Source organism: Vibrio sp. L5-1 (assembly GCF_021728315.1).
Taxonomy (GTDB): Bacteria; Pseudomonadota; Gammaproteobacteria; order Enterobacterales; family Vibrionaceae; genus Vibrio; species Vibrio splendidus_K.
In genome coordinates this window covers 115,343-173,013 of record NZ_JAKKCQ010000007.1, presented here as the reverse complement: position 1 = coordinate 173,013, position 57,671 = coordinate 115,343, and the positions used below count along the sequence as shown (strand labels likewise).

Sequence of the window (57,671 nt, the reverse complement as noted above, 5' to 3'; positions counted from 1 at the left end):
TGGCAACTCAATGTTTCTGAGCTTGATGTTGCAACACTAACGCCGTTGATTAAGTTGTTGCCGGATTCTGAACAGTCCACCCAAATGATTAACTCGTTGGCTCCCGGTGGTTTGGTTTCTGATATTCGTGTGTCAATGGATTCAGGTATCGAAAGCTTACGTTATTCTGCGAGTTTTTCTGATATGGCTATCGAGCAATGGGAATTAGTCCCGGGTTTTAGCCAAGTTTCAGGGAGTGTGTTTGGTTCTGCATCAGAAGCGAAAGCCAGCTTGCATGTTATTGATGATGTGTTTCCTTATGGCGATGTATTCCAAGCCCCTCTAAATATCAAACAAGGTCAGGTTGATATTGTTTGGCAGCAAGATGAAAACGGTTGGAAGCTTTGGTCCGATAAAATCACGGCTGCAACGCCAGATTTACAAGTTTTGGGTGCATTTCGCTTGGACTTCCCGAATGATGCAAGCCCATACCTGTCTTTTTACGGTGAAGCGGACGCTTACAATGTGGGCGAAACATGGCGTTACTTACCGACATTAGCGCTTGGCCAAGATTTAACTGATTACCTTTCTACTGCGATTCAAGCCGGTAAAGCCGACACTGTTAAGTTACTTTGGCATGGTGAATTAGCCCAGTACCCCTACACCAATCACGATGGTATTTTCCAAGTTTGGGTTGGGTTAGAGAACGCGAAATTTAGTTTTGATACCGGTTGGCCACTGATTACCGATCTACAACTTGATCTGCTATTTGAAAATGATGCGATGCATCTAGATTCTCGTTCCGCTCAATTGATGGATGTGACGGCAGACCGAATCACAGGACGCATTCCTTATTTAGGGGAAGGCGGCCATATTGAAATTGAAGCTAAAGCGACGGCGTCAGGTAATGCGGTTCGTGATTACATGACGGCTTCACCATTGGTTGATTCTGTGGGTGCCGCCTTAACGGCGCTGCAAGTGAGTGGCGATGTATCGTCTGAATTCCAACTCAATATTCCTTTTGATTCCGAAAAAGAGCCAAGAGCGTGGGGTTATGCTGATCTCAAAGATAACCATGTAGAGATTGAAGCTCCGCCAATGGTGCTTGAAAACACGACAGGACGTATTGAATTTGATAATGATGTGATTACGGCCAACGGTCTCGCTGCCGATTTATTAAAGCAAGGTATTTCCGTTGACTTTAAAGGGCTCAATGATGGGCCTGGATATACCGTTGATATCGATGTATTGGGCGATTGGGACGTTAAGCCTCTAGAGCCTTATATTGGCGAGCAATGGTTAAGCCGTTTATCGGGTCATGCTCAGTGGCAAAGTCAGATTGATATTCAGCTCAACGATATCGGTTTTAGTTACCAACTGGATTTGCAGTCAGATCTTAAGTATTTGGCCAGTGATTACCCATACCCATTGGCGAAAAAATCATTAGAAAGTGGCTCAGCAAGGCTACAAGCATCGGGTAACCAAGAAGCGATTACTGCACGTTTACAGCTCCCTAGCACCAAGTATCAGGCTGAAATTGATATTACAGGCGATGTTCCCAAGTTAACGGCGACTAACTTAGTGCTTGGTCGGGGTGGTTATAAAATTAGTCCTGTCGTTGGCCATCATGCGTTAATTCGCACTGACAAGTTCAATGCCGATGATTGGTTATCGGTTGTTATGGAACCGGTGAAGCCTTCAGATGCTGTGCTCAGTCAAATGAACACGCCAACCATTCCTGCACCAAGTCGCATTACGTTCGAGAGTAAGGAGCTGATCTTAGGTGGTATTCCTTGGAATGATGTCGATTTTAGCGCTCGTAAGAACAAACAGGCGTGGCAGATGGAAGTGTCTAGCCAAGAGATCGAAGGGGATATTAATTATCTGCCTCCATACGATTTAACGGTTTCGCTGGATCGCCTACATTTGTTCGTTCCTGAGTGGAGTGACAAGAAAAACCAAGAACAATTGCTTCAACGAAAAGAGCAAGAAGCCCCATTGATCTCTGAATTGGATAGAAAGATCCATGATGCGATGCCAAATCTAAAATTGACCCTTAACGATTTTTGGTTGCAAGGCTATAAGGTCGGTAAGGTCGATGTTGAACTGGCTAGGCAAGACGATCGTATTGAGTGGAAGAAGATTCAGGTTCGAAGCGGCGGAAACAAAGCGGATGTGAGTGGCTGGTGGGAGTTGAAAGGCGATAAGAGTCATTCATCGCTAGCCGTTGATGTTGAAGGCGAAAACAACAGTGAATTAATGGAACGTTTTGGTATTACTTCAGGGATTCAAAAAGCGCCTTTCGCGCTGGAAGGTCAACTGCAGTGGGATGGATCTCCTTGGGGTATTAAAATGGATACCCTTGACGGAAACGTTGAAACCAAATTCGGCAAAGGCATTATTTCAGACGTAAGTGGTGCTGCTCGATTGCTTGGTTTGTTTAGCCTCGATTCAATTATTCGTAAGATGCAACTCGATTTCTCTGATGTGTTTGATAAAGGCATGGCGTTCAACAGCATCACAGGTACGGGTAAAATTCAAAATGGCATATTCCTGACGAATGACTTGCACATGGATGCCGTCGCAGGCGAGATGCAGATCAAAGGTATCGCTAACCTGAATACGCGTCAGGTTGATGCTGAAGTGAACTTTACTCCTGATATTACCTCGGGCATTCCAGTATTGACGGCCTTTGCGGTAACGCCTCAAACGGCGCTGTATGTATTGGCGGTGACTACGGTTATATCGCCGGTGGTTGAAGTCTTTACTCAAGTGAATTACTCGGTAAAAGGCCCATTGGATTCACCTACGGTGAGTGAGCTTTCTCGTAGTTCTGGCGAGTTCCAGCTACCCGAAAAATTGAGAAAACTAGCTGAGTAGTTGTTAACAAGCCAGTCGGTTAATATACGGTCAAATGCCGATTTCTGAATCATAATGAATAGAGGAGCGAGACACATGGATAGTGTTGGGTTGATTCAAATGACATCTGGCCCTAGCCCTGAATTGAACCTTGCTTACCTTGATCAAGAAGTAGCAAAGTGCAAAGCGTTGGGGGCGAAGTGGGTTGTGTGCCCTGAAAACGCGTTAGTTTTTGGCAGTAAAGCCGACTATCACCAGTATGCTGAGCCTCTAAGTGATGGCCCACTGCAAAAGAAATTATTTGAGTTAGCTAAGCTTCACCGAATGTGGATCGTTGTCGGTAGTATGCCGATAAGCACAACTGAAGGTGTGACCACTACAACCCTAGTGATTGATGACTTTGGGTGCCTAGTTGCTCATTACGATAAGCTACACATGTTTGATGTGGATGTCGCCGATACGCACAAGTGCTATCGAGAGTCGGATATTTTCACGCCGGGTGAGCGAGTTGTGACGACAGAAACGCCTTTTGGTCGCTTAGGTTTGAGTATTTGTTATGATGTGCGCTTTCCACACTTGTATTCAGAGTTACGTAAGCAAGGTGCGCAGATCATTATCGTTCCAGCGGCGTTTACAGCAGTGACTGGTCAAGCGCATTGGGAAGCCTTATTAAGGTGCCGTGCGATCGAAACACAATCGTGGATTGTCGCGGTAGGGCAAGGTGGCAAACATCCTTGCCAAAGAGAAACATGGGGACACTCAATGGTGGTTGATCCATGGGGACGAGTGGTCGCACAATTGGACCAAGAGCCTAAAAGTATGGTGGTTGAGATAGACACATCCAGTTGTGAGTCAATTAGGCAAAATATGCCAATAGCGCAACATTCTCGATTCACCAATCAATTTTAATTACAAACAAGAGCCATTTATGAGCATTAATCAAATTGAAGAAGCACTACTGAACCCGACAGGGCTTACGGAGCAAAATATCGCAGATACATTGGCGAGCATTGCTACCCGCCAAATTGATTATGCTGATATCTATTTCCAGTCAAGCTGGCATGAATCTTTGGTGCTAGAAGATAGCATCATTAAAGACGGTTCTTTCAACATCGACTGCGGTGTTGGTGTTCGAGCGGTATCTGGCGAAAAAACCGGTTTTGCGTACTCTGATCAAATCCAATTAGAGGGTCTGAAGCAAAGTGCGATTGCTGCTCGTGGTATTGCGAAGCAAGGTCAAAACGGCAAGGTTCACGCTTTCAAACGCAATTCGAACCAAGCTTACTATGACGCTGTTAATCCGCTAGCAAGCTGGGAAAAACAACAAAAAACAGAATTACTAAAAGCGCTTGATGCTTACATTCGTACCAAAGAGCCTATGGTTACTGAAGTATCAGTGAGTTTAAGCGGTGTGCATGAGCAGATGCTTGTTGCTGCTACTGACGGCACTTTCGCGGGTGATATTCGTCCGCTTGTTCGTTTGTCTATCAGCGTACTGGCACAAAAAGGCGATCGTCGTGAGCGCGGCAGTGCTGGCGGTGGCGGTCGTTTTGGTTACGACTTCTTCCTAAGCGATGCTAATGGCTCTCAGGTTGCTTACCAATTTGCTGATGAAGCAATCCGCCAAGCGTTAGTTAACCTTGAAGCGGTTGCTGCACCTGCTGGTGCAATGCCTGTCGTTCTTGGTTCGGGTTGGCCGGGCGTTCTTCTGCATGAAGCGGTAGGCCACGGTTTAGAAGGTGACTTCAACCGTAAAGAGTCTTCAGTATTTTCTGGCAAAGTGGGCGAGCAAGTCACATCAAGCCTATGTACGATTGTTGATGACGGTACATTAACGGATCTGCGTGGTTCATTGAACGTCGATGATGAAGGCGTTAATGGTCAGTACAACACACTAATCGAAAACGGCATCCTAAAAGGTTACATGCAAGATAAGCTTAATGCTCGTCTAATGGGTGTAGCGCCTACAGGTAATGGTCGTCGTGAGTCTTACGCGCACCTTCCTATGCCGCGCATGACAAACACTTACATGCTGCCGGGTGAACATACTCCTGAAGAGATTATCTCAACGGTTGAAAGAGGCATCTACGCGCCAAACTTCGGTGGCGGTCAGGTTGATATTACTTCTGGTAAGTTTGTGTTCTCCGCTTCTGAAGCGTACATGATTGAAAACGGTAAGATCACTCACCCAGTGAAAGGTGCAACGCTAATCGGTTCGGGTATCGAAGCGATGCAGCAAGTGTCTATGGTGGGTAACGACCTTAGCCTAGACCGTGGTGTTGGTGTGTGTGGTAAAGCCGGCCAAAGCGTTCCAGTCGGTGTTGGTCAACCAACATTGAAGCTAGACTCTCTTACAGTAGGTGGTACTGAGTAATTCAGGCTAACCCCGTTTGATTAGAGTTTCAGTTTCTTAGAAAATAGAAGTTAGAAGTTAGAAGTTAGAAGTTAGAAGTTAAAAGTTAAAAGCGCCTCCAATGTGAGGCGCTTTTCTGTTTCTGGAGCGCTATTTACTAAACCGAACAGTTACATATTTTCTTCAGCAAACTCGGCCAGTCGGCTTCGTACCACACCATTGAGGTGAATATTGGCACTGCCTTCGAAGTCTTTAAAACGCTCGACCATGTAGGTTAAGCCTGAAGTCACAGGGGTTAAGTAGGATGAATCTATCTGAGCTAGGTTTCCTGAACAGACGATCTTAGTGCCTTCACCACAGCGGGTGATGATGGTTTTGATTTGTGAAGCGGTGAGGTTCTGACACTCATCCAAAAGGACAAAGGCATTTTGAATTGAGCGGCCTCGCATGAAGTTAATCGATTTGAACTGGATATTGGCTTTGTCACAGATGTACTTCATTGACCCTTCGGTGCAGTGATCGTTCTTGTGCAGAGCTTCCAGTGTATCGGTCACCGCCGCTAACCAAGGCAGCATTTTTTCTTCCTCAGTGCCGGGAAGGAACCCAATCGACTCACCGATATCGGGTGTGTTTCGGGTTACGATGATCTTATCGAATTGTTTGCGCTCTATGGTTTGTTCAAGTGCGGCAGCCATGGCTAACAGTGTTTTACCACTACCTGCTGCGCCGGTGAGAATCACCAGATCAATATCAGGGTCGAGCAGTGCATCAATCGCCATCCCTTGATAGACATTCTTAGGTGTAATGTCCCATGTCTTGCGGTTCATTAACCTTTCTCGACTGAGATCTCTCAGCGTAATGCGTTCGGCCTCAATCTCTTCTACACGACCAGCAAAGTCACTTTCTTCGTCAATCACATATTGGTTGAGGAAGGTTGGATCGAAAGGTGCTCTTGCTAGCGTGTGCAGCGTTTTTCCGCCTAAACTTCTACTCTCGACGTTATCGACGCCATCCCAGAATGAGCCTTCGAGTTGTTGAAAGCCTTTAGTGAGGTATTGGATGTCATCAATCAATTGGTCGGTTTGATAGTCTTCAACAAAGCGGACCCCAGCGCCTTTGGCTCGTAAGCGCATGTTGATGTCTTTAGTGATAAGAACCACTTCGCGTGGCGCGCGTTTGTTTTGAAGGTAGAGGACTGCGTTGAGGATTCGGTTATCGCCTGCCTTGTCATCGGCGAAGGCTTTGATGCTTTCTTGAAGTTCGTAATCAGCGAGTATTGAAATACTGCCAGATGCGTTTATGTCTTTAGAAAAAGGAATGCCTTCCGATATTTGGTCTGGTGTGGCTTCCCTGAACAAGTCTTCGAGCGTTCGAATCGCAATTCTCGCATCTCGAGCAACGTCTCTTTTACTGTCTTTGATTCTGTCGAGTTCTTCTAGCACGGTCATGGGGATAACGACATCGTGCTCTTGGAAAGAAAATATAGCGAAGGGTTCGTGAAGTAGGATATTAGTGTCTAAAACAAATAGCTTCCGGTTGGTCTCGCCCATAGCATCTCCTTGCCGACGTGCGGCTTGCCTTGCATTCATTGAACGTAGATAAAGCTCATATAAAGATTAGTATCTCATTCCGGTGATAGTCAACTACTCACCTAAACTTCATCTAGAGAAATATCGCCATATCGTTGTGAATGAATATGGTGTATTCGTTTGAGAGCAGCAATCTGCTACCTATAGATTACCCATGATTTTTTGACAGTTTGATTGCACTGGCGAAAACAGAAAAAAAGTATGAAATCATCTCCTTTAGGCGTGACCTAAATCACAGCATCGAGTAAGATTAGCGACCTTTTTCTGCACCATTTTCTCGAGATATTTATTATTAAGAGCGCACTTAAAAAGTGGCTGCAAACTAGGCATCTTTGGCTATATTTTTAGTTCAAGCGCGATAACGCTCTTGTTTAAAACTGCAGTTAACATGACCAAATTCCAACTATAAGATTGAGGTAGTCGATTCATGACATTTGCTTTGGGGCAACGCTGGATAAGCGATACGGAGAGCGATTTAGGTTTAGGTACCGTTGTAGCAATGGACGCTCGAACAGTGACAGTAATGTTTGCAGCATCAGAAGAGAATCGTGTCTATGCACGCACTGATGCTCCCGTAACCCGAGTAACGTTTAATGTTGGCGATGTCATCGAATGCCAAGAAGGTTGGTCTCTATCTGTCGAAGAAGTTATCGAAGATAAGGGGCTACTGACTTATTTGGGCACTCGTGAAGACACTCAAGAGACAGAGGTGACTCTGCGTGAAATATTCTTAAGCAACCAGATCCGCTTTAACAAACCACAAGATAAGCTGTACGCAGGTCAAATCGACCGTATGGATAACTTCGTACTGCGTTACCGTGCGTTAAGCAATCAATACCAGCAACATAAGAGCCCGATGCGTGGCTTGTGTGGTATGCGCGCTGGTTTGATTCCTCATCAGTTGTACATTGCTCATGAAGTGGGTCGTCGTCACGCTCCGCGCGTTTTACTAGCTGATGAAGTGGGTCTAGGTAAAACCATTGAAGCAGGCATGATCATTCACCAACAGGTGTTGTCTGGCCGTGCTGAACGCATTCTGATTGTGGTACCTGAAACTCTGCAACACCAATGGTTAGTAGAGATGATGCGCCGTTTCAACCTGCACTTCTCTATCTTTGACGAAGAGCGTTGTATTGAAGCCTTCGCGGAGTCAGATAACCCATTTGATACACAGCAATACGTTCTGTGTTCTTTAGATTTCCTACGTAAGAGCCGTAAGCGCTACGAGCAAGCACTTGAAGGTGAGTGGGATTTGTTGGTTGTCGATGAAGCGCACCACCTTGAGTGGAGCCAAGACAAACCGAGCCGCGAATATCAAGTGGTTGAAGGATTAGCTGAAAATACTTCTGGTGTACTGCTACTGACAGCAACCCCTGAACAGCTGGGTCGTGAGAGTCACTTTGCACGTCTGCGTCTGCTTGACCCTGATCGCTTTTACGATTACGAAGCTTTCGTTGAAGAAGAGGACCAATATGCCCCTGTTGCTGATGCAGTAACGGCATTGTTCTCTGGCGTGAAGCTTGAAAACAGCGCAAAGAACCAGATCACAGAGCTTCTGTCTGAGCAAGATGTTGAGCCTCTGTTCCGTGTGATTGAAGGTGATAGCAGCGAAGAAGAGCAAGCCTTAGCTCGCCAAGAACTTATTGATAACCTTATGGATCGCCATGGTACTGGCCGTGTTCTTTTCAGAAACACGCGTGCTGCAATCAAAGGCTTCCCTAAGCGTAATGTAAACCTACTGCCGATGGACATTCCAACGCAGTACACAACCTCGATGCGTGTATCGGGCATGATCGGTGGCAAGATGGCACCAGAAGCTCGAGCGATGAAGATGTTGTACCCAGAAGAGATCTTCCAAGAGTTTGAAGGTGAAGACTCAAGCTGGTGGCAGTTCGATTCACGTGTGAACTGGTTGATTGAAAAGATTCAAGACAAGCGCAGCGAGAAAATCCTAGTGATCGCCTCTCGTGCGAGTACTGCTTTGCAATTAGAGCAAGCACTGCGTGAGCGTGAAGGTGTGCGTGCAACCGTATTCCATGAAGGCATGTCGATTTTAGAGCGTGATAAAGCTGCGGCTTACTTTGCTCAAGAAGAAGGCGGTGCTCAGGTTCTTATCTGTAGTGAAATCGGTTCTGAAGGTCGTAACTTCCAATTTGCTAACCAGTTAGTGATGTTCGACTTACCGTTCAACCCAGACTTGCTTGAGCAACGTATTGGTCGTTTGGACCGTATCGGTCAGCTGCGTGATATCGACATTCACGTTCCTTACCTAAAAGGCACATCGCAAGCGATTCTAGCGCGTTGGTTCGATGAAGGTCTGAACGCATTTGCAGAGACGTGCCCTACAGGTCGCACGGTTTACGACAAGTACTCTGATGTTCTTATTGAGATGTTGGCTTCTGGTAACACCGAACAACTTGATGAAGTGATTGAAGAATCAGCCAAGTTAAATCAAAGCCTAAAATCAGATCTAGAAAAAGGCCGCGATCGCCTATTAGAAATGCACTCAAATGGCGGCGAAAAAGCGCATGAGATTGCAGAAAAGATCGCGTCGACTGACGGTGATACTAACCTAGTGTCTTTTGCACTGAGTCTGTTCGATACCATTGGTTTGAACCAAGACGATAAGGGTGAAAATGCGCTAGTTGTGACGCCATCTGAGCACATGATGGTTCCAAGCTACCCAGGCCTACCTTATGAAGGTGCAACCATCACGTTTGATCGTGAAACTGCGCTGTCTCGTGAAGACATGAACTTCATTAGCTGGGAACACCCAATGATTCAGGGCGGTATTGATCTGCTATTGAGCGAAGGTGTGGGTGCGTCTGCGGTATCTCTACTGAAGAACAAAGCGTTACCTGTTGGTACAATTCTACTTGAGTTGGTTTACCTTGTTGATGCACAAGCGCCAAAGCGCAGCGGTATCAGCCAGTTCTTACCTAAGACGCCGATTCGTTTGATGATGGATGGTCGTGGTAACGATTTATCTGCTCAGGTTGAGTTCGATAGCTTTAACCGTCAGCTAAGTCCTGTGAACCGTCACTTGGCAAGCAAGTTGGTGAATTCAGTACAGGGTGAAATTCACAAGCTAATTGAAGCCGGTGAGACGCATGTACTGCCGAAGGTTGAAGAAGTTCGTCAGCAAGCCCAGAAAGATATGCAAACCAACTTGAACGGTGAGCTAGAACGTCTACAAGCGCTTAAAGCGGTCAATCCTAACATTCGTGATGAAGAGCTAGAGGTTATCGAAGCTCAAATCAATGAACTGACCGGTTACATCAGCAAAGCTCAGGTTCAGCTAGATTCACTACGTTTGATTGTGGTTTCTCACAACTAAGCCAAGAACTCGAATATCGCTAGCTTTACGCTTTAACGAAATAAGGCCTTCATCACGAAGGCCTTATTTGTATCTGTAGCTTGGTTAACCGTTTGGTTAATAGTTCGTTTAAGAGTTTGGCTAATAATTTGGATAGCTGATTACATCAACCATTTCCACCAAACGAATAGAGCTAAGAAACCAAACAAGTAAGTAAGACCAGCTATCGATAACCATTTTAGTTTTGGACCAATCGCAAGCGCTTCCGGAAGCTTAGCTTTGTTTACCAAGATGAAGTTAAGTAGGGCGAAGAATGGCGTAGTTACAAACGCAAGTACCATCGCAAAATCGAGCATTGGCATCAGTGCTGCGCTGAAGAACATCACAATTGCCAATGCCGCGATAGAAACAATGATGCTCCAGCCTTGCAGCATTCTTGGGCTCGATTCTTTTTTCAATAACAGGCGCTGTGATTCTGCAAGCACACGTGAATAGCCATCGATAACGGTAATGGTACTGCCAAAAATACAGAAGAAGGCGACGATTGCGATCAGTGGACGAGACCATTCACCAATGGTAGAGGCGTAAATACCGACCAACTGATGAGTGAAGCCAACGCCAGAGCGAGACAATTCAACTCCTGAGCCGTGAAGTACCAGAGCACCTAAAGCAACGAATACCAGTGCAAGTAGTGCTGTACCAATATAGCCTACATTGAAATCGAACAGTGCTGATTGAGCGGTCACGTCTTGTTTCTCTTTTTGGCTTTTTAGCCACATAGAAGTGATGTTTGAGATCTCGATAGGCGCAGGCATCCAACCCATAGTCACCACGATAAATCCGATAGCAGCCAATGACCAAGGTGATGGTGGCACAAAAGCGGCATCAGGTTCGACTGGAGAGCCAATAGCAATCGCAACAGCGGCTAGAGTGGTGATGGTCAGGACAGCCATGATCGCTTTAGATAGCGTATCGAGAGCACGATAATGACCTGCAAAAAGAATGATCAAACAGGTCGCTAAAACGATCATGCATAAGGTGCTGGTGGCTAAATCAAAAGGAATAAAGTAGCTAAGTAGGCTTGCACTGAATAACAGCAAGGCTGCGGTATTCACGACTGCGGAAATAGCACTCAGTATCGAAAAGATCACAAGGTATGGGCGGCCTAGGTTAGAGTAACCTTCCACCAAGCTTTGACCCGTTCCTAGTGTGTATTGGATACCGGCTCTGAAGAATGGGTATTTGAAGATATTAACGAGGATAATGAGCGCGGCAAGCTGCCAACCATAAATCGCACCAGCCTTGGTTGAGGCGACTAAGTGAGAGCCACCAACAGCTGCTGCGGCCATCATAATACCTGGGCCAAGAGACTTAATTAAACTTGATAGGGGAGCTGAGGTTGGTGTTTTTTCTGTGGTGGCTTTAACCGTACTTTCCATCATTTTTCCTTTGATGCTGACTTCTTATAATCCGTTACCCTATCAATACCATGTCTTGTAAGGTCGTCAACTTTTATGTACGGAAATGTTGAAAATTGTATTTATTAATAAACGAATTAACCGTAAATTATTTATTAACCAGTAATTAAGAGGCTTTAATGGCGTTAGAACAGTACACACCACCGCGTGAACCGTGGATTGATATTGTTTATCAAGATGACGATATTCTTGTGGTGAACAAGCCTGCAGGCCTGCTTTCGGTGCCAGGGAGATTGCCAGAGCATTACGACAGTATGTGGAGTCGGTTGGTTGTCGAATTTGCGGAGATTCAGGTGGTGCATCGACTGGACATGTCGACATCGGGCTTGATGCTGCTCGCTAAACACAAACAAGCTGAGCGTCATTTGAAGAAGCAATTTCAATATCGACTGACACACAAACTCTATTACGCCCGAGTATGGGGTTCAGTAGAAGAAGTAGAAGGTTTGATTGATCTGCCGCTCATTTGTGATTGGCCAAATCGACCAAGACAAAAGGTGTGCTTCGAGGATGGCAAGTCATCACAGACTCGCTATGTGGTGGAGCAGCAAGAGCCTCAAACGACATTATTGAAATTGCTGCCGATCACTGGTCGCTCTCATCAGTTGCGTGTTCATTGTATGGCGATAGGGGCTCCAATTGTTGGCGACGAGTTTTATGCCACGCCAGAGGCGTTTGAGTATAGCGATAGGTTAGCTTTGCACGCGTGCGAACTGAGTTTTTATCATCCGGCTAATAATCAGCTCTTCAAAGCCTTCGTGCCATGTAATTTTTATCCTCAAGCATTGCCACAAATAGAACAGCACTTTGAAATTGCGCCTGAGCTTCCAGACTACAGCAAGCTAAAAGCTTAGAATGGTTAAATCAATACCAATACAAGGACGTACAATGCGGAAGTTGAAAGTGGTCTTTCTTGACAGAGCCACCATCCCATCTCAAATTCATTTAAAACCTATCAGCTTTGAACATCAGTGGGTTGAGTATGATTTTACTTCGCCGGAGCAAGTGTCTGAACGAATTGAAGGCGCTGATGTGGTTATTACCAATAAGGTGGTGCTCAACGAATCGAATTTAGCTCAAGCACAACAGCTTAAGCTAATAGCCGTTTCAGCAACGGGTGTGAATAATGTCGATGTTGGCTACTGTAAGAGTAACAATATCGCAGTGACAAACGTGCAAGGTTACGCGACTCAATCGGTACCTGAGCATGTTATCGCGATGCTATTTGCGTTAAAGCGTAATCTCGTTGGTTACCATCAAGACATCGAAGCCGGCGAGTGGCAAAAGGATCAGCAATTCTGCTTCTTTACTCATCCGATTCAAGATGTTGCAGGCAGTACATTAGGCTTAATCGGTAGTGGTGGCTTAGGACGAGCAACGGCGGCATTGGCTAAAGCGATTGGTATGAATGTTATCTTTGCTGAGCGTAAAGGGGCTGACTCTTGTCGAGAAGGGTATCTGCCTTTTGATACGGTGTTACAACAAGCAGATGCAATCAGCTTACATTGTCCATTGACCAAAGCGACTCGAGACCTGATTTCAGAGCGAGAGCTAGCAATGATGAAACCAAATGCGGTGTTAGTTAATGCTGGCCGCGGTGGACTCGTGGATGAACAAGCCTTAGTTGAAGCTTTGAAAAATCAAGAGATTGCGGGCGCGGGTATGGATGTGTTCACACAAGAACCGGCTGACAACTCGAATCCATTACTGGCTAACAGTCATTTGCCAAATTTACTGTTAACGCCACATGTGGCGTGGGGCAGTGATAGCTCAATTCAAAAGCTGTCTGATATCTTAATCGATAACATTGATGCCTTTGCTTCAGGTAAGCCGCAGAATCTCGTCAGTTAATTCACAGTAAGCGGTTATACGCTCAGCTTCAGACATAAAAAAGGTTGGCTTTGAGCCAACCTTTTTAGATGTTTTGTTTGTAGTTCGACTTAGCTTATCTGCCAGAAGCCATTAGCCATTAGCCTTGAGGTTTGATGACCAATACATTGATTGGTGAATTCTGTACGACTTTACTCGCCACTGAACCCAGTACCACTTTGTCGATTTTCGAGCGCTTATGACTAGGCATCACAATCAGGTCTGCCCCAAGCTTTTCTGCGTAATCTAGAATCGTTGTGTAGGTTTTACCTTCTGCAACGTGAACCTTATAAACTACTTCATCGTCGATGTACTTGTCTGCAAACTCTTTCAGCTGATTTTTCACATCGAGCTTCATTTGGTTTGCTGCATCTTTCGGGAAGTAAGACGCAACCATCGACATGTGAATGCCCGGCAATACGTTCAAGATGTGGATTTCAGCATTACTGTGCTTTGCGTGCCATACCGCTAATTCAACAGCTTTGTCAGAAAAGCCTTTGTCGTTAAGATCAACAGGAACAAGGATTTGTTTATACATGTGTTTTTCTCTTTTTTATCAGCGCTTAGTATTGACCAAGCGCTGTGATTATCCTTTCCATGTAATAAAGCCAAATAGAGTTGAGCACTACTTGGCTCTATCCATTACGCGCTAATCTCATCCTTACGAGCACGCCTTCTTTGGTTCATCGCTAAGCCAATTAGAATCAGTAGGGATGGTAAGAATACCCACTCTTTCATTGGTCTTTCTGCGTCTTGGATAACTGATTTAATTTCCCAATCAAAGTCAATGCCAGCCGCTTCTGCTGGGCTACCGAACTCAACCATGTCGACAATCATCTTGCCTTCAGATTTCGTCAGCATTAAGCCCATTGAAGCAATGCGGTCTTCACTTGTTGTCGCAGAATCTTCAAATGGAAGGCGAACCGTCTTCTCAGAATAGTCACCTTCTAAGTTTTCGCCACCCACTCTTAACTCAAGAGATTGTCCCACAGATAGACCTTCTGTGATTTGAGCGATCTCAACTCCAGGTGAAAGAACTTTCTCTGGATAAATCATGTCCCACCAGAAGCCAGGGCGGAAGAAAGAGAAAGTTAGAACCAATAATAGGATCGTTTCCCACCATTTGTTCTTGGTAAACCACCAACCTTGCGTTGCAGCGGCAAAGATAAGTACCGCAGTTACAGAAGAGAAAATAGTGAGGAATAGATGCCACCAAGAATCAATGCCCATCAACAGTAGTTGGGTATTGAAGATGAACATGAATGGCAAGATCGCGGTCCGAATATCGTAGGTAAAGCCTTGAATACCAGTACGGATCGGGTCTGATTTTGCAATCGCGGCGGCCGCAAAGGCTGCCAAGCCAACTGGAGGCGTATCATCGGCTAAGATACCGAAGTAGAACACGAACAAGTGAACCGCAATCAGAGGGATGATCAGGCCATGCGCCGCGCCTAAGGTAACAATTACCGGAGCCATCAGCGTTGATACAACGATGTAGTTCGCCGTTGTTGGTAAGCCCATACCTAAGATTAAGCTGATTACCGCAGTGAACAGCAGCATAAGAATGATGCTACCGCCTGAGATGAACTCAACGAAGTCCGTCATTACCAAGCCGATACCCGTCAGAGTCACTACGCCGACAACCGTACCCGCTGCAGCTGTTGCTACACCGATACCGATCATGTTGCGCGCGCCTGAAACCAAGCTCTCTAATAGATCAACGAAACCGGCTTTAGTTTGCTCTGCAAGATCGTCCGATTTGTTCATCAGAGTCATCAAAGGACGCTGTGTGATCAAAATGAAGATCATGAATACCGTTGCCCAGAAGGCAGAAAGACCTGGAGAGAATCGCTCTACAGTCAGACACCAAACAAGCACCACGATAGGCAATAGGAAATGTAAACCAGACTTAATGGTTGGGCCTGGATCGGGTACTTCTGTTAGCTCGGCATCGATGTCCATGCCACCTTCAGCGGCATATTTTGCTGATACTCGAACCAAGGCTACATAAGAGATCAATAGAGCAACGGTAACAATAGGTGTCGCTGCATCGCCAAAGACATCTTTCGTCCAGCCGACACCGTAGTAAACCGCAGCACTGATGACACAAAGACCTAAAATGGTACCAGTGAAAGACAGTAGGCTTTGTACGATAGTTGGTGTGTGACGACGAGGTAGGCCTGTCATACCCGCTTTACATGCTTCTAAGTGAACAATGTAAATCAGGGCGATGTAAGAGATAAGAGCAGGCAATAGCGCCGCTTTAATCACTTCTACATACGAGATACCCACATATTCAACCATCAAGAATGCAGCAGCACCCATGATTGGTGGGGTTAACTGACCATTGGTTGAAGCGGCTACTTCTACAGCACCGGCTTTTTCACCTGAGAATCCGACTCTTTTCATGAGAGGGATCGTGAAAGTACCCGTGGTTACCACGTTAGCGATAGATGAACCAGACACAAGACCGGATAGGCCAGATGCAACAACGGCTGCTTTCGCTGGACCACCTTTCATGTGGCCAAGTAAAGAGAACGCTACCTTGATGAAGTAAGCACCTGCGCCTGCGCGTTCTAGCATTGCACCAAACAGTACAAACAAGAATACGAATGACGTAGAGACGCCAAGAGCAACACCGAATACACCTTCAGTTGTTAGCCACAGATGCGACATTGCCTTGTTCAGGCTTGCACCTTTATGGGCGATAACGTCTGGCATGTGTGGACCGCCAAAGGTGTAAAGTAGGAATACTGCAGCCACAACCATAAGAGGTGGACCTAAAGCGCGTCGTGTTGCTTCAAGCAGTAGAACCATACCAAATACAGCAGCAACAATATCGAATGTTGTTGGTGCGCCTGAACGTTCAGCGAGTTGAGTATAGAAAATATAGATATACGAAGCTGAAAAGCTACCAACCAGCGCTAATATCCAATCGACCGCAGGAATTCTATCCCGAGGTGAATTTTTCATGGCTGGGTAAGCGGTAAAGGCTAGGAAGATGGCAAACGTAAGATGAATTGCTCGAGCTTCAGTGTCGTTTAAAATCGCGAAGTTAAAAATGAACGGCAGCGGAGATGCATACCAAAGTTGGAACAGTGACCAACATAGAGGCACAAACCATAAAATACGGCCTTGGATACCGCGAGGGCTACGCGCACCAGTGTCTGATTGTGCCACCATTTCTTGCACATCTGGAGACGGTGATGTTGTCTGCGTCATGTACTTTATCCTTATTATTGATGGTCTGCCTTTCTTACGAACAACGAGACGTTATTTATTTCCTATCTAGTGTAGCGAATGGATAGGGAAATGCGTTTTTTGTTCGTCTCTGTCTTAGGCTTGATACGAAGGTAAGTTCGCCAAATTGGAGAAACTTAAAGGTTTGTCTCTTTTCACTTGGGTTATTTTTATAAAACGTGAAAAGCCAATAAGGAGGACATGCCTCCTTATTGGTAGAGCAGGCTTAAAGTAGAATTACTTTAGAAGGCCTACTTCTTTGTAGTATTTTACTGCGCCAGGGTGAAGAGGGATTGAGATACCCGCTTTAACCATGTCTTCTTTCTTCAGGTTTGCAAATGCTGGGTGCAGGCGTTTGAATGTAGCGAAGTTTTCAAATACCGCTTTAGCAACGTTGTATGCGACTTCATCAGAAACGTCAGACGTTGTTACCATAGTTGCTGCAACACCGAAGCTGTTTACGTCAGCATCTGTACCACGGTACATGCCAGCTGGAACTGTGCTGTATGCATAGTATGGGTTTTCAGCTACGATCTTGTCGATCTGTGGACCAGTTGCTGAAACTAGTTTTGCATCACAAGAAGTCGTTGCTTCTTTGATTGATCCGTTCGGGTGACCAACCATGTAGATGAATGCATCAATCTTGTTGTCACAAAGTGCTTGTGAACGCTCAGAACCTTTAAGTTCAGAAGCAAGCTTGAAGCTATCGTTAGTCCAACCCATAGCGTCCATTACAACACCCATCGTTGCACGGTCACCAGAGCCTGGGTTCCCAATGTTTACACGCTTACCTGCTAGGTCAGACACATTGTTGATACCAGCATCGGTACGAGCGATGATGTTGAACGGTTCTGTATGTAAAGAGAACATAGCGCGAAGTTTTTTGTATTCGCCCTGATCTTTGAATTTACTTGTACCGTTGTAGCCGTGGTATTGCCAGTCCGATTGAACAACACCGAAATCTAGTTCACCAGCACGGATGGTGTTAACGTTGTAGATCGAACCACCAGTAGATTCTACAGAACAACGAATGTTGTGGTCTTTGCGGCCTTTGTTCACAAGCTTACAAATAGCACCACCAGTTGGGTAGTAAACACCCGTTACTGAACCTGTACCAATTGTGATGAACTCTTGAGCGTTAACTGCGCCAGCGCCCATTACAGCAGCTGCAATAGCCCCAACTTTAATAAGTTTGGTAAATGCCATGAATTTCCCTTCCTTTATTCATTATTAACCCTGAAACAAGTGTAGTCGTTTCTGGAGTTTCCTATTTGGAAACGGCACCTTTTTCAATCCATGTGATGAAAAAGTGGCTGAATAATATCAAAAATTGGCAGAAAATTACTCAAATGTTAAAAGATATAGCTAAAAAATCTAACAAATGACGGTTAGATCTTGTGTTTGATTTGCTACTGAGTTTTTTAAAATCAATGGTTTAGTGGTGTTTGAGGAGGGGGAGATAGATATTCTAGGATGTGATTTGGATCACGAAGCGAATCGGTGTTCGTGATCCATTAATCAGGTTTATGGTTATGAAACTGTGACCAATTATCCTGCGTATTCAAACAGTTCGCACACAGAATCAAACAATTGCTTCGTGGTAACTGACAAGGTTGGCGTGATGAAGATAGTATCATCGCCTGCAACGACACCTAGTATACCTTCCGACTTACCTAATGAGTCCAATAAACGAGCAATAAGCTGCGCCGCACCTGGGCCGGTGTGTATCACCACCAATGCATTGTTGTGGTCGATATCTAATACTAATTCTCTCAGAGAGCTAGAAACTGTCGGAACACCAAGTTCAGCAGGAAGACAGTAAACCATCTCCATTTTTGCATTACGAGTTCGAACTGCACCAAACTTAGTTAACATACGCGAAACTTTAGATTGGTTGATACTTTCAAAACCTTCATGTTTGAGGGCATCGACAATCTCGCCTTGCGAACCAAAACGTTCTTCTTTTAGTAATGATTTAAAAGCACGAACTAAGTTGTCTTGTTTTTCTGTATTGCGCATATGTCATTCTTATTCATTAACAAAGATGTTTGCATATTCTCGCATACATATTCAATTTTAGCTAAAATATCACGGCAATTTGTTAGTCATATCACTGTAAAAATTTAATAGAATAATGTGTTATTAGTGTCGACTTATTTTGTTATTTCAGTCGATTATCGCCATAATGCGAACTTGCTGTGTAGCACGGTTTTATTGACTTGCGCGAAGTCGCAAAGCTGGCGTTAATTGATTGTAATCACTTTGTGATTAATATATTTTTTTAACGATAATTTAGCTTTTTAGCCTTAATTTAGCTCAAGAACTACCCTACCAAGAATTTATAAGAGAAAGCTCTCAAGGAGAATAACAATGAAAGTAGCTGTTATTGGTGCCGCTGGTGGCATCGGTCAAGCCCTAGCCCTACTACTAAAGAACCGCCTGCCTGCTGGTTCAGATCTTGCACTTTACGACATCGCTCCGGTAACTCCGGGTGTTGCTGCCGATCTTAGCCATATCCCAACACCTGTTTCGATCAAAGGTTACGCGGGTGAAGATCCAACACCAGCACTAGAAGGTGCGGATGTTGTGCTTATTTCTGCGGGTGTTGCTCGTAAGCCTGGTATGGATCGTGCGGATCTTTTCAATGTGAACGCTGGCATTGTTAAGTCTCTTGCAGAGAAAATCGCAGTTACTTGTCCTACTGCTTGTGTTGGTATCATCACTAACCCAGTAAATACAACAGTACCAATCGCTGCTGAAGTACTTAAGAAAGCGGGCGTTTACGACAAGCGTCGTTTATTCGGTATTACTACTCTTGATGTTATTCGTTCTGAAACGTTTGTTGCTGAGCTGAAAGATAAAGATCCAAGCGACATCCGTGTTCCTGTTATCGGCGGTCACTCAGGTGTAACGATCCTTCCTCTACTTTCTCAAGTTGAAGGCGTAGAGTTTACTGATGAAGAAATCGCAGCGCTAACAACTCGTATCCAAAATGCGGGTACTGAAGTAGTAGAAGCTAAAGCTGGCGGCGGCAGTGCAACACTATCGATGGGTCAAGCGGCTTGTCGCTTCGGTCTTGCTCTAGTGAAAGCGCTTCAAGGCGAAGAGAACGTAATTGAATGTGCATACGTTGAAGGTGAAGGCGAGCACGCACCATTCTTCGCACAACCAGTTAAACTTGGCAAAGAGGGCGCAGAAGCGATCCTTAGCTACGGTGAACTGAGCGACTTCGAACGTAATGCTTTAGATAGCATGCTTGAAACGCTAAATGGCGATATTGAGATCGGTGTTGAATTCGCTAAATAAGCGGGACACCATTTAACTCAGCCAAAAGATAGTTAATAAGAGCCGATCATTATGATCGGCTTTTTTGATCCTAAAATTCAAGTTGCTCGTATCTGTCTATATAACCAAGGTCGAGGTAAAGTTTATGGCTACTGTTGAAAAGGGTATGAATGTCCACTATTTGGGGCGCTTAGGAAAAATATTGGTCATTGATGAGCAAGAGCAGTACGCCTTGGTAGAGACTTACAATGGGCATGAGCAATACGCAGTGCCAATGGAAGAACTTGAAGAAATTGAAGTACAACTGCCGCTGTCATTAGAAGCGAGCCGATATTGAATTTGATTATCTTACAAATATTTGTTCAAAACTAAAAAAGAGCCCTGAGGCCCTTTTTTGTTATTTATATAGAAGCTAGAAGCGAGTTGTCTATTAACCTGCTTACTTGCTACGTTTAACAGCTAAGTGTGCGAGCGTGGTTAGCGCTTGCTTATATTCTGAATCAGGAAGTACAGAAAGCTCAGCAATCGCTTTATCTGCTTCTTCATAGGCTTTATTTGTTGTGTACTCTAACGAGCCTGTCTCTTTCATCACAGCCATAATGTCGTCGAGACGCTCCATACCATTGGCTTTTTCAATCGCTTCTCGAATCATGCTGGTTTGTTCAGGAGAACCATTGTGCATTGCGTAAAGTAGAGGCAGTGTTGGTTTGCCTTCGGCTAGATCGTCACCAACGTTCTTACCCATCTCTTTACCATCAGCAGTGTAATCCATCACATCATCAATCAATTGGAATGCAGTGCCTAGGTATTTACCGTAGTTTTGCATAGCCGTTTCGATTTCAGGTGATGATTCGCTAAGAATTGCACCGATTTGCGTTGCAGCTTCAAACAAGCGAGCGGTCTTCGAGTAGATGACCTGCATGTAACTTTCTTCTGTGGTGTCCGGGTTATTACAGTTCATTAATTGTTGAACTTCACCCTCGGCAATCACGTTAACTGCTTCACTCATTAACTCAAGGATCTTTAAGGATCCTAGCGTTGTCATCATCTGGAACGAGCGAGTGTAGATAAAGTCACCCACCAAAACGCTAGCGGCATTACCAAAAGCTGCGTTGGCTGTCGCTTTACCGCGTCTCATGTCCGACTCGTCGACGACATCATCATGGAGAAGGGTAGCTGTGTGAATAAACTCGATAAAAGCTGCAGAGGTGATATGAGCTTCACCTTGATAACCAAGAGCACGAGCAGATAAAAGAGCAAGCAAAGGACGTAGGCGTTTGCCACCACCGCTAACGATATAAAAACCAAGCTGGTTGATTAAACTTACGTCAGAATTAAGTTGGGCTTGAATTGTTTCATTCACTTTTGCCATATCATTGGCAGTAAGCGTTTGGATAGCTTTAAAATCCATTGTTCATCCGGCTGAAGTTAGACCCTGTAAGGCTTATACGTTGTATTTAATTGTTGAATAATACACTAAAAAACGTTGATTAATACATCACTTAAAGGCATCATTGCCGCACTTTTCTTTGGCGAACATGTTTTCGCCAATATTTTAAAAATATGGCTTGTCATAGCGGCATGATTCCCGTAGAATCTGCGCCCTATTGATTAGTTTAGCGCACACCCGAGTTGTAGAATTAACAACCATAGGCTGTGCGGAAAAAGCGGAGTAAAATATGTACGCTGTTTTCCAATCTGGTGGCAAACAACACCGAGTAAGCGAAGGTCAAACACTTCGTTTAGAGAAATTAGACGTTGAAACTGGTGCAACTGTAGAATTTGATAAAGTTCTTCTTGTTGCTAACGGCGAAGAAATCGCTGTTGGTGCACCTCTTGTTGAAGGTGGCAAAGTTACTGCAGAAGTAGTACAACACGGTCGTGGCGATAAAGTAAAAATCGTTAAGTTCCGTCGTCGTAAGCACTCGCGTAAGCAAGCTGGTCACCGTCAGTGGTTCACAGAAGTGAAAATCACTGGCATTAACGCTTAAGTATTAGGAGAGTTTAACAATGGCACATAAAAAAGCTGGCGGTTCTACTAATAACGGCCGCGATTCAGAAAGCAAACGTCTTGGTGTTAAGCGTTTTGGTGGTGAATCTGTTCTTGCAGGTAACATCATCGTTCGTCAACGTGGTACTAAGTTCCACGCTGGCACAAACGTTGGCATCGGTAAAGACCATACTCTTTTCGCTCTTACTGAAGGTAAAGTGAAATTTGCAGTAAAAGGTCCTAAAAACCGTAAGTTTGTAAGCATCGAAGCTGAGTAATTTAATCTTTTATTAGATTATTTATACTAGCTTTCAAGCTGAATTCAAAAGCCCTGCCGATTCGGCAGGGTTTTTTATTTATAGCGAGAATAAAAAAGTAGACGCTCTTGTTTTGGTTTTGAGAAGCCGTTTTATTTTTGAGAAACAGTTTGGTTTTATTAAGAAGCCGTTTGTTTTTTAAGATACAGAAAGCAAAGAACCTCTCCTTATTTGTTCCTTGGTTGCAGATCGATCTAGATCTTAGGTGATCGATCTAAACACGGATCTGCTAGAATTTATATCATTCCTTGATGAGTGGTAACGCAACGTAAGTGCGGAGTTAAAAAATGAAATTCGTTGATGAAGCATCAGTAAAAATAGAAGCCGGTGATGGCGGTAATGGTACAGTAAGCTTTTGGCGCGAAAAATTCGTCGCTAAAGGTGGTCCTGATGGCGGTGATGGCGGTGATGGTGGTGATGTTTACATTCAAGCGGATGAAAACTTAAACACACTGATCGATTACCGTTTCCAACGTTTTTACAATGCTGAGCGTGGCGAAAATGGCCGCGGTGGTAACTGTACTGGTAAACGAGGTAAAGATATGACAATGAAAGTACCAGTAGGTACTCGCGCTGTTGATATCCACACTAATGAAATCGTTGCTGAAGTTGCTGAGCATGGCAAGAAAGTCATGGTTGGTAAAGGTGGTTGGCACGGTCTTGGTAACACGCGTTTTAAGTCGTCTGTTAACCGCGCTCCTCGTCAAAAGACAATGGGTACTAAAGGTGAAGTTCGCGAACTACGTTTAGAGCTTCTTTTGCTAGCGGATGTTGGTATGCTTGGCTTGCCAAACGCTGGTAAATCTACGTTTATTCGCTCAGTATCTGCTGCAAAACCAAAAGTGGCTGATTACCCGTTTACGACGCTAATTCCTAGCTTAGGTGTGGTAAGTGTTGTCCCTGAGAAGAGTTTCGTCGTTGCCGATATCCCTGGCTTGATCGAAGGCGCAGCTGATGGCGCTGGTCTTGGTATTCGTTTCTTGAAGCACCTTGAGCGTTGTCGTGTTCTTCTGCATATGATCGATATTTTGCCGATCGATGGTTCTGATCCTATTCAGAATGCACTGACGATCATCGATGAGCTTGAGCAATACAGTGAGAAAGTTGCGCAGAAACCTCGTTGGTTAGTGTTCAATAAAGTTGACCTAATGCCTGAAGAAGAAGCTGACGAAAAGATTCAAGAAATCGTCGAAGCTTTGGGTTGGGAAGGCGAGTACTTCAAGATCTCTGCTGTAAACAAGATTGGTACCAAAGATCTTTGCTTTAAACTGGGTGAGTTCATGGAGAACTTACCTCGTGAAGTTGAAGCAATTGAAGAAGAAGAAAAAGTTAACTTTATGTGGGATGACTACCATAAAGATGCGATGGCCGGTAAGAATGTCGTTACTGAAGATGACGACGACTGGGATGATTGGGATGACGAAGAAGATGACGGTCATGTTATCTATGTTCGTGATTAATAATCCTCGTAGTTTCTTATAAGCACTTTGGTCGCTTTTTCTAAGATACGCTGATAGTTTTATTAAACCGCAATGAAAATTGCGGTTTTTTTGTATCTAAATCATGACGTCTTGCTGTTTTTTATGCAAAATTTATCTTCAGATAATTAACGCCTATGGGAAGGAAATCATGGCATCAAAACAAAGAGCGATCTCAAGGTTAGTCGCTCAATCAGGACAAATGTTATTAGCTCATGGCGCCGAGAGCACATTGGTCGGTGACATAATGCGCCGTATCGGTATTGCTTGTGGGGTGAATGAGGTTGAAGTTGCACTGTCAGCCAATGCATTGGTTGTGACAACAGTAATGGATGATCATTGCATAACGACGACTCGAAGTTGCGCTGATCGTGGCATTAATATGCAGGTGATAACCGAGATTCAACGTGTGTGTATCATGATGGAGAAAGGGATTCTTGATTATGATTTAGCTTATAAGAAGATCCAGGGGATCAGTCCTGAACGCTACAACCGTTGGTTAGTTGTCGTAATGATAGGGCTATCGTGTGCTTCTTTTAGCCGTCTTGCTGGCGGAGATTGGCATGTCTTTATGATGACGTTTATAGCTTCGGCTTGCGGTATGATCGTGAGACAAGAGATCGGTCATCGCCATTTCAATCCGTTATTAAATTTCGCTATTACCGCTTTTGTCACCACCACCATTTCAGCTCAGGCAGTGCTCTACAATATTGGTGGTCAACCCACTATCGTGATGGCTTCGTCAGTATTGATGCTAGTGCCCGGTTTTCCTTTGATTAACTCCGTAGCAGATATGCTTAAAGGCCACATTAATATGGGGCTCGCACGCTTCACCATGGCCAGTTTATTAACGTTGGCTACAAGCTTAGGTATTGTCGCAGCGATGAGCCTATCTGACGTATGGGGGTGGGTAAACTAATGACTATTTTTGAACTTTTTGTTGGGTTACTCAACGACATGTTTTTTGCTGCGATTCCTGCGGTTGGTTTTGCATTGGTGTTTAACGTCCCGCAACGAGCATTAATTTATTGTGCGCTGGGAGGTTCCATTGGCCACGGTAGTCGTTATTTGATGATGCACTTTGGCGTTCCGATCGAATGGGCGACGTTCTTTGCTGCTACATTGGTAGGTATGATAGGGGTGCATTGGTCGCATAAATTGTTAGCACACCCGAAAGTATTTACGGTTGCAGCATTGATTCCGATGGTCCCTGGCGTGTTTGCCTTTAAGGCGATGATTGCTATGGTTGAGATTAACCGAGCCGGATACAACCCAGAACTATTGGCATTGTTGATGGAGAACTTTTTGAAATCGATGTTCATTATCGCAGGGCTTGCGGTTGGCTTAGCTGTGCCTGGGCTGTTATTCTACCGTCGTAGACCTATCGTCTAGCTTCAACTTCATTTTCAAGTAAGGACAGGACTTTCGATTTATGATCATCAGCATGATAGCGGCAATGGCGAACAACCGTGTAATTGGTAAAGACAATAAGATGCCTTGGCATCTACCTGCAGATTTCGCATGGTTTAAACGCTCAACCATGGGCAAACCTGTCGTCATGGGACGTAAGACTTATGATTCAATTGGACGTCCTTTACCGGGGAGGCTGAACGTTGTAATCAGCCGTGACGAGAGTTTAGAAATCGAAGGCGTAACGACGGTAACTTCGATTGAAAAAGCACTAGAGCTGGTTAGTGATGTTGATGAAGTGATGATCATCGGTGGCGGTTCTATCTATGAAAGCTGCTTACCTAAAGCGAACAAATTATACCTGACTTATATCGATTTTGATGTGGATGGCGACACGCAATTCCCTGATTGGGGCGAAGATTGGAAGTTAAGCTTTAGCGAGGCCTATCAAGCTGATGAGAAAAATAAACACAACATGGAGTTTGTGGTTCTCGAACGTTAAGCTCAGAAATTAGAAACACTTGCGTTGCTTTACTAGTAGCGCAAGCTTCTCTATCTCTATCTCTATCTCTATCTCTATCTCTATCTCTATCTCTATCTCTATAGCGCTTCTTGAGTGAAGAACTGTTTGTCTTCCCAGCGAAGTACCGTCAACTGACCACCCCAAACGCATCCTGTATCTAAACCAATCACATCTCTTCCTGAGTAACCTTCTAGCGCAGCCCAGTGTCCAAAAATAACTGTTTTATCCAGCTTTATACGTTGTGGTAGGTCAAACCAAGGCACTAACGGCTCAGTGGTAATTTCGCTTGGCGGAAGTTTACAGGCCATATCGAGTCGACCATCAGTAAAACAGAATCGCATTCTAGTCAGGCTGTTGATCGCATAGCGATTGCGCTCAATCCCTTCTAAATTTTGACACCATGAGTCAGGCGTGTTGCTGTACATGTTTTCGATAAGCCATTGCCACTTATCGGATTTTAATAAGGCAGTTATCTCTCGATTTTCAATCCGTGTTCGCTCTAGATCCCATAGAGGTGAGATACCAGCATGAGACATTACGAACTCTGGATGTTCTTGAATCAAAGGCTGTTGTCTTAACCATTCGAGCAGCTGTTCTCGGTCTTCTGCATCAAGAATGGGTTGAGTATTGTCTTTTGCTTTAGCTGGAAATAGCCCTAAGGAAACCGCAAGTAGATGCAAGTCATGGTTGCCTAATACAACCTTAGCAGCGTTACCTAGGCTACGAATAAAGCGTAGCGTCTCCAATGATTTAGGACCACGGGCGACTAAATCACCAGCAACCCATAAGGTATCTTGCTGCTTATCAAAATTGACGGTTTTAAGCAGTAATTGAAGTTCGTCGAAGCACCCTTGGATGTCTCCGACAATATAATTCGACACAATAATTTCCTGTAGATACGGATGTACGGCTAATTAAGAATATTAGGGATCGCGAGTCTGAATGGATCAACTTCAGTTATGAAGTCGATGCCTTTGTTATCAGTCATCACATAATGACCTTGCATAACACCCACAGGAGTTTCGATGACGGTACCACTGGTGTAAGTGTATTCGTCGTTGGCTTCAATCACGGGTTGTTGCCCAACCACACCATCACCTTCTATGGTGAGTTGTTTGCCGTTGGAGTCGGTAATCAGCCAGCGGCGAGACATTAGTTGAACCGTTGTTTTACTGAGATTTTTGATGGTAATAATGTAGGCGAAGACGTAGCGGTTCTTCGTTGGTTCAGATTGTTCCTCTATGTATTTAGAGTGAACCTGACATTTGATACAAGGCGTAGATATATCCATATTCGCACCTTTTGTTGTTGATATACTTTAAAGTATTACATAAAAAACAGGCTCCTCACCGAAGTGTAGGAGCCTTTTAGAATTATTTGTCAGCGCTGTGAGTGTCGTACAACCAGTTTGCCATGTCGACAAACTGCTCGAGCGTTAAATTCTCAGGACGCATGCCTGGGTTAACACCCAACTCTTCAAGTACTTCCTTGTCGATTAGGCTCTTGTAGCAGTTACGAACCGTTTTACGACGCTGGTTAAAGCCTTCACGACATACACGATCTAACCATTTCAGATCTTTTGCCGGGTAAGGTAGCACTTCGTATGGCTGTAGGCGTACTACTGCAGAATCTACTTTCGGTGGCGGAACGAAGGCCGTTGGTGGCACTTCTAGCACAGGCGTCACTTTACAGTAGTATTGAGCCATTACCGTAAGACGACCATAAGCTTTAGTACCTGGGCCGGCCGCTAATCGGTTAACCACTTCTTTTTGAAGCATGAAGTGCATGTCTTGCACGTCTTTATGGAACTCAAAAAGGTGGAACATCAATGGTGTCGAGATGTTGTATGGCAAGTTACCGAAAATACGTAGCTTGTTGTTTGGCTTAACAAGTTGTTCGAAATCGAACTTCATTGCATCGCCTTCATAGATCGTTAGCTTATCAGCCAGATCGGGATGGTTGCGAAGACGTTCAGCCAGGTCTCTATCCAATTCGATAACGGTAAATTTATCGACAAGCTTACCCACTGGCTCAGTAATTGCGCCTAGACCAGGACCGATCTCTACCAAGTTTTGACCTGGTAGTGGGTTAATGCTCGATACGATGCCATCAATAATGTATGGATCGTTAAGGAAGTTTTGACCAAAACGTTTACGCGCTTTGTGCCCTAAGTGGACATCATTTCTCATTGCTTTTTCTCTACTAATTCAATGGCGTGCGTGAGCGCTGTTCTAAAGCTCCCTGTATCGGCTTGGCCTTTCCCTGCCAAGTCTAAGGCGGTACCGTGGTCGACTGATGTGCGAATAAACGGTAAGCCAAGCGTGATGTTCACTGAGCGACCAAACCCTTTGTATTTCAATACCGGGAGTACTTGGTCGTGATACATACCTAAAACAGCATCTGCATCTTGCAAATATTTTTCATTAAAGATGGTATCTGCTGGCAATGGGCCAACTAAATTGATGCCATCTTTTTGGCGAATTTTTTCTAGCGTCGGGGTGATGGTTTCTATCTCTTCACGTCCCAAGCAACCATCTTCACCTGCATGTGGATTCAAGCCACACACGTAGATAGTTGGTTTCTCAATAGCAAATTTTTCAACCAAATCTTTATTCAGAATTGCAATAATTTGCTCTAATCTGTCTTCGGTCACTGCTTGAGATACATAAGCTAGTGGGATGTGCGTTGTTACTAGCGCAACACGCAGCCCTTCTGTTGCCAACATCATCACCACCAGTGGTGTATTGGACTTCTCTGCAAAGAACTCGGTATGGCCGCTAAAAGCAACGCCAGCTCGGTTAATTACACCCTTGTGAACAGGGCCGGTGACAATAGCATCAAATTCATCATTCATACAGCCAATTGCGGCGGTTTCTAAAGTATTTAATACGTAATGACCGTTCGCTTCATTGAGTTGGCCAGCTACGGCAGTTTCAGCAAGTGGAACATGTTTCACAACCAATGTTCCAGAGCGTTGAGGTTGCTTGGGCGCGGTTGAATCGTAATCCAACAGCTCCACCTCGATCCCTAACATTTGAGCTCGCTCTGCTAGTAGGGTTTTGTCCGCACACACCACGAGCTGATGTGGCCAGCTTTCTTGGGATAAGGCGAGAGTTAAATCTGGCCCAATTCCCGCAGGTTCACCTGCCGTAATGACAAGGCGTTTAGTTGTCATCTTGGTCATCCTCAACCATTTCAACAAAAGCACTCGCTCTTACTTCTTGTAGCCAAGCGCCAGCTTCTTCGTTGAACTTACGGTTAAATAGAATTTGGTATGCTTTATTTTTCAAAGCTGAGTCTGTACGGTCTACTTCTCTGCGATCAAGCACTTCAACAATATGCCAACCATGCACGGTTTTGAATGGCGCACTGATTTTACCTTCAGGTAGTGTTTCTACTTGGTGCTTGAATTCAGGTACATACAAATCCGGTGTTTGGTAGCCTAGTTCACCATCTTGCACTGCAGAGCCTGGATCTTGGCTGTATTGCTGCGCAAGTTCACCAAAGCTCGCTTCACCCGCGTTAACACGACGCGTGATTTCCTCTAATTGCTCCTTGGCTCCGTCGTCACTTAAGATGACGGTCGGTTTAATTAGGATATGACGAGCATTAACTTCCGTCACCGCTACCGTTTCCAAGCCTTTCACATCTTCAATTTTCAGAATATGGAAACCAACGCCGCTTCGGAAAGGACCGATGATGCTGCCTTTATTCTGCATTTTGATTTGGTCTGCAAAAATGGTAGGCATCTCTTCTTTACGCATCCAACCCCAGTCACCACCTTGTAGTGCTTTAGGGCCTTTTGAATAAGTATAAGCCATGGTGCTGAAATCTTTGCCTGAGTTAAGTTCCTCAACCACTTCTTTAGCTTGAGCTTCTAGCTCTTCTTTGGTTTGGTCATCATTAAAGCGAAGTTGGATGTGTCCGATTTTGTATTGAACAGTCGCGTTAGTCTCTTGCGCCAAGATATCCGCAAGGTTATCGACTTCAGCTGGAAGAATGTTGATACGACGACGCACTAAGGCGTTACGCGCTTCACTGGCCGCAATCTCTTTTCTGACTTGTTCGCGAAATGCATTGTAACTAAGGCCTTCTTCAGCAACCGATGCTGTTAATTGTTCTACAGTCTGGTTGTTGTCTTTCGCGATGCCTTCGATTGCTTGATCAAGTCGAGCATCATCAATACGAACGCCAATACGTTCCGCTTCTTGTGTTTGAATGGTATCGATGATCAGCTTTTCAAGCACTTGCTCATTGAGCACGTCTTGCGATGGTAGTGTTTGGCCGCTTTTCTTAGCATTTGCGCGCAGCGTCTTCATTGAAGCATCGATGTCACTTTGTAAGATCACGCCTTCGTTAACGATAACTTTTACGCTGTCGAGCTCAACCGGTGCTGCATAGCTCGTTGATACAGTGCAAGCTGCTGCTATAGCGATTAATGTGTGTTTCCACAATGTCATGTGTAATCCTTTATATTTACGGATGTTTTATCAGTAAAGAAAATTAGTTGTTTAAGAAGAACGGGCGGCCATAGCTCAATGAGTTGTCTGAACTGCTCTCCCCAACAGCGCCTGAATCAGAGCCTAGGTTAGTACCAAAGCCAATAATACCGAAATTCACGCCAAAGTTGTTTTCATATTCAGGTGTGACATTTGGATCGCTAATGTTATTTGTCAATTGGTTACTATAAGTAAAGCCGATGTACCAACAATCCGATTTATAGTTTAAGCGAGCTAACCATTCTAGGTCTTCTTGTGTGGTTAAGTCATAGAAATATTGAGCGCTTGCATTCCACTTCCGCGAAATCTGGTAAGCACCAAGCAAGCCCGCTTGCGAGATACCATCTCTAGTTATTGAGCCAACATTGATACTTTTGCCAACATTATCGACAATATATTCTTCTGTAACGTAGCGGTAGTTAGTTTGTAGATAACCTCCAGCAAAACGATATTCTATGGTGCTGTTGGCTAGCTGCATTGCTGATGCGTCTATATCATACTGTACACCACCGTGGTAAAACAGGTAGTCATCGTAGTTGAAGTCGACTTCTACAGCCCATGATGAGTAATTAGATTTATCGTTTGGATCTGTGCCTTCAGGTGTTCGTTTAGTATCTTTATCTATATAAAAAATTTGACCAAAAGATACATTTAAGCGTTCCCGGTATTCATCATCAAAGAACCGAGAAGATGCACCGTAGCTAATTTGGTTGGCTGCTGCAATGAAATCAACGCCACTGTATTTACGGCTTCGAAATAGTCCGTAGTAATCCGTTTGCAGCAATGTTGTGTCGTACAGAGCTATGTTAGATTGATCTTCTTCTGGTACGTAAAGGTACTGAACTTGGGGTTCGAGTGTTTGCGTGTAGCCCCCAATTATCGTCGTATCTCTCTCTAGAACGATACCTGCGTGGCTTCTGAACTCAGGGATAACCCGGCTTACTGATTCTTCTAAATCTTTGTATTCGTCACTTGTTGTATCAACGCCATCTAGATCTTGCTGATAATAAGTACCAAGCAGCCGAGCTTCTGTTGTCCAAGTGCCCCAAGTATTGCCTACAGGGATAGTGATACCAGGTTCAACGTGGACACGAGTTGCAGATGGTTTGCCCGAGGCATCAGTATCGAACAACGACACATGACTAATGAGGTCGAAATCTAGGTAATCCATGACCTCCGGAGCATAGTAGTTGTACTCAAGCTGTGGCATTAAACGATAAGGCAAATTATTTGTTGTATCGGTGAGGACTTGGAAATCCCTTACAAGTACAGAAGCATCCCAGTTTTGAGAACGGTACGTTGCTTTACCTTCTTGAAGTAGTTGTCCATCTTCACGGTTACCGATTCCTGAGCTCATATCCGTAAAGTAGTCAATATCACTGACTTTAGAGTAATCAATTTCGAACAACCAAGATTGTTGAAATATTCCTGAATGTTCTAGTTGGAAACCCCAACGATCGCCTTCCTCTGTGTATTTTTGATCGTCTGGTAAATATTCAGACTCGATACTACCTGAACCGAAATCGCTCAAGTATCTGAATTTACTGTTTAGCTGAGTGCCTCGTTCTTGCATGTACTTGAAGGTGGTTTCTAAATCGTAGTCTGGCGCCAAGTTCCAATAAACAGGGATTTCAGCTTCAAAGCCATCACTAGAACCGTATGACACGGTTGGATACAAGAAACCGGTTTTACGTGTGTCACCGATAGGTACCGTTAAGTAGGGTAAGTAAAAGACGGGAACACTTTGGATTTCAAAACGTGGATTATAAAAGGTGGCTTGTTCTTCATCTTGGTCGACACTGATGCTTGATGCTCTTAGGCGCCAAGCGTTGTCGCCAATAGGACAAGAGGTAATTGAGCCATCTTCTATTTCGTAAACCGCTTTACCTGTTTTTGCGACATAAACCGCATCACCGCGACCTGGTTCGCAAAGAAATTCGTAGTCGGTATTTTCTAGCGTCATTTCATCGGTAGTCAGATTGTTGGTTGCTCTGTCTGACACTGATTTTATTTGACCATCACTAAAGTTTACGTTGCCTTCAGCTACAACGATATTTTCTTGTTGGTGTAGGGTCACATTATCAGCAAGGATGGTCTTGTTCCCTTGCGTAACTCTTACGTCACCCGAATAGATTGCCTTGTCACCATTGATAGCTTCTAAGCGATCTGACTCAACATGAGCGGGTAGCTGTGTCTCGTTTTCTGCAGCGGGCTCGATCAAGCATTGATCTATAGAGGGCATTTCCTGCACACTACTATCGGTGATTGTTTCAGCTTGAGTTGTCGACACGTATAATGCCGTACTTATAGACGCGGCTAACAAGGTGCGGGAAAAAGATTGCATGAAGTTGAACTATCCTGTGTCACTAGATGAAGGGTTGATCTAGTATCAATCCAATTAATAAAGCATTTTCCTTATGATAAAGGAAATATTAGCATTCAGCATCATCAGACAGCGTTACTCAGATAAAATTCATAGATAGAGAACACATAATGCAAATATTTGGCAAAATTTTGGGCGCGTTTTTTGGCTTTTTATTTGGAGGGCCGCTCGGTTTAGTTTTTGGTCTGTTTTTAGGGCATCAATTTGATAAGGCTCGACGTTTAAGCCAATCGGGCTTCAATAGCTCTGGTTTTGGCCGAGGTCCAAGCCAAGCTGAAAGACAAAACGAGTTTTTCAAATCTGCTTTTGCAGTTATGGGACACGTTGCTAAAGCGAAGGGGCAGGTTACACCAGAAGAGATTCAGCTCGCTTCTACAATGATGGAGCGTATGAACCTGCATGGTGAACAACGTAAAGCGGCTCAAGATGCTTTCCGCGATGGCAAAGAGAGTGACTTTCCATTAAGTGATGTACTTGAGCGTGTGAAAATCTCATCGGGTGGTCGTTTTGATCTTCTGCAGTTTTTTCTTGAGCTACAAGTATCTGCAGCATTTGCCGATGGGAGCTTGCACCCAAGTGAGCGTCAGGTTTTGCATAAGATAGCGCAAGGTCTTGGGTTTTCTGCGGAACAGCTAGAGCGCCGTTTGCAGATGCAAGAAGCAGCATTTCGTTTTCAACAGCAAGGTGGAAGCTTTGGTGGGCATCAAGGTCACGGACAGTCATCGGGGTGGCAACAAGCTTCACAGCAAAACCAGTTGGCAGATGCTTTTAAGGTGTTAGGAGTGAGTGAAAGTGCCGATGGTAAAGAGGTGAAGAAAGCCTACCGTAAGCTGATGAATGAACACCACCCTGATAAGTTGATGGCGAAGGGCTTACCACCAGAAATGATGAATGTCGCGAAAGAAAAGTCGCAAGAAATTCAAAATGCTTATGACTTGATAAAGAAGGTCAAAGGTTTTAAGTAATCGAACACTAAACCGAGTAATAACAAAATTACTCGGTTTTTTATTAAAGGGAATTATATGACGGTAACGTATCAGAATGTTCTAGAGTTTTGGTTCGATGAATTGACGCCTAAAGATTGGTTTACTGGCGGTGGAGAGATCGATACTTTGATTGAGTCTCGTTTTGCTAAACTGCACAAAGCCGCTATCCAAGGTGAGCTATTTGAATGGCGACAAAATGCAGAAGGGCGCTTGGCTGAAATTATCGTGCTTGACCAGTTTTCTCGGAATCTTGGTAGAAATAGTCCAGATGCGTTTACTGCAGATCCTATGGCGTTGGTTCTAGCTCAAGAAGCGGTAGCGGGTGGCTTTGATCACCAACTCAATCAACAACAGAAAAGCTTCCTGTATATGCCTTATATGCACAGTGAATCTTTGCTGATGCATGAACAAGCGGTGCTGCTTTTTTCTCAGACAGGGCTAGAGAATAACCTTGATTTTGAGTTTAAGCACAAGGTGATCATTGAGCGTTTTGGTCGTTACCCACACCGCAATGAAGTACTAGGTCGAACTTCGACTCCTGAGGAAATTGAGTTCTTACAGCAACCAGACTCAAGCTTTTAATTGTGGAGATACGGTCAAAGAATTGAGAAGAGGCTAGTGGTTAATAAAACCTCTAGCCTCTTTTTTTGTTTAGCTTTAGTGATTAACTCTCGCGTTAAAACTAGTTTGCTTGGTTAAGCGACCAATCATAGTCATAACTGATTTTTTCAGTGTTCGTCACCGGCTTTGTTCGATACTGGTCTAAGTGTTGAATGAGTTGTTTCTCTGTACCAAAATCCACAGCAAACCAATCGTAAATCGATGATAGTTGTAGTTTATTGTTTTCAATTAACACGCCCTTATCACTATTTACAAAATCATTAGCAGCTTGTTCTAACAAGGCTCCAGTGTTGTCAGAGGTAAAAGCTTCAGGCTGCAAATTAGGACAACCTAAACTCGCACAGTTCACTGCATAATGCGTGCGCGGATCTTGCCAAATCGGTCTTAAAATTCGATGCTCAATATCATTGAGTGTTAGTGACTTCCCGTTAACGATTACCACATCATCTCCCCATGGCCCAAAACTAAACAGTCCGCCGAGCTTGGTGATGGATTTTATTGGGTAAGCATCGAGAATTAGATCGACAGTCACGGCGTTATATAGATTAACCCAGTAGGCATATTGTTCCGCTTTTGAGTAGTCGAGTGGATTCAACTGCTCTAGCCTCTTGATGTATTGCTTGAGCTTTGTCTTATCTACAGTGCTCACAGCTTGATAGCGAACTAGGGTGTTTTGCCCTTGTTTAACTAAGTAGCTATCGATAAATTGCTGCCAGTCTTGATGAGATACCTGTTCTTGGTTGGTTTCATTGCTTTGGTTCCAGTATGGCCAAAGATCAGGTTTAGGCGCAGACCAAGCTAAGGTTGAGAAAAGTAGGCTGACAATAAAAAGTAGTTGTTTCATGGCATTCTCCTGATGACTGACTACTAAGACCTTATGCTTTACGATTTTCTTTCATAGCTCTTCAGTTAAATAATAGAGCAGAGCTTAATAAGCACATTAAGTTAAGCTAAAAGCTCAGCCAAATAAAAAAGGTTGGCACTAGGCCAACCTTTTTTATGAACACAAAACTATGTGACTCTACTTCAAGACTTCTTTATTTCAGGAAGCTAGGAATCTTAGCTTCAAATTCTGAAATCTTATCTGCGTGTTGAAGCGTTAGGCCGATGTTATCTAGGCCATTCAGCAAGCAGTGACGACGGAACTCATCAATTTCAAACGAGTATTCTTTTCCATTGGCAGTGACTTTTAGTGCTTCAAGATCAACTGTAATTTCTGCGCCTTCGTTTGCTTCAACGAACTGGAAGATTTCATCAACTTCCTGCTCTGTAAGACGAACAGGAACCATCTGGTTATTGATCGAGTTACCGTAGAAAATGTCTGCAAAGCTTGGCGCGATCATCACTTGAATACCGTAATCTGCAAGCGCCCAAGGTGCGTGCTCACGAGATGAACCACAACCAAAGTTTTCACGAGCTAGCAGGATAGAAGCACCTTTATAGCGGGGTGCGTTCATTACAAACTCAGGGTTTGGCTGCTGGCCTGCATCATCTAGGAAGCGCCAATCGTGGAATAAGTGCTTACCAAAACCGATACGGTTCACTTTCTGTAGAAACTGCTTTGGAATGATCGCATCAGTATCGATGTTGGCCGTATCTAGAGGAACGACTAATCCGGTGTGTTGTTGAAAACCTGACATGTTAAATCCTCTAATTAAAGTTCACGAATATCGACAAAGTGACCAGCGATTGCTGCTGCTGCTGCCATTGCTGGGCTAACTAGGTGCGTACGACCATCACGGCCTTGGCGACCTTCAAAGTTACGGTTTGATGTAGAAGCACAGCGTTCTTGTGGACCTAGACGGTCATTGTTCATTGCAAGACACATAGAGCAGCCTGGTAGGCGCCATTCAAAACCTGCTTCGATGAAGATCTTATCTAGGCCTTCTGCTTCAGCTTGCGCTTTTACTTGCTCAGAGCCTGGAACGATCAATGCTTGAACATGTTTCGCTACTTGGCGGCCTTTTGCTACGGCAGCAGCTGCACGCATGTCTTCGATACGAGAGTTAGTACAAGAACCCACGAAGACTTTATCGACGTTGTAATCCGATAGCGATTTACCCGCTTCAAGACCCATGTAAGCCAAAGCTTTTTCTGCAGATGCCTTTTCAACAGGGTCTGCGAAGCTTTCTGGTGCAGGGATTGGTGTGTCTACTGAGATCACCTGGCCTGGGTTAGTACCCCAAGTGACTTGTGGTTTGATGTCAGCCGCTTCTAGCGTTACAACAGCATCGAACTCTGCATCAGCATCGGTTTTCAATGTGTTCCAGTATTCAATAGCGGCTTCTAAGTCTTCGCCTTGTGGAGAGAACTTACGACCTTTGATGTATTCGTAAGTGGTTGCATCTGGAGCAATTAGACCCGCTTTAGCGCCAAGCTCGATCGCCATGTTACATACCGTCATACGACCTTCCATTGTAAGGTCAGTAATTGCTTCACCGCAGAATTCAACCACATAGCCTGTACCGCCAGCGGCTGTTGTCTTGCCGATGATAGCTAGTACGATATCTTTTGCAGTAATGCCTTCAGCGACTTTGCCTTTTACTTCGATTTTCATGGTTTTAGCGCGAGCTTGTTTTAGCGTTTGAGTTGCTAGAACGTGCTCAACTTCTGAAGTACCGATACCGAATGCTAATGAACCAAATGCACCGTGTGTTGCTGTGTGTGAGTCACCACATACGATGGTCATGCCCGGCAGAGTAATACCTAGCTCAGGGCCCATTACGTGAACAATACCTTGGTATTTGTGGTTTAAGTCGTAAAGCGTGACACCAAACTCTTCACAGTTTTTCGATAGCGTTTCCATTTGGATACGAGCCATCTCACCAGAAGCGTTGATGTCTTTCGTTTGTGTCGATACGTTGTGATCCATGGTTGCAAAAGTTTTGCCTACTTGGCGAACTTTACGACCTTTTTCACGCAGGCCATCAAAGGCTTGTGGCGACGTTACTTCGTGGACTAAGTGGCGATCGATATAAAGAATTGGCGTTTCGCCTTTTGCTGCAACTGCAACGTGAGCGTCATAAACTTTTTCGTATAAGGTTTTTGCTTGCTGGTTTGTCGACATAGCTTTTCTTCCTTGGGAGCATCAGTCCCAGTGTTTGTTTCTAGCCAAGTCATACTGTTTAAGCTGACTTGGCTTGATATTATTCTTATGTACTTACTTCTAATCTAAGCATCTAGCTTATGAAGCTAAGATGTACTCAGCGATCTTGTCACCCATTTCAGAGGTAGTCAGCGCTTGGTTTTTGCCTGCAAGGTCAGCGGTTAGCTCGCCTGCAGAAAGTGCTTTAGACACCGCTGTTTCGATATCTTGAGCTGCGGCTTCTTCACCTAGGCTGTAACGAAGCATTAGCGCCGCAGAAAGAATTTGCGCTACTGGGTTCGCGATGTTCTTGCCTGCGATATCTGGCGCGCTGCCACCTGCAGGTTCGTATAGGCCGAAGTTGCTTTCGTTCAAGCTTGCAGAAGGAAGCATGCCCATAGAGCCGGTGATCATTGCACACTCATCAGAGATGATGTCACCGAAGATGTTCGAACAAAGCATCACGTCAAACTGAGATGGGTCTTTGATTAGCTGCATGGTCGCGTTGTCGATGTACATGTGGCTCAATTTCACATCTGGGTAGTCTTTCGCGACTTCTTCAACCACTTCACGCCATAGAATAGAGCTTTGTAGAACGTTCGCTTTATCGATTGAGTAAACGTTTTTGTTACGTAGACGAGCAGATTCAAACGCAATCTTTGCAATACGTTCGATTTCGTAACGGTGGTAAACCTCAGTATCAAAGGCTTTTTCAGTTGCGCCTTCGCCTTCACGACCTTTAGGTTGGCCGAAGTAGATACCGCCTGTTAGTTCACGAACAACAACGATGTCGAAACCATTACCTGAAATATCAGCACGTAAAGGAGAGAAAGACTCTAAACCCTTGTGGATTTGCGCTGGACGTAGGTTACAGAACAGTTGGAAATGCTTACGCAGAGGAAGTAGGGCACCACGCTCTGGTTGATCGTTTGGTGGAAGGTGTTCCCATTTAGGACCACCAACTGAGCCAAAAAGTACCGCGTCAGATTCTTCACAGCCCGTGACCGTCGCTTCTGGAAGTGGACAGCCGTGATTATCAATTGCAATACCACCAACATCATACTCTTCGCGAGAAAAGCTAATTGCGTGCTTCTTTTCAATCGCGTCTAGCACTTTGTGTGCTTGTTGCATTACTTCTGGGCCAATGCCATCACCAGGTAGTACGGCAATTTTGTATGATTTATCTGTCATGTTAATCCTTTAATTCTTGTTACTGAGCGGTTTGGCTCGTTTTAAATTTTGTCCCTAAAGCCAACAACATCGGCTCTAGGGCTCTGTTATTGGGGTCTTAAACTGTCGCGAATTTTTGCTGCTTCATTTCAGCAATAGTGTCTGCGCGTTGAATGCTATTGATAACGTGTAGCAACGCTTGACCAGAAGCTTCAACGATATCCGTTGAAACGCCCGTACCGTGGTACTTACGGCCTTTATAGTTAGCAATGATGTCAGCTTGACCTAAGCCATCTTCGCCTTCACCTTTCGCAGTAAGGTCGAATTTATCCAACGCGATTTCGTAGCCTGTTAAGCGGTAAATACATTGGTATAAAGCATCAACAGGACCGTTGCCGACAGCCGCTTCGCATTTCTCTTCATCACCACATTGCAGCTTGATGCTGGTGGTAGACATAACACTACCAGATTGTACGCTTAGGTAGTTAAGTTTATAGAAGTCATCTTCATCACGTAGATTCGCGAAGTGCATTAATGCTTCTAGGTCGTAATCGAAGACTTGTCCTTTACGGTCAGCAAGCTTCAAGAAGTCTTCGTACAATGAATCTAGGTTGTACTCATTATCTTTATAACCCATTGCGTCCATGTGGCTCTTAACTGCCGCACGGCCACTACGGCTTGTTAGATTCAATGCTTTGTTTTTCAAGCCAATAGACTCAGGCGTCATGATCTCGTAAGTGTTCTTGTTCTTAAGCATGCCATCTTGGTGAATACCTGAAGAGTGGCTAAATGCATTCGCACCGACGATAGCTTTATTGTCTTGAATTGGCATGTGGCAAAGTTGGCTCACTAGCTTGCTGGTACGGTGAATCTCTTTATGATCCAAACCAGTATGAACACCTAACAACTCTTGGCGAGTTTTGATGATCATTGCGATTTCTTCTAGAGAACAGTTACCCGCACGTTCTCCAATACCATTGATTGTGCCTTCAATTTGGCGAGCGCCCGCTTGCACAGCAGCAATTGAGTTCGCAACCGACATACCTAAGTCATCGTGACAGTGAACAGAGATGATCGCTTGATCGATGTTGGGTACGCGATCGAATAGCGTTTTGATAATGCCACCAAACTCATTCGGTACTGTGTAGCCAACGGTGTCTGGAATGTTGATGGTTTTCGCGCCCGCGTTAATCGCGGCTTCAACCATGCGACATAGGTTATCAATAGGGGTACGACCGGCATCCTCACAAGAGAACTCCACATCGTCAGTGTAGTTACGCGCATGTTTGACGGCTTTCACTGCCATCTCGACAACATCGTCGTAGCTGCGGCGTAATTTGTCTTGTACGTGAACCGTCGATGTAGAGATGAAGGTGTGAATACGGAACTGGTCAGCAACTTTAAGCGCTTCTGCAGCGGCGTCTATATCTTTCGCTACGGCACGAGAAAGTGCACAAATACGGCTGTCTTTGATGTGTTTAGCGATGGTTTGTACAGACTCAAAATCACCTGGCGAAGAGATAGGGAAGCCAGCTTCGATAACATCGACACCCAGTCTCTCAAGAGCATAAGCGATCTGTAACTTCTCTTTTACCGTAAGGCTTGCAGCCAATGCTTGCTCGCCGTCACGTAAGGTAGTATCAAAAATTATTACTTGATCGTTCATGGGTGCTTCCTTATATCGATAATGAATCGATTGCTATCCAAATTATTATTAAGAATGATGTTCTTTTAAAAGTGCCAGTTACAAAAAAACCCGCTCAGTGCGGGTTTTAATATTTGTGTAGTTCTTGACCCACAACTTACCCGCGCGATTGGTTCACGATAAGGAGAAGTTTCAGCAGTAGAGAAGAAGAAAAAATCATTACACAAATATCCGTAAATAAACTGTTAACACCATATTTACCGTAATTTATTCTGAGCGTCAAACAAGAAAATCCAATATCAGCGTACATTGGCAGTGTTTTGGTTTGGTTTGTGCTGTTTTTTATCTACTCTTTGGCTAAATCGACTGATTGGTGGTTTTGTATTGGCGGGTTAGTTTATCGTTTGGCTGATGTGTAGGTTAAAACTTTGTAGTAAATCTTTTTGATGGAACGATTCACCAAAAAAATTATAAGTGTGACCCAATTAATTAATCACTTGATTAAATAGTGAGTAATTAATCTTCTACTGTTACGTCTGTTTATCTCTATAATTAATCGGATGATTAATTATAGAGATGGATTTTTGCCATGACGGCACGAAAAGCGGGGCGGCCTCAGCAGAACTTAGATGTTCGACAGTTATTGATTGAGCATGCTCGCGATCTGTTTGTTGTTCAGCCATACGACAAGGTCTCGACACGCCTGATCGCCGAGCGTGCGGGTGTGAACATTGCGATGATCCGTTATTACTTTGGCAGTAAGGCTGGGTTATTTGAGGCGATGCTACGTGAAACCCTACGACCGATGCAGCTACAAATGCAGAAGTTAGTTGAAGAGAGCAGTCATGAAAACTTTCTCGATTTAATGCGGACTTACTACAAAGAGATGGTCAAGGTGCCCAAGTTTCCTCGCTTGATTGCCCAAGTGATGAATATGCCTCCCTCGGAAGTGCAAAGAGAGTTGCTCGAAAAGGTTTTCCTCGATGTGGCGAAGCCAGCCCAAGATGTCATTTTTGAAAAGTTGGTGGCACAAGGTGTCTTGAGAAAAGAGATGGATCCCAAGCTCTGCCGCGTGTCGTATATAAGCTTGATGGTATTTCCATTCATTGCACCGCCCCCTCTATTAGCAATCCATGGTATTGAGATTAATGAAGAATTTCTTAACCGTTTAATCGAACACAACATTCAATTGATGACAGAAGGTTTTATAAACACGCCTAGCCCTTCTTCCGTGCAGGACCAAAGATAATGAAAATAAATAAAAAACTACTCTTCTTTCCGGCACTTGCGGTTGGTGTCATTGGCCTTGTGGTTGCGATTAACTTGAAGCCGGATCTTCCAACCAAGCCTGCGGGTGATAGAGCTCGCTTAGTTGACACAGTAAGCCTAGAGCAACAACTGATAGCACCGTTAGCGGTTGGTTTTGGCAAAGTGGTGCCGAAAGTCGAATGGAAAGCGATTGCCGAGGTGACAGGACAGATCGTTTATCGCCATCCGGATCTTGAGAAAGGTCAGGTGATCCCTGCGGGAACGGTCGTGCTCAAGGTTGATCCATTGGATTACGAATTGAAGGTGATACAAGCAGAGGCCGATCTTAAATCAAGCCAAACCTCATTAGCGAAATTGAATCAAGAAGAAGACAACCTGAATCAGACTCTTAAGATCGAAAAGAATCGCTTAGTGATCAGCAACAAAGAGCTACAACGTAAACAAGATCTGCGTAAGAAAGGGCTGACTTCTCAATCGGATGTCGACCTGCAACAGCAAAGTGCACTGTCTCAACAGAAGCTAGTGTTGGATATCGCGAACCAAATCGCTTTAATGCCTGATGAAAAACGTGTTGCGGAAGCGGTGATTAAGGTCAACGTGTCTAAAGTGAAAGAGGCGCAGCGCTCTCTCGATAAGACCACCATCATTTTGCCAAGAGCGATGCGAATTGCTCAGGTTGATATCGAACAAAACCAAGTGGTTAACCTTCAGCAAGAGATGTTTGTTGCTCACGGAATTAATGTCATGGAAGTGGAGGCGCAACTTTCTATTCACGATATGCAAACTTTAGCCTCGAGCTTTAATCAATTCCCTCGCGATGCTGCAGGAATCCCTAATCCTTATGAAGCGCCAATCAAAGCGACGATTCAACTTAACAGCGGCAACCTGAACCTTAGTTGGCCTGCGAAGGTGGCAAGAATCAGTGAGACGGTTGATGAAAACCAAGCGACAGCAGGGATTATTCTCGAGATCGCTCAAGACTATTCACAACTGCAGCCAAGCAATGCGACCCCGTTGGTCAACGGCATGTTTGTAAAAGCTGAGATTGAAGGTGTCGCGAATCTAAGTTGGGTGGTTCCAGAGCGAGCATTGCACGGTGACAAGGTTTACCTGATGGATGACAATCAGCGCTTGCAAGTGGTGAATGTTGAAGTGCTTTATCGCAGAGATAACCAAGTGGTTGTGAGTGGCGAGCTACAAACGGGAGATAAATTGGTTCTTAATGACGTCCTACCAGCTATCGAAGGCATGTTACTGAAAGAATCGAACTCTGAAGAGGTTAAGCTTGAATCTGATACTCAGGAGAGTGCGTCATGATCAAGTTCTTTTCTAGGCACCCAACAGCGGCAAACTTGTTGATGCTTGGGTTATTGATCATGGGTATCAGCTCATTATCAACCATCAAGCGTGAAACCTTCCCCGCTTATGATCCGCCTTATATTATGGCTGCCATCGTTTATCCCGGTGCATCACCACAAGAAGTGGAAGAAAGCTTGTGTGTACGAATGGAAGATGCCGTCGATGGCCTAGCTAACATTGAAGAGACTCAGTGTGAAGCCATCGAAGGTAGCGCACGTCTAATCCTGAAGTTGAATGAGAAAGCGGATATCGGCCGAATGCTGGTGGACGTACAAACTCAAATCAATTCGATCAATGACTTTCCAAGCGAGATTGAATCTCCGGTTGTTCAAGAGCTGGATTGGAATGAACCGGTTGTTGATATCGCGATTACAGCCGAAACCTCATGGCCAGAGCTTAAGGCCTACGCTGAAGACCTCAAACGTATCATGAAGCTTGATTATGATGTTTCACTGGTCGATGTTAGCGGCTTCTCTGATCATCAATACCGTGTGGAACTGGATACCCAAGCCATTCGCCAGTTAGGTTTGAGCGTCGGCGATATCGCAGACCAGATTGGCCGTCAGAATGTAAAACTGCCAAGCGGTAACGTTGAAACACCAGACAAGAATTTTTTGATTCGTTTTGATGAAAGACGAATTACACCGGTTGAGCTGGAAAGCATCGTGGTTGGCTCTGCGCCCAATGGCTCTGTGATCCGTTTGAGGGACATTGCAAAAATAACCGACCGCTTTGAGCTTGACGAACAGAAGGTGTTGTTTGATGGCAAGCCATCGGCTCTGTTGAAAATCAGTAAAAACAAAGAAGATGATGCGCTACGAATCAAAGAGAACGTGACGCGTTTCGTTGAAGATCAGAGCGCGATTGCCCCTGATGGCGTGACGCTACAAATGACCAACGATCTCTCCTCTGTGCTGTGGGATCGCCTTACCATGATGGTTCGCAATGGCTGGCAAGGTATTGTGCTGGTATTTGCCACCATGTGGCTGTTCTTCAGCTTACGCTATTCATTCTGGGTTGCAGCTGGCTTACCTGTTGCCTTCCTTGGTGGCTTGTTCTTAATGGCGAACTTAGGTTTGTCGATTAACATTATGTCGCTGGTCGGACTGTTGATGGCGATTGGTATCATGATGGATGACGCCATCGTGATTGCCGAATCGATAGCCTCCCATTTAGATCGGGGGCAAAACGTTGATGATGCGGTGTACAACGGCGTTAAGAAAGTGCTTCCCGGAGTCTTATCTTCTTTCTTAACTACGGTGTGTATTTTCGGTAGCTTGTTGTTCCTCGATGGAGAGATGGGTGCGGTGCTTAAGGCTGTTCCTCAAGTATTGATATTAGTGCTCTCGTTGAGCTTGATTGAAGCCTTCCTGATTCTACCTAATCACTTGTCTCATTCATTACACAAAGAAAAGAATGACAAGCCAGCGCTGCGCTTCAAAGTGGTGTTGCTTGAAAAATTTGAGAACTTCCGCAATACAACTTTGATGAACATGGTCGAGAAGGTCGTGACGTTCCGCTATGCCTTTATGGGCGGAGTGCTGACACTGTTGTTACTTTCTATTGCCTTGATTGCGGGTGGTGCTGTTAAGTTCCAACCCTTCCCCGAATTGGATGGAGACATCGCTGAAGCGCGTATCATTCTTCCGCCGGGTGCGTCATTGTCTCAAACCGAGAGAGTCGTCGATAAAATAGTCGCGTCTGCTGAACGTTTGAACGTGCAGTGGAGTGAAGAGGTCGAAGAGGGCAATGAGTTGGTGGAACACATCACCAGCCAATTCAATGCTAATGCTGATGCCAGTGAGTCAGGCCCACATTTAGCCACTGTGCGTTTAGACTTACGCGGTGCAGAGAGCCGTAACACGGTTATCGATGATTTCATCAATGCATGGCGCGAAGATATCGGTGAGCTGGCGGATCCTATTTCATTAGTGTTCAAGCAGCCAACCATGGGGCCGGGTGGTCGTGCTATCGAGATCCGTGCCAAGCATGATGATCTGGCTGAATTGAAGTCTGCTTCTCTGGAGATTCAGGAGTACCTCAATCAGTTTGACGGGGTGCATGGTGTGCTTGATGACATGCGCATGGGTAAAGAAGAGATCTTAGTCAAGCTGCGTCCTGGAGCCGAAACCTACAATGTGAATGGGCAGATGATTGCTTCTCAGTTGCGTGCTGCATTCTTCGGGCAAACGGCGGATGAGATTCAAATCGGTGTTGAGAACATCTCGATTGAGGTGCGTCTTGATAAGGAACAAGCGGGCGACATACAGCAGCTGGCTAATTTCCCGATCATTACCGCCGACGGCAGTCAGATCCCGTTAGCAACGTTGGCGACATTAGATTTCCAACGTAACTACGTGCGAATTCAGCGTATTGATGGGCTGAGAACCATCAGCATCTTTGGTGATATTGATAATAAGAAGGCGAGCTCGTCGGCGATTTTGGCTCAGTTCCAAAAAGATGAAGCAGCCAAGCTTATTCAGAAGTACCCAGGCTTGCGCTTTGATTTCGAAGGGGAAGCTAAAGATGCGGCTAAGACTGGAGCCTCGATGGGCAAAGGCTTCTTGCTCGGCTTATTCGGCGTGTTTGCGATTCTTAGCTATCAGTTCCGAAGCTACTTAGAGCCTGTGGTCGTGATGTTAGCCATTCCACTCGCCTTTATTGGGGTGGTCGTTGGGCACTGGATACTTGGGCACTCTTTGAGTATGCCAAGCATGATGGGCTTTGTGTCGCTTGCCGGGATTGTGGTTAATGATTCCATCTTGTTAGTCCAGTACATTCGTCACCATGTCGATGAGGGAGATAGCGTGCATGACTCGGTGGTGAAAGCCAGTCGCGAGCGTTTCCGAGCGGTATTTTTGACCTCAATGACGACCGCAGCTGGTTTGCTCCCGCTGTTGACGGAAACCAGCTTGCAGGCTCAGGTTATCCAGCCATTGGTCATTTCGATTGTGTTTGGCATATTTGCCTCGACCTTACTGGTGTTGTTTATGATCCCTGCGGCCTACGCGATACTGGCGGACTTTGGTTTGGTGAAAAAGCATGAGCCATTAGCGCTATAACCTTTAGCGCTATTATCATTAGCGAACGCTATAACCATTAACACGATAGAAGTAGCGTTTGCTTGCTCATATACAGAAGTAAAAACATAGAAGAATAAAGCGGCCTTGGGTCGCTTTATTTTTATCGGCAGTTTCTAGGCCTCATCAGCTTGCTTAGCGAAAGCGGTCAATTCGCCTCAAAATTCATTTTAGTTCATTCAAAACGTCACTTAACTGTCATTTCAGGGGCATAACTTGAGCCTTAACTGAATAAGGATTGTTAAGGAGATTGTATGCGTACTATCGAACCTATTGTCCGCTGGGATGTGGCATTTTCTGTTTTTTGTTTAAAGAACCGTTATAGCGGACAACAGGCGACACTCAGTAAGGCGGTGTCTCATACTGGAGATGGACACCTTTACGTTTTGATTGCTTTGGTTGCACTACTGGCTGACAGTAACACTGGCCGAGATTTTCTCTTGGTGGGCTTAACTGCCTTTGCAATCGAGTTACCTATTTACTGGTTTGCCAAAAATACCCTCAAGCGTCGCAGACCAGCTGAATTCTCTTCATTGCTTTATTCCCATATTGTGCCATCTGATAAATACAGCCTGCCTTCTGGGCATTCCGCTGCGGCTTTTGTTATGGCGACCTTAATCGGACATTTCTATCCGAGCTTATATCTCTTTAGCCTGATTTGGGCTGCAGCGATTGCTGGCTCTCGAATCCTACTTGGTGTGCACTTTTTAACGGACGTACTGATTGGCGCAGCCTTGGGCATCGCTTGTACTAGCCTTGCTATCAGTTTCATCCTGTAATCATTTTTTTTGCAACAACCACTGCCGAGCTTAAGTGGCAAACATAAAGGAACATGCATGAAAATTTTATATGGCGTCCAAGGCACAGGGAATGGGCACATCGCTCGAGCGAGGGCAATGGCTGTGGCTTTTCGTCAGCAAAATATCGATGTCGACTTTCTGTTCTCTGGGCGAGACGAGAGCAAGTACTTCTCGATGGAAGCGTTTGGTAATTATCAGACCCGCAGCGGCTTAACTTTTTACAGCGAGCAGGGGCAGGTTAAATACGGCAAGACATTCATCAAGAACAACATCTGGCGATTTCTCAGTGAGATTAATCAGATCGATTTGACGCCTTATGACTTAGTGTTGAATGACTTTGAACCTGTGACTGCATGGGCAGCTAAGAGGCAAGGTGTGCCATGCATTGGCATAAGCCACCAGAATGCGTTCCGCTACGATGTACCCAAAGAAGGGGGCAACTGGATTGAACATTCGGTGATTCAACATTTCGCCCCAACTGAGCATTCGATTGGTTTGCATTGGTATCACTTTGAACAACCAATACTGCCGCCTATCGTTCACACGCTGGCTGGTGATCAACAAACCAAAACAGCACAAGACTTTACGTTGGTCTATTTGCCGTTTGAGGATCTTGAGTCGATCTCGGATCTGTTGATGAAGTTTATTTCGCACAACTTTGTCTGTTATCACCCGAATGTCATTGAGCACCGTCGAGTCGAAAATATTGAGTTCAAACCACTGAGTCATACCGGCTTCCAATTCGACCTCAATCAATGCTCTGGTGTAGTGGCTAATGGCGGTTTTGAATTGCCATCGGAAGCCCTAACCTTGGGTAAGAAATTGCTTCTCAAACCTCTTGAGGGGCAGTTCGAACAACAGAGTAATGTTGCGACGCTTGAAGCGCTCGGATTGGCTCAAACCATGAGCTTTTTAGACGCGGCTACCTTGCGTGGTTGGCTCGGTGAAAAGCAGGCCGAAGTGGTTACTTATCCCGACGTGGCAAGTGCACTTGTTGAGTGGGTGTTAGCGGGCAATTGGTCCAACCAAGATGACTTAAGAAAGCAACTTTGGGACAAGGTAGATTTTCCTAGTTATGCATCGCTCACTTAACTCATAAGTGTTATTTCTGAATCAACCAGCCAAACAATTCATGAGTTCAATAAATTGTAACAAATGTAACCAAACGATAGAACAGCTAAATAAGTCGAAATGAAACTCATAAGTGATGCATTTTATGTTTTTTTATAACTCTATAAATAATTGATTTTTAGATGTTATTTAATCATTAAGGTAAAATAAAATTATTCTTTATCAATCTTGTTGGTAGCTCGAGATTTATTGGTTAATAGTAATGGTAATCCGAAAAACATCGGTCTGATAAATATAAGAATTAGTGGTTATCTATTCCTATACCATTACCAATTTAACGCTGTCGAACCGACAAGAGGCAACTTGAATGTTAGAGAAAAAAGACGCAATGAGTGCTATTGCAAGCTACAGAATGGAAAGCACACTTCGTGGAGTCGACTTAAATCTTTTGACTGTATTTGATGCAGTTATGCAAGAGCAAAACATTACACGTGCAGCTCATAATCTGGGTATGTCTCAGCCTGCTGTAAGTAACGCTGTTGCTCGTCTAAAAGTGATGTTTAACGACGAACTATTCATGCGTCAAGGTCGTGGTATTCAGCCGACTCAACGTGCTCGTCAGTTGTTTGGTCCAATCCGCCAAGCACTACAGCTAGTACGCAATGAACTGCCAAGTTCTGTGTTCTCTCCAGAGTCGTCTTCTCGTCTGTTCAAACTTGCGATTTGTAGCCCTTGTGACATGCGTTTTGCACCTAAGATTATGTCGACAATCAACGACCAAGCACCTAGCGTTAAACTGCACATGGATGCAGAATTCGATCGTCAACTTTCTGAGCGTATGCGCTACCAAGAAATCGACTTCGTTATTGATTACGCTCGTTTTGATGAGCAGGGCTTTTCAAGCACTGAGATCTTCCAAGACGAATTAGTTGTTGTTGCTTCTGCTTCTCACCCACGTATCAACGGTGAAGTTTCAGCGGCAGAGCTGCTTAACGAAAAGCACGCAAAATTGTCTCGCATTCACGGTCAACGTAGCTTCTCTGAGCAAGCTTACCGTGACCTAGATTGCACGCCTTTCTACGAAGGTACGAGCTTGAGCAACGTTCTTTACGTTGTTGGTCAATCTGAATTAGTGACGATTGCACCTCGTTGGATGGTAGAACATGCAGCAAATAAAGAGCAGCTTCAGATTCTAGATTTCCCATTCGATAATGCGGCAATTTCTGGCTTCCTAAGCTGGCACGAATCAAGCGAAAAGGACAAAGGACACATTTGGTTACGAGATCAGTTAATGATGATCTGTGGCGAAGTAGTGGCGCTTAACTAAGCACTAATCCCTATGATTTATAAGCCCTAAGCTGGGAGTCTGGCTTAGGGCTTTTTTGTACCTGCTATTTTTGTTGATAGAAAACTTAGCGTGAGACGTACTATTACTTATAACTTTGAGCTTCATCAGTTGCCTTTTCCATGATCAGAGGTACACTTGTGCGCTCAAAAAAGCTTACAGGTGTAAGCCAAAGGTAAAGAGATGGCCAATTTAGATTTTCATATCGTAAAAAGACTTCGTGACCAAATTGCCCAAGGTGGCAACCGTACAGCTTTGAAGCATAAAGTCGACAATGTATGGCAAGGTATTAGCTGGGAACAGTTTGGACAACAGATCGATACGCTTTCGTTAGCACTGTTGGCTCACGGACTGAGAGTTCAGGATAAGATAGGCATCTTTTCGAACAATATGCCTCAGTGGACTGTGGCAGATTTTGCATCTTTACAAGCGCGTCTTGTAACGGTACCAATCTACCCAACCAACACAGCGGCGCAGTCTTCTTACATTATCCAAAATGCAGATGTGAAGATCTTATTCGTTGGCGAGCAAGCTCAATTTGATGCGGCGGTTAGCCTTTTTGAAGAGTGTGAACAGCTAGAAGTTGTTGTGGCGATGTCTGCTGATATCGACACTCAAGAACATAGTTTTGCTGTTTCATGGCAGGACTTCATGGCTCGTGGTGTTGAAGCTCAACAAGCGGAACTTGACGTTCGCTTAGCTGATGCAAACATGGATGACTTACTGACCCTTATCTATACCTCTGGCACGACAGGCCAACCAAAAGGTGTGATGCTTGATTACACTAATATTGGCTATCAATTGAAAGGTCACGATGAACGTCTTAGCTTAACTAAAGATGACGTATCACTGTGTTTCTTACCTTTATCACACGTATTTGAGCGCGCTTGGACTTTCTATGCCCTTTATAAAGGTGCAACCAACTGTTACCTGCAAGACACGATGCAAGTACGCGATGCTCTAAGCGATGTAAAACCGACAGTAATGTGTGCAGTTCCCCGTTTCTACGAGAAGATTTTCTCAGCGATTCACGAGAAGGTATCTAAAGCACCGTTTATCCGTAAAGTGCTGTTTACTTGGGCGGTTAATATGGGAGCGAAGCTTTCTGTTTGTCACCAAGAAGGTCGTACTCCATCATTCATGCTGAAGAAGAGCCATGCGCTTGCCGATAAGCTTGTGTTATCTAAACTGCGAGCTCTGTTAGGCGGAAACATTAACTTTATGCCATGTGGTGGTGCGAAGCTTGATGAAACCATTGGTCGCTTCTTCCACGCGATTGGTATCAACGTAAAACTTGGCTACGGCATGACAGAAACCACGGCAACAGTATCGTGCTGGGATGACCGCTGTTTTAACCCTGATTCGATTGGTATGTCGATGCCGGGTGCTGAAGTCAAAATTGGTGCGAAGGACGAGATTCTTGTTCGTGGTCCAATGGTGATGCGTGGCTACTACAAGATGCCCGAAGAGACCGCTAAGACATTTGACGAGCACGGTTTCCTAAAGACTGGTGATGCGGGACATTTTGATGAAAATGGTAACCTGTTCATTACTGATCGTATTAAAGAATTGATGAAGACCTCTGGCGGTAAGTATATTGCACCGCAAGTGGTTGAAGGCGCGATTGGTAAAGATCACTTTATCGAACAGATTGCCGTTATCGCTGATACGCGCAAATTCGTTTCTGCGTTGATCGTTCCTTGTTATGACTCGCTAGAAGAGTATGCCAAAGAGCTGAATATCAAGTATCACGACCGTGTTGAGCTTGTTAAACATCACCAGATTGTCGAGATGCTAGAGAAGCGCGTGAATGACTTACAGAAAGAGTTGGCTAAGTTTGAGCAAGTGAAGAAATTCAAGTTGCTGCCAAAAGCATTTTCTATGGATGATGGCGAACTGACACCTACTCAAAAATTGCGTCGTAAAGTTATCAACGATAAGTATCAAGACGAAATCGAAGAAATGTACAATGAAAAGCCTAAAGATAAGTAGTTTTCTGCTTAGATAAATTTTCAGTTGTTTAAAAATCCCCCTACGAATGTGATTGCATTTTTAGGGGGATTTTTTATGCCTGCTGACACAGCACAATGTGCGAAAGCGCACACCAATAAGGGCGTAATTAATCGATAAACCGTGATTCATTTGAATATTAAGCTCTTTTTTTTAGGTGTTAATTGGTTTTTAAATCTAACTATTGGGTTTGGTTTGGGTTTTATTTAATGCTTTCAGCTAATAGTTGGTTTTTTGACGTAATTATCGGATAACAGGTGTTAGACCAGATGATAATAAAGCGTTAAAGTTGTTTCGTATTACTGTTTGTTGTTATCACGACAGACAGCCATAGCCGAAAAAGTGGAAGTATTTCGAATTAGGCTACGAATAAGCCCTAGACTATGAAAAACCAGCCCAACATGTTCACCAAATATGGTTGGAAACTGGTGAGGAGAGCAATATGACAACAAAACCTGAAACAGCCATGTCATCCGGCGCTGAAATGTTATCCGGCGCTGAGATGGTGGTGCAGTCTCTAATTGAAGAGGGTGTAGAACAAATTTTTGGTTACCCAGGTGGTTCTGTACTTGATATCTATGATGCGCTGCATGCTAAAACTGCTGAAATTAAACACGTATTAGTACGACACGAACAAGCCGCTACCCATATGGCAGATGGCTATACTCGTTCTACCGGTAAGCCGGGCGTAGTACTTGTGTGTTCTGGTCCAGGTGCGACCAATACCGTTACTGGTATTGCCACAGCCTACATGGACTCAATTCCAATGATAGTTATTTCTGGTAACGTACCAAATAGCTTAATTGGTAATGACGCCTTCCAAGAGTGTGACATCGTGGGTGTATCCCGTCCGATTGTTAAACACAGCTTCCTCGTTAAGAAAGCGGAAGATATCCCTGAAGTCGTTAAAAAAGCATTCTATATTTCAACGACAGGACGTCCTGGTCCTGTGGTTATTGATCTGCCAAAAGACATCTTAAACCCACAAATCAAGCTTCCTTATGAATACCCAAAAACGATCAAAATGCGTTCATATAACCCAACGGTTACGGGTCATAAAGGTCAGATCAAAAAGGCGCTAAAAGCCCTTCTTGAAGCGAAGAAACCGGTACTTTATGTCGGTGGTGGTGCGGTTATTTCTGAGGCAGATAAGCCGCTGTTAAAATTAGCAGAGGCACTGAATTTACCTGTGGTAAGCACCCTAATGGGGCTTGGCGCTTTCCCTGGTACCCATAAAAACTCTTTGGGTATGTTGGGCATGCATGGTTTGTATGAAGCCAATATGGCGATGCACAATGCGGACTTGATCTTTGGTATTGGCGTACGTTTCGATGATCGAACCACCAATAACCTAGATAAGTACTGCCCTGATGCGAAGATCATGCACATTGATATCGATCCATCTTCTATCTCTAAGAACGTTAAAGTGGATCTACCGATTGTAGGTTCCGCGGAAAAAGTACTAGAGAGCATGGTTAACCTGCTTATTGAGCAAGGTGGAACTAACGATGCAGAAGCGATGGAAAGCTGGTGGAGTGAAATTAAACAGTGGCAAGAGCGTGACTGCTTAGCGTATGACAAAACGTCTGGTCGTATTAAACCGCAACAAGTTATTGAAACACTTCATAAAGTAACCAATGGCGATGCCTATGTTGCTTCTGATGTAGGTCAACACCAAATGTTTGCTGCTTTGTACTACCCGTTTGACAAGCCACGCCGTTGGATTAACTCTGGTGGTCTAGGCACAATGGGCTTTGGCCTACCTGCTGGTATGGGCGTTAAGTTTGCGAAACCTGATGAAGAAGTTGTGATTGTTACTGGTGACGGCAGTATTCAAATGAATATCCAAGAGCTGTCGACTGCGCTGCAATACAATATTCCCGTTAAGATTATTAACCTTAACAACCGTTTCTTAGGCATGGTAAAACAGTGGCAAGACATTGTTTATCAAGGTCGTTACTCTAATTCATATATGGACTCTGTTCCTGATTTTGCTGCGATTGCCGAGGCTTATGGCCACGTTGGCATGCGTATTTCATCTCCGGATGAACTGGAATCAGGTTTGGAAAAAGCACTGGCGATGAAAGACCGTTTGGTATTTGTCGATATCAGTGTGGATGACACCGAGCACGTATACCCAATGCAGATCAAAGGCGAGGGTATGGATAACATGTGGCTAAGCAAAACGGAGAGAACATAATATGAGACACATCCTTTCACTATTAATGGAAAACCAACCAGGTGCACTTTCTCGAGTGGTTGGCTTGTTTTCTCAGCGTGGCTACAACATCGAGTCTTTGAATGTATCTCCTACGGATGATCCAACGCTTTCTCGTCTGAACGTCACCACTAACTCGAGCGAAATGCAGCTTGAGCAGATCCAAAAACAGCTACACAAGTTAATCGACGTACTTAAGGTACAAGAAGTGTCTGAGCTTGAGCATATCGAGCGTGAACTTTTGATGGTAAAAGTACGCGCTAGCGGCTTTGCTCGTGCTGAAGTGAAACGCACAGCGGATATCTTTCGTGGCCAAATCGTTGATGTGACGGCTTCGCAATATACGGTTCAAATGGCTGGCACTAGCGAGAAGCTGGATGCTTTCATTCAGGCATTGTCTGAAGTAACGGAAGTACTTGAAGTGGCTCGAAGTGGGGTTGTTGGCATCGCACGTGGTGAACGAGCGTTGAAAGCCTAAACAAGAAGTATTTAAAAAATAGTTTAAAAGCCGCTTTTTTAAGCGGCTTTTATTTTGTTAATTTCCTAGAGTGCTATAATCTTGCGCTCTCTTTTTCTTCCTGAGCTAGTAATGCGAAATAAAAAATCAATAATTACATTACTAATCATCTCAATCACACTCTGTTCAGCTGTCGCTCTATATTACTTGCAGCGATATAAAGAAGTGAAGCAGCAGAGTTTTGACTACTCGGCCAAGCAAGCCGTCCATCAATTGGTGTACGCCAAGCGAGACTACGATCTTCTTAAGACTCAATTAGTTTCCGTAATGGGCCTGTTGAGCCACAGTCAAAGCTTGGTTAACTTTGCCTCTTCTCCCTCTGACCAAACCAAAGATCTACTTGAAGAGGTTTGGCAGTCTGTACTTGTTAATCAGAAATGGTATACACAGATCCACCTGCTAGATATCTCGGGTAAAGAGCTGGTTCGTGTGAACTACTCCGCTGATTCAGGCCACATAACGGTACCGCAACAGCTTCAAGATAAATCTGACTCGAGCTACTTTCAATACGCCCAAAAACTAGAAGCTGAACAAATTGGCGGCTGGGGCATTGAGCTTGAAATGGAACATGGTGAGATCACCTTCCCTTATATGCCGGTAATTCGTGTCTTTACCCCTGTAGAAACACCTGAGAAAAGAGTGGGCTACCTTGTTATTAATCTCGACGTATGGGGTTTATCGTCGCGTCTTAGTTTTTCACCTGATAATGATCTTAGAGCAGAAGTTCTTAATGAAGCGGGTTATTACATAGCGAGTAACCATAGCGGTAAGCTGTTTGGCGATTCTATTCCAGAAAGAAAAGGCTACAACCTGAAAAACATCGCACCACAGGCATGGGAAGCGATCTCTAATGATCAGGTGGGGCACGTTTTTGAAGATGGCAACTTGTTTGCGTTTAACACGGTGATGCTCGCGAATAATCAAAAGGTCCATTTACTGATTCAACTTAATCAGAAACAACTGATGGATCGAGCTGAACCGAGCTTAAGTGACCTCTCTCAAGAAGAAGTGTTTGTGTTGCTAACGGTACTGGTCTTTGCGTTTCCGTTTGCTTATTTAGTGACTCATTACCGACGTCGAAGTCTAGAAAGTAAGTTGGCACGCGCCGCATTGAGCGGCATGTCGGCCGTCATGATCTCTGATAAGCAGCATCGTACTATGATGATCAACAACGAGTTTGAGAACATGACGGGGTACAGCAAAACTCAAGTTATCGGAAAGAACGCATTGCAGCTATTGCTTGAGAATACCGACCAAGAGCTCTCAAGTTCTGATATCTGGAGTCATTTAGAGCAAGAAGAAGTCTGGGAAGGTGAAGTAGAGTGTAAGAACAAACTGCGTATTCCTTTCACCGCGATCATGAGAGTCCAGGCGGTTAAAAATAACTCTGGAAAGGTCAGCTATTATATTACTTCCTTAGTCGATATTTCTGTTAGGAAGGAGCTTGAGGTGCGTTTGAGGATCTTAAGTGAACGAGATTCTTTGAGTAACCTTTGGAACCGCCGCAAGTTCGAAGAGCAGCTCGCGTATTATTCTCGCTTGGTCGAGCGTTACCCTAATGAAGCGACCACTTGCTTAGCTTTAGTCGATATTGATAACTTCAAACGAATCAATGACGAACTGGGCCACGATGAAGGCGACCGGGTGATTGCAAGTGTTGCAAGGCTTCTACAAGACAGCCTACGCAATACTGATTTTGTTGCTCGCGTAGGGGGTGAGGAGTTTGCATTACTGATGCCACACACCTCACTGCCGGAAGCGAAACGTGTGTTGGATCGATTACGAATAGAAATAGAGCTATCCTCAGGGACTAAAGTGACGGTGAGTGTCGGTTTCACTGATTTGACAAGCAACAGCACTCGCTCATACAAATGTGCCGATGTTGGGCTCTACGAATCTAAATCGTCTGGGCGCAATACCGTCTCTATGTGCCCTAGTCATGCTGATGTCGCTTAATCTTTCATTACTCGATTAGTTTTTAATATTTCACTTGGCTTTCAACAGACTTAGCCCTTAAAAAGATTTACGTTTTAAGTGACTAACCACTTTCCTATCAAGCCATCTTTCTCGCTTCGTATCTTTTAAAGCTAGCCTTCAGCAGTTCCTTTCAACATCTATAATAGGAATCTCACTTTTGAGGCGACCTATGTCACAAGTCTTATGTAGTTAGACTAAAGTCTAATGCTGATGAAAATTTGAGCTAAAATAAACAATAAGTAAACTACCTTGCTTCAGGTTGCGTCGTGTTAAGCGAACCAATAAACAGAGTGTTTACCCGATATAAAAGGGATGACACCGTTAACTTAATTCAGCTGGTTAGCTCGCCTTATCAATGGCTTGAGAGATAGCAGTAGAATTAGGTTAGCTGTAGCAAGAGTTTGGGGATCATACTGTCTGGTTAAAAGAGGCGTGGTATGTTTGTCGATTTTTTAGTGAGGTTAACCATAGGCACATTGGTCATTCTTGGCTTTCAACTGAGTGCACTGTATTTTTTACCTATGGTTGTACTGCTCAATACTCATCACAAAGAGTTTTTTGGGTGGTAGTTCAGTCGTGATACTGGAAACAAAAAACGGAGCCGTTGGCTCCGTTTTTATTTGGTTAGAATCTATCTTGGCGTTATGCCGCTTCGATAACTTCTTCAATTCGTTTCATTGAACCTAGTAAATGTTGATCAAGTAACTCTGTTGCTTGTTCTGCATTCTTAGAGAGTACTAGCTTCATGATCATTTCGTGCTCATCAATATTGAACAGATCATCAGATGCTGTTTCAGCTGACATTGCTAAGAAGCGGTAACGTTTAACTTGGTTAATAAGTTCATCAAAGAACTTAAACATGTTCTCTGAATCAGCACCTTCAAGCAACGCGACATGGAATTGTTGGTGGCGTTCTTCCCATTCAACAGAATCAAATTCTTCTTCTACGTTCTGAAGGCGTGATAGTTTGTGGTAAGAGGTCAACACTTCTAATTCCCAGCTTTCATCACCAGCTGAGATCGCTTTTTTAAGCAGAACGGAAGAGACCAGTCGAAGGCTTTCGTATAGGTCATTGAGTTCTTTCTTTGATACCGGAGATACCCAGCAGCCTTTCTGTGGCTCTAGCTTTACGTATTTACTCCAAGATAACTGCACTAAGGCTTCACGAATTGGAGATGCGCCTACGTTGTATCGTGCTTTTAGATCAGCAACAACGAGTTTTTGGCCAGGGGTTAACTCACCATTGAGAATATCTTGGCGAATCATCTTTGATACTTTGTCTGTGAGCGTAGGACTAGACATTACAAACCTCATGCATATTTGATTCTAGTCTGCTAATCCGTCTCTTAGAAAGAGCCCATGGAAGTTAACAGTACGTGATTCTACTGTGATTGATAATACAGCGTACTGAAAAGTTAGGCAAGATTTGTTTCATAAAAAAAGAGGGCCGAAGCCCTCTTTTATATTTTATGCGTATCGGTTCATTCTTATAGAACGTGAACAGATGCCGTGTTTGTAGTACCAGAAGCTACTAGAGCGCCAGAAACCATTACTACGATATCGCCTTTGTTACCTAGGCCAGATTGTAGAGCGATTTCTTTACCGTTGATGTAGAACGTGTCTGTGTTCTCGATAGAGTCAACAAGAACTGGTTTAACACCTTTAGTAAGAACTAGCTGTGCAGCTGTTTTTTCGTTAGTTGTTAGAGCAAGGATGTTTGCAGTTGGGAAGTACTTACGTACTGAACGTGCAGACTTACCGCCTTCAGTTGCAACAACGATTAGAGGAGCCGCTAGCTTCTCTGCTGTGTCTACCGCACCTTTACATACTGCTTCAGTAATGCGTAGGCGTGGGCTGTCTAGACGAGAACCTAGCTCAGCTTTAAGAGCTGAATCAGTGCGGTTCGCGATTTGAGCCATGATAGTTACAGCTTCAACTGGGTACTTACCT

Annotated in this window: 46 protein-coding genes (2 of these 46 running past the window's edge); 26 read left to right on the top strand and 20 right to left on the bottom strand. The window is 44.4% G+C overall.

The genetic code is table 11. The annotated features are described in order from the left end of the window. From L3V35_RS20875 to tldD, 3 genes are all read left to right on the top strand, one after another. A protein-coding gene (locus L3V35_RS20875) for a YhdP family protein (RefSeq protein ID WP_237300566.1) crosses the window boundary here: on the top strand, positions 1–2,859 show its 3' portion. The gene continues 1,014 nt to the left of window position 1, outside the view; 2,859 of the gene's 3,873 nt are visible here — the last part of the coding sequence; its start codon lies beyond the left edge, outside the window; its stop codon occupies positions 2,857–2,859. Between the two features lie 75 nt (positions 2,860–2,934). After that, positions 2,935–3,747, top strand: coding sequence for a carbon-nitrogen hydrolase family protein (locus L3V35_RS20870; RefSeq protein WP_237300565.1), 813 nt, complete (start codon positions 2,935–2,937; stop codon positions 3,745–3,747). Positions 3,748–3,766: 19 nt separating this feature from the next. Continuing rightward, entirely contained in the window at positions 3,767–5,212 is a 1,446-nt protein-coding gene (gene tldD / locus L3V35_RS20865; RefSeq protein WP_145564581.1) for a metalloprotease TldD, read from the top strand. A gap of 149 nt (positions 5,213–5,361) precedes the next feature. Here the strand turns inward: tldD and L3V35_RS20860 are convergent, their stop codons facing one another. Continuing rightward, positions 5,362–6,741, bottom strand: coding sequence for a PhoH family protein (locus L3V35_RS20860; protein ID WP_004735919.1), 1,380 nt, complete (start codon positions 6,739–6,741; stop codon positions 5,362–5,364). Positions 6,742–7,207: 466 nt separating this feature from the next. Here L3V35_RS20860 and rapA point away from each other — a divergent pair, with 466 nt between their 5' ends. After that, the gene (rapA, locus tag L3V35_RS20855; protein ID WP_017086997.1) at positions 7,208–10,117 is read left to right on the top strand and encodes an RNA polymerase-associated protein RapA; all 2,910 of its coding nucleotides are present in this window, start codon (positions 7,208–7,210) and stop codon (positions 10,115–10,117) included. A gap of 140 nt (positions 10,118–10,257) precedes the next feature. On the opposite strand, the gene L3V35_RS20850 is transcribed toward rapA, so the two are convergent. Then, complete coding sequence (locus L3V35_RS20850; protein WP_237300564.1) at positions 10,258–11,535, bottom strand: divalent metal cation transporter; 1,278 nt, start codon at positions 11,533–11,535, stop codon at positions 10,258–10,260. Between the two features lie 158 nt (positions 11,536–11,693). On the opposite strand from L3V35_RS20850, the gene rluA reads away from it, so the two are divergent. Then, positions 11,694–12,428: a bifunctional tRNA pseudouridine(32) synthase/23S rRNA pseudouridine(746) synthase RluA gene (rluA, locus tag L3V35_RS20845; protein WP_237300563.1), complete on the top strand. Its 735-nt coding sequence runs from the start codon at positions 11,694–11,696 to the stop codon at positions 12,426–12,428. Between the two features lie 34 nt (positions 12,429–12,462). Then, positions 12,463–13,425, top strand: coding sequence for a D-2-hydroxyacid dehydrogenase (locus L3V35_RS20840; RefSeq protein WP_237300562.1), 963 nt, complete (start codon positions 12,463–12,465; stop codon positions 13,423–13,425). Positions 13,426–13,543: 118 nt separating this feature from the next. On the opposite strand, the gene L3V35_RS20835 is transcribed toward L3V35_RS20840, so the two are convergent. The 4 genes from L3V35_RS20835 to argR all read right to left on the bottom strand — a co-directional run bounded on the left by L3V35_RS20835 (position 13,544) and on the right by argR (position 18,702). Further along, positions 13,544–13,981 (bottom strand): universal stress protein, encoded by a 438-nt coding sequence (locus tag L3V35_RS20835; protein WP_004735912.1) that lies wholly within the window; start codon positions 13,979–13,981, stop codon positions 13,544–13,546. Positions 13,982–14,085: 104 nt separating this feature from the next. Further along, on the bottom strand, positions 14,086–16,665 hold the full coding sequence (locus tag L3V35_RS20830) for a TRAP transporter permease (protein ID WP_017078820.1): 2,580 nt from the start codon (positions 16,663–16,665) through the stop codon (positions 14,086–14,088). A gap of 255 nt (positions 16,666–16,920) precedes the next feature. Continuing rightward, the gene (locus tag L3V35_RS20825; RefSeq protein ID WP_017078819.1) at positions 16,921–17,889 is read right to left on the bottom strand and encodes a TAXI family TRAP transporter solute-binding subunit; all 969 of its coding nucleotides are present in this window, start codon (positions 17,887–17,889) and stop codon (positions 16,921–16,923) included. Between the two features lie 342 nt (positions 17,890–18,231). Further along, positions 18,232–18,702, bottom strand: a complete 471-nt coding sequence (gene argR / locus L3V35_RS20820; protein WP_004735909.1) for a transcriptional regulator ArgR — start codon at positions 18,700–18,702, stop codon at positions 18,232–18,234. Between the two features lie 351 nt (positions 18,703–19,053). Between argR and mdh the strand changes: the two genes are divergently transcribed. Beyond that, positions 19,054–19,989 carry a malate dehydrogenase gene (gene mdh / locus L3V35_RS20815; RefSeq protein ID WP_004735908.1) on the top strand — a complete coding sequence of 312 codons (936 nt, stop codon included), beginning with the start codon at positions 19,054–19,056 and terminating at the stop codon, positions 19,987–19,989. Positions 19,990–20,113: 124 nt separating this feature from the next. After that, positions 20,114–20,305 carry a hypothetical protein gene (locus tag L3V35_RS20810; RefSeq protein ID WP_054547893.1) on the top strand — a complete coding sequence of 64 codons (192 nt, stop codon included), beginning with the start codon at positions 20,114–20,116 and terminating at the stop codon, positions 20,303–20,305. A 102-nt stretch (positions 20,306–20,407) separates the two neighbouring features. Here the strand turns inward: L3V35_RS20810 and ispB are convergent, their stop codons facing one another. Next, positions 20,408–21,379: an octaprenyl diphosphate synthase gene (gene ispB / locus L3V35_RS20805; protein ID WP_004735906.1), complete on the bottom strand. Its 972-nt coding sequence runs from the start codon at positions 21,377–21,379 to the stop codon at positions 20,408–20,410. Between the two features lie 268 nt (positions 21,380–21,647). Between ispB and rplU the strand changes: the two genes are divergently transcribed. The 6 genes from rplU to folA all read left to right on the top strand — a co-directional run bounded on the left by rplU (position 21,648) and on the right by folA (position 25,665). Beyond that, a complete protein-coding gene (gene rplU / locus L3V35_RS20800; RefSeq protein WP_004740823.1) occupies positions 21,648–21,959 on the top strand; it encodes a 50S ribosomal protein L21 in 312 nt (103 codons plus the stop codon). A 19-nt stretch (positions 21,960–21,978) separates the two neighbouring features. Continuing rightward, entirely contained in the window at positions 21,979–22,236 is a 258-nt protein-coding gene (gene rpmA, locus L3V35_RS20795; protein WP_004735905.1) for a 50S ribosomal protein L27, read from the top strand. A gap of 326 nt (positions 22,237–22,562) precedes the next feature. Further along, a complete protein-coding gene (cgtA, locus tag L3V35_RS20790) occupies positions 22,563–23,735 on the top strand; it encodes an Obg family GTPase CgtA (protein ID WP_009847831.1) in 1,173 nt (390 codons plus the stop codon). 169 nt (positions 23,736–23,904) lie between these two features. Further along, positions 23,905–24,672, top strand: a complete 768-nt coding sequence (locus L3V35_RS20785) for a threonine/serine exporter ThrE family protein (RefSeq protein WP_004735903.1) — start codon at positions 23,905–23,907, stop codon at positions 24,670–24,672. Further along, positions 24,672–25,145 (top strand): threonine/serine exporter family protein, encoded by a 474-nt coding sequence (locus tag L3V35_RS20780; RefSeq protein ID WP_054547860.1) that lies wholly within the window; start codon positions 24,672–24,674, stop codon positions 25,143–25,145. The genes L3V35_RS20785 and L3V35_RS20780 overlap by 1 nt, the downstream gene beginning before the upstream one ends. Before the next feature lie 40 nt (positions 25,146–25,185). Next, positions 25,186–25,665 (top strand): type 3 dihydrofolate reductase, encoded by a 480-nt coding sequence (gene folA / locus L3V35_RS20775; RefSeq protein ID WP_054547859.1) that lies wholly within the window; start codon positions 25,186–25,188, stop codon positions 25,663–25,665. Positions 25,666–25,763: 98 nt separating this feature from the next. Here folA and apaH read toward each other — a convergent pair whose 3' ends face one another. The 6 genes from apaH to lptD all read right to left on the bottom strand — a co-directional run bounded on the left by apaH (position 25,764) and on the right by lptD (position 32,529). Continuing rightward, positions 25,764–26,567 carry a bis(5'-nucleosyl)-tetraphosphatase (symmetrical) ApaH gene (gene apaH, locus L3V35_RS20770; RefSeq protein WP_054547858.1) on the bottom strand — a complete coding sequence of 268 codons (804 nt, stop codon included), beginning with the start codon at positions 26,565–26,567 and terminating at the stop codon, positions 25,764–25,766. Positions 26,568–26,596: 29 nt separating this feature from the next. Then, complete coding sequence (gene apaG, locus L3V35_RS20765; RefSeq protein ID WP_004735899.1) at positions 26,597–26,977, bottom strand: Co2+/Mg2+ efflux protein ApaG; 381 nt, start codon at positions 26,975–26,977, stop codon at positions 26,597–26,599. Between the two features lie 82 nt (positions 26,978–27,059). Continuing rightward, complete coding sequence (gene rsmA, locus L3V35_RS20760; protein WP_004735898.1) at positions 27,060–27,875, bottom strand: 16S rRNA (adenine(1518)-N(6)/adenine(1519)-N(6))-dimethyltransferase RsmA; 816 nt, start codon at positions 27,873–27,875, stop codon at positions 27,060–27,062. After that, a complete protein-coding gene (gene pdxA, locus L3V35_RS20755; RefSeq protein WP_054547892.1) occupies positions 27,872–28,861 on the bottom strand; it encodes a 4-hydroxythreonine-4-phosphate dehydrogenase PdxA in 990 nt (329 codons plus the stop codon). Before pdxA ends, rsmA begins: the two co-directional genes overlap by 4 nt. After that, positions 28,851–30,146 carry a peptidylprolyl isomerase SurA gene (surA, locus tag L3V35_RS20750; protein WP_054547857.1) on the bottom strand — a complete coding sequence of 432 codons (1,296 nt, stop codon included), beginning with the start codon at positions 30,144–30,146 and terminating at the stop codon, positions 28,851–28,853. Before surA ends, pdxA begins: the two co-directional genes overlap by 11 nt. A gap of 43 nt (positions 30,147–30,189) precedes the next feature. Further along, entirely contained in the window at positions 30,190–32,529 is a 2,340-nt protein-coding gene (lptD, locus tag L3V35_RS20745; RefSeq protein ID WP_081009012.1) for an LPS assembly protein LptD, read from the bottom strand. A gap of 149 nt (positions 32,530–32,678) precedes the next feature. Here lptD and djlA point away from each other — a divergent pair, with 149 nt between their 5' ends. After that, the gene (gene djlA / locus L3V35_RS20740; RefSeq protein WP_017077642.1) at positions 32,679–33,533 is read left to right on the top strand and encodes a co-chaperone DjlA; all 855 of its coding nucleotides are present in this window, start codon (positions 32,679–32,681) and stop codon (positions 33,531–33,533) included. 57 nt (positions 33,534–33,590) lie between these two features. Continuing rightward, complete coding sequence (locus tag L3V35_RS20735; protein ID WP_171308581.1) at positions 33,591–34,136, top strand: DUF924 family protein; 546 nt, start codon at positions 33,591–33,593, stop codon at positions 34,134–34,136. Between the two features lie 100 nt (positions 34,137–34,236). Here L3V35_RS20735 and L3V35_RS20730 read toward each other — a convergent pair whose 3' ends face one another. The 5 genes from L3V35_RS20730 to leuA all read right to left on the bottom strand — a co-directional run bounded on the left by L3V35_RS20730 (position 34,237) and on the right by leuA (position 40,096). Continuing rightward, complete coding sequence (locus tag L3V35_RS20730) at positions 34,237–35,019, bottom strand: DUF547 domain-containing protein (RefSeq protein WP_237300561.1); 783 nt, start codon at positions 35,017–35,019, stop codon at positions 34,237–34,239. A gap of 193 nt (positions 35,020–35,212) precedes the next feature. Beyond that, a complete protein-coding gene (gene leuD / locus L3V35_RS20725; RefSeq protein WP_237291169.1) occupies positions 35,213–35,815 on the bottom strand; it encodes a 3-isopropylmalate dehydratase small subunit in 603 nt (200 codons plus the stop codon). A 14-nt stretch (positions 35,816–35,829) separates the two neighbouring features. Further along, complete coding sequence (leuC, locus tag L3V35_RS20720) at positions 35,830–37,242, bottom strand: 3-isopropylmalate dehydratase large subunit (RefSeq protein ID WP_102513544.1); 1,413 nt, start codon at positions 37,240–37,242, stop codon at positions 35,830–35,832. Positions 37,243–37,359: 117 nt separating this feature from the next. Then, positions 37,360–38,451 (bottom strand): 3-isopropylmalate dehydrogenase, encoded by a 1,092-nt coding sequence (gene leuB, locus L3V35_RS20715; protein WP_102298541.1) that lies wholly within the window; start codon positions 38,449–38,451, stop codon positions 37,360–37,362. Positions 38,452–38,548: 97 nt separating this feature from the next. Further along, positions 38,549–40,096: a 2-isopropylmalate synthase gene (leuA, locus tag L3V35_RS20710; RefSeq protein WP_009847816.1), complete on the bottom strand. Its 1,548-nt coding sequence runs from the start codon at positions 40,094–40,096 to the stop codon at positions 38,549–38,551. A gap of 568 nt (positions 40,097–40,664) precedes the next feature. Between leuA and L3V35_RS20705 the strand changes: the two genes are divergently transcribed. The 10 genes from L3V35_RS20705 to L3V35_RS20660 all read left to right on the top strand — a co-directional run bounded on the left by L3V35_RS20705 (position 40,665) and on the right by L3V35_RS20660 (position 55,700). Next, positions 40,665–41,324, top strand: a complete 660-nt coding sequence (locus L3V35_RS20705; RefSeq protein ID WP_065207192.1) for a TetR/AcrR family transcriptional regulator — start codon at positions 40,665–40,667, stop codon at positions 41,322–41,324. Continuing rightward, positions 41,324–42,661, top strand: coding sequence for an HlyD family secretion protein (locus tag L3V35_RS20700; protein WP_237300560.1), 1,338 nt, complete (start codon positions 41,324–41,326; stop codon positions 42,659–42,661). The genes L3V35_RS20705 and L3V35_RS20700 overlap by 1 nt, the downstream gene beginning before the upstream one ends. Then, positions 42,658–45,765: an efflux RND transporter permease subunit gene (locus L3V35_RS20695; protein WP_171313571.1), complete on the top strand. Its 3,108-nt coding sequence runs from the start codon at positions 42,658–42,660 to the stop codon at positions 45,763–45,765. Before L3V35_RS20700 ends, L3V35_RS20695 begins: the two co-directional genes overlap by 4 nt. A gap of 272 nt (positions 45,766–46,037) precedes the next feature. After that, complete coding sequence (locus L3V35_RS20690; RefSeq protein WP_065207195.1) at positions 46,038–46,562, top strand: phosphatase PAP2 family protein; 525 nt, start codon at positions 46,038–46,040, stop codon at positions 46,560–46,562. A gap of 57 nt (positions 46,563–46,619) precedes the next feature. After that, positions 46,620–47,675 carry an MJ1255/VC2487 family glycosyltransferase gene (locus L3V35_RS20685; protein WP_146457957.1) on the top strand — a complete coding sequence of 352 codons (1,056 nt, stop codon included), beginning with the start codon at positions 46,620–46,622 and terminating at the stop codon, positions 47,673–47,675. A gap of 346 nt (positions 47,676–48,021) precedes the next feature. Next, positions 48,022–48,981, top strand: coding sequence for a transcriptional regulator LeuO (leuO, locus tag L3V35_RS20680; protein WP_060983006.1), 960 nt, complete (start codon positions 48,022–48,024; stop codon positions 48,979–48,981). 201 nt (positions 48,982–49,182) lie between these two features. Further along, entirely contained in the window at positions 49,183–50,991 is a 1,809-nt protein-coding gene (locus L3V35_RS20675; protein WP_065207197.1) for a long-chain fatty acid--CoA ligase, read from the top strand. Positions 50,992–51,451: 460 nt separating this feature from the next. Further along, positions 51,452–53,209, top strand: coding sequence for an acetolactate synthase 3 large subunit (locus L3V35_RS20670; protein ID WP_237300559.1), 1,758 nt, complete (start codon positions 51,452–51,454; stop codon positions 53,207–53,209). A 1-nt stretch (position 53,210) separates the two neighbouring features. Then, a complete protein-coding gene (gene ilvN, locus L3V35_RS20665; protein ID WP_004735875.1) occupies positions 53,211–53,705 on the top strand; it encodes an acetolactate synthase small subunit in 495 nt (164 codons plus the stop codon). A 111-nt stretch (positions 53,706–53,816) separates the two neighbouring features. Then, the gene (locus L3V35_RS20660; RefSeq protein ID WP_237300558.1) at positions 53,817–55,700 is read left to right on the top strand and encodes a diguanylate cyclase; all 1,884 of its coding nucleotides are present in this window, start codon (positions 53,817–53,819) and stop codon (positions 55,698–55,700) included. A gap of 663 nt (positions 55,701–56,363) precedes the next feature. On the opposite strand, the gene L3V35_RS20655 is transcribed toward L3V35_RS20660, so the two are convergent. Further along, a complete protein-coding gene (locus L3V35_RS20655; RefSeq protein ID WP_017080206.1) occupies positions 56,364–57,035 on the bottom strand; it encodes an FCD domain-containing protein in 672 nt (223 codons plus the stop codon). A 173-nt stretch (positions 57,036–57,208) separates the two neighbouring features. Then, on the bottom strand, positions 57,209–57,671 hold the 3' end of the coding sequence (pykF, locus tag L3V35_RS20650; RefSeq protein ID WP_054547842.1) for a pyruvate kinase PykF. Its footprint extends 950 nt past the window's final position; the window shows 463 of its 1,413 coding nt (coding positions 951–1,413); its start codon lies off the right edge, out of view; its stop codon occupies positions 57,209–57,211.

Coding starts and splice junctions, on each gene's coding strand:
- L3V35_RS20870 (WP_237300565.1), top strand. CDS start 2,935: ATGGATAGTGTTGGGTTGATTCAAATGACATCTGGCCCTAGCCCTGAA.
- tldD (WP_145564581.1), top strand. CDS start 3,767: ATGAGCATTAATCAAATTGAAGAAGCACTACTGAACCCGACAGGGCTT.
- L3V35_RS20860 (WP_004735919.1), bottom strand. CDS start 6,741: ATGGGCGAGACCAACCGGAAGCTATTTGTTTTAGACACTAATATCCTA.
- rapA (WP_017086997.1), top strand. CDS start 7,208: ATGACATTTGCTTTGGGGCAACGCTGGATAAGCGATACGGAGAGCGAT.
- L3V35_RS20850 (WP_237300564.1), bottom strand. CDS start 11,535: ATGGAAAGTACGGTTAAAGCCACCACAGAAAAAACACCAACCTCAGCT.
- rluA (WP_237300563.1), top strand. CDS start 11,694: ATGGCGTTAGAACAGTACACACCACCGCGTGAACCGTGGATTGATATT.
- L3V35_RS20840 (WP_237300562.1), top strand. CDS start 12,463: ATGCGGAAGTTGAAAGTGGTCTTTCTTGACAGAGCCACCATCCCATCT.
- L3V35_RS20835 (WP_004735912.1), bottom strand. CDS start 13,981: ATGTATAAACAAATCCTTGTTCCTGTTGATCTTAACGACAAAGGCTTT.
- L3V35_RS20830 (WP_017078820.1), bottom strand. CDS start 16,665: ATGACGCAGACAACATCACCGTCTCCAGATGTGCAAGAAATGGTGGCA.
- L3V35_RS20825 (WP_017078819.1), bottom strand. CDS start 17,889: ATGGCATTTACCAAACTTATTAAAGTTGGGGCTATTGCAGCTGCTGTA.
- argR (WP_004735909.1), bottom strand. CDS start 18,702: ATGCGCAATACAGAAAAACAAGACAACTTAGTTCGTGCTTTTAAATCA.
- mdh (WP_004735908.1), top strand. CDS start 19,054: ATGAAAGTAGCTGTTATTGGTGCCGCTGGTGGCATCGGTCAAGCCCTA.
- L3V35_RS20810 (WP_054547893.1), top strand. CDS start 20,114: ATGGCTACTGTTGAAAAGGGTATGAATGTCCACTATTTGGGGCGCTTA.
- ispB (WP_004735906.1), bottom strand. CDS start 21,379: ATGGATTTTAAAGCTATCCAAACGCTTACTGCCAATGATATGGCAAAA.
- rplU (WP_004740823.1), top strand. CDS start 21,648: ATGTACGCTGTTTTCCAATCTGGTGGCAAACAACACCGAGTAAGCGAA.
- rpmA (WP_004735905.1), top strand. CDS start 21,979: ATGGCACATAAAAAAGCTGGCGGTTCTACTAATAACGGCCGCGATTCA.
- cgtA (WP_009847831.1), top strand. CDS start 22,563: ATGAAATTCGTTGATGAAGCATCAGTAAAAATAGAAGCCGGTGATGGC.
- L3V35_RS20785 (WP_004735903.1), top strand. CDS start 23,905: ATGGCATCAAAACAAAGAGCGATCTCAAGGTTAGTCGCTCAATCAGGA.
- L3V35_RS20780 (WP_054547860.1), top strand. CDS start 24,672: ATGACTATTTTTGAACTTTTTGTTGGGTTACTCAACGACATGTTTTTT.
- folA (WP_054547859.1), top strand. CDS start 25,186: ATGATCATCAGCATGATAGCGGCAATGGCGAACAACCGTGTAATTGGT.
- apaG (WP_004735899.1), bottom strand. CDS start 26,977: ATGGATATATCTACGCCTTGTATCAAATGTCAGGTTCACTCTAAATAC.
- rsmA (WP_004735898.1), bottom strand. CDS start 27,875: ATGAGAAATGATGTCCACTTAGGGCACAAAGCGCGTAAACGTTTTGGT.
- pdxA (WP_054547892.1), bottom strand. CDS start 28,861: ATGACAACTAAACGCCTTGTCATTACGGCAGGTGAACCTGCGGGAATT.
- surA (WP_054547857.1), bottom strand. CDS start 30,146: ATGACATTGTGGAAACACACATTAATCGCTATAGCAGCAGCTTGCACT.
- lptD (WP_081009012.1), bottom strand. CDS start 32,529: ATGCAATCTTTTTCCCGCACCTTGTTAGCCGCGTCTATAAGTACGGCA.
- djlA (WP_017077642.1), top strand. CDS start 32,679: ATGCAAATATTTGGCAAAATTTTGGGCGCGTTTTTTGGCTTTTTATTT.
- L3V35_RS20735 (WP_171308581.1), top strand. CDS start 33,591: ATGACGGTAACGTATCAGAATGTTCTAGAGTTTTGGTTCGATGAATTG.
- L3V35_RS20730 (WP_237300561.1), bottom strand. CDS start 35,019: ATGAAACAACTACTTTTTATTGTCAGCCTACTTTTCTCAACCTTAGCT.
- leuD (WP_237291169.1), bottom strand. CDS start 35,815: ATGTCAGGTTTTCAACAACACACCGGATTAGTCGTTCCTCTAGATACG.
- leuC (WP_102513544.1), bottom strand. CDS start 37,242: ATGTCGACAAACCAGCAAGCAAAAACCTTATACGAAAAAGTTTATGAC.
- leuB (WP_102298541.1), bottom strand. CDS start 38,451: ATGACAGATAAATCATACAAAATTGCCGTACTACCTGGTGATGGCATT.
- leuA (WP_009847816.1), bottom strand. CDS start 40,096: ATGAACGATCAAGTAATAATTTTTGATACTACCTTACGTGACGGCGAG.
- L3V35_RS20705 (WP_065207192.1), top strand. CDS start 40,665: ATGACGGCACGAAAAGCGGGGCGGCCTCAGCAGAACTTAGATGTTCGA.
- L3V35_RS20700 (WP_237300560.1), top strand. CDS start 41,324: ATGAAAATAAATAAAAAACTACTCTTCTTTCCGGCACTTGCGGTTGGT.
- L3V35_RS20695 (WP_171313571.1), top strand. CDS start 42,658: ATGATCAAGTTCTTTTCTAGGCACCCAACAGCGGCAAACTTGTTGATG.
- L3V35_RS20690 (WP_065207195.1), top strand. CDS start 46,038: ATGCGTACTATCGAACCTATTGTCCGCTGGGATGTGGCATTTTCTGTT.
- L3V35_RS20685 (WP_146457957.1), top strand. CDS start 46,620: ATGAAAATTTTATATGGCGTCCAAGGCACAGGGAATGGGCACATCGCT.
- leuO (WP_060983006.1), top strand. CDS start 48,022: ATGTTAGAGAAAAAAGACGCAATGAGTGCTATTGCAAGCTACAGAATG.
- L3V35_RS20675 (WP_065207197.1), top strand. CDS start 49,183: ATGGCCAATTTAGATTTTCATATCGTAAAAAGACTTCGTGACCAAATT.
- L3V35_RS20670 (WP_237300559.1), top strand. CDS start 51,452: ATGACAACAAAACCTGAAACAGCCATGTCATCCGGCGCTGAAATGTTA.
- ilvN (WP_004735875.1), top strand. CDS start 53,211: ATGAGACACATCCTTTCACTATTAATGGAAAACCAACCAGGTGCACTT.
- L3V35_RS20660 (WP_237300558.1), top strand. CDS start 53,817: ATGCGAAATAAAAAATCAATAATTACATTACTAATCATCTCAATCACA.
- L3V35_RS20655 (WP_017080206.1), bottom strand. CDS start 57,035: ATGAGGTTTGTAATGTCTAGTCCTACGCTCACAGACAAAGTATCAAAG.